The sequence below is a fragment of the Pseudomonas jilinensis genome (genome assembly GCF_003586265.1).
GTDB lineage: Bacteria > Pseudomonadota > Gammaproteobacteria > Pseudomonadales > Pseudomonadaceae > Halopseudomonas > Halopseudomonas phragmitis.
The window spans coordinates 56,362-114,032 of sequence record NZ_QJSA01000002.1; the positions used below are offsets into that span (position 1 = coordinate 56,362).

Annotated in this window: 43 protein-coding genes and 3 tRNA genes (2 of these 46 only partly in view); 28 read left to right on the forward strand and 18 right to left on the reverse strand. The window is 59.8% G+C overall.

The window, feature by feature from the left end; all coding sequences use genetic code 11:
* The 3 genes in view from pabB to rloB are tightly spaced (at most 11 nt apart) and all read right to left on the reverse strand, a layout consistent with a single transcriptional unit that may run on beyond the window.
* Window positions 1–1,264 carry the 5' portion of an aminodeoxychorismate synthase component I gene (gene pabB, locus C2846_RS02245; protein ID WP_119700579.1) on the reverse strand. Its footprint begins 59 nt before the window's first position, so the window shows 1,264 of its 1,323 coding nt (coding positions 1–1,264); the start codon lies at window positions 1,262–1,264; the stop codon falls past the left edge of the window.
* An 11-nt stretch (window positions 1,265–1,275) separates the two neighbouring features.
* The gene (locus C2846_RS02250; protein WP_119700580.1) at window positions 1,276–2,310 is read right to left on the reverse strand and encodes an alpha-L-glutamate ligase-like protein; all 1,035 of its coding nucleotides are present in this window, start codon (window positions 2,308–2,310) and stop codon (window positions 1,276–1,278) included.
* 9 nt (window positions 2,311–2,319) lie between these two features.
* Entirely contained in the window at window positions 2,320–3,849 is a 1,530-nt protein-coding gene (gene rloB / locus C2846_RS02255; RefSeq protein WP_080050293.1) for an osmotic stress tolerance membrane protein RloB, read from the reverse strand.
* Window positions 3,850–4,207: 358 nt separating this feature from the next.
* Here rloB and C2846_RS02260 point away from each other — a divergent pair, with 358 nt between their 5' ends.
* From C2846_RS02260 to C2846_RS02290, 7 genes are all read left to right on the forward strand, one after another.
* Window positions 4,208–4,921, forward strand: a complete 714-nt coding sequence (locus C2846_RS02260; RefSeq protein WP_080050294.1) for a GntR family transcriptional regulator — start codon at window positions 4,208–4,210, stop codon at window positions 4,919–4,921.
* Window positions 4,911–5,798, forward strand: a complete 888-nt coding sequence (gene prpB, locus C2846_RS02265; RefSeq protein WP_080050295.1) for a methylisocitrate lyase — start codon at window positions 4,911–4,913, stop codon at window positions 5,796–5,798. The genes C2846_RS02260 and prpB overlap by 11 nt, the downstream gene beginning before the upstream one ends.
* A 70-nt stretch (window positions 5,799–5,868) precedes the next feature.
* Entirely contained in the window at window positions 5,869–7,029 is a 1,161-nt protein-coding gene (prpC, locus tag C2846_RS02270; protein ID WP_080050296.1) for a bifunctional 2-methylcitrate synthase/citrate synthase, read from the forward strand.
* Window positions 7,030–9,636 carry a Fe/S-dependent 2-methylisocitrate dehydratase AcnD gene (gene acnD, locus C2846_RS02275; RefSeq protein WP_119700581.1) on the forward strand — a complete coding sequence of 869 codons (2,607 nt, stop codon included), beginning with the start codon at window positions 7,030–7,032 and terminating at the stop codon, window positions 9,634–9,636.
* Window positions 9,633–10,829: a 2-methylaconitate cis-trans isomerase PrpF gene (prpF, locus tag C2846_RS02280; protein ID WP_119700582.1), complete on the forward strand. Its 1,197-nt coding sequence runs from the start codon at window positions 9,633–9,635 to the stop codon at window positions 10,827–10,829. Before acnD ends, prpF begins: the two co-directional genes overlap by 4 nt.
* Window positions 10,830–10,910: 81 nt before the next feature.
* Window positions 10,911–12,395, forward strand: a complete 1,485-nt coding sequence (gene prpD / locus C2846_RS02285) for a 2-methylcitrate dehydratase (RefSeq protein WP_119700583.1) — start codon at window positions 10,911–10,913, stop codon at window positions 12,393–12,395.
* Window positions 12,396–12,459: 64 nt separating this feature from the next.
* Complete coding sequence (locus C2846_RS02290; protein WP_080050300.1) at window positions 12,460–13,248, forward strand: SDR family oxidoreductase; 789 nt, start codon at window positions 12,460–12,462, stop codon at window positions 13,246–13,248.
* 190 nt (window positions 13,249–13,438) lie between these two features.
* Here C2846_RS02290 and folD read toward each other — a convergent pair whose 3' ends face one another.
* Complete coding sequence (gene folD, locus C2846_RS02295; protein WP_080050301.1) at window positions 13,439–14,293, reverse strand: bifunctional methylenetetrahydrofolate dehydrogenase/methenyltetrahydrofolate cyclohydrolase FolD; 855 nt, start codon at window positions 14,291–14,293, stop codon at window positions 13,439–13,441.
* Between the two features lie 276 nt (window positions 14,294–14,569).
* Here folD and C2846_RS02300 point away from each other — a divergent pair.
* The 9 genes from C2846_RS02300 (at window position 14,570) to C2846_RS02340 (ending at window position 23,824) form a co-directional block, all read left to right on the forward strand.
* Window positions 14,570–14,646: transfer RNA gene (locus C2846_RS02300), tRNA-Arg, on the forward strand.
* A gap of 36 nt (window positions 14,647–14,682) precedes the next feature.
* Window positions 14,683–14,758, forward strand: a tRNA-His gene (locus tag C2846_RS02305).
* A gap of 52 nt (window positions 14,759–14,810) precedes the next feature.
* Window positions 14,811–14,895: transfer RNA gene (locus tag C2846_RS02310), tRNA-Leu, on the forward strand.
* A gap of 173 nt (window positions 14,896–15,068) precedes the next feature.
* The gene (tig, locus tag C2846_RS02315; protein ID WP_080050344.1) at window positions 15,069–16,409 is read left to right on the forward strand and encodes a trigger factor; all 1,341 of its coding nucleotides are present in this window, start codon (window positions 15,069–15,071) and stop codon (window positions 16,407–16,409) included.
* Between the two features lie 92 nt (window positions 16,410–16,501).
* A complete protein-coding gene (gene clpP, locus C2846_RS02320) occupies window positions 16,502–17,143 on the forward strand; it encodes an ATP-dependent Clp endopeptidase proteolytic subunit ClpP (RefSeq protein ID WP_080050345.1) in 642 nt (213 codons plus the stop codon).
* 165 nt (window positions 17,144–17,308) lie between these two features.
* Entirely contained in the window at window positions 17,309–18,592 is a 1,284-nt protein-coding gene (gene clpX / locus C2846_RS02325) for an ATP-dependent Clp protease ATP-binding subunit ClpX (RefSeq protein ID WP_119700584.1), read from the forward strand.
* Between the two features lie 235 nt (window positions 18,593–18,827).
* Window positions 18,828–21,227 (forward strand): endopeptidase La, encoded by a 2,400-nt coding sequence (gene lon, locus C2846_RS02330; RefSeq protein ID WP_119700585.1) that lies wholly within the window; start codon window positions 18,828–18,830, stop codon window positions 21,225–21,227.
* Window positions 21,228–21,437: 210 nt separating this feature from the next.
* A complete protein-coding gene (locus C2846_RS02335; protein WP_080050348.1) occupies window positions 21,438–21,710 on the forward strand; it encodes an HU family DNA-binding protein in 273 nt (90 codons plus the stop codon).
* Window positions 21,711–21,946: 236 nt separating this feature from the next.
* Window positions 21,947–23,824 (forward strand): SurA N-terminal domain-containing protein, encoded by a 1,878-nt coding sequence (locus C2846_RS02340; RefSeq protein WP_231705510.1) that lies wholly within the window; start codon window positions 21,947–21,949, stop codon window positions 23,822–23,824.
* Window positions 23,825–23,889: 65 nt separating this feature from the next.
* Here C2846_RS02340 and fabI read toward each other — a convergent pair whose 3' ends face one another.
* The 8 genes from fabI to gloB all read right to left on the reverse strand — a co-directional run bounded on the left by fabI (window position 23,890) and on the right by gloB (window position 34,708).
* The gene (fabI, locus tag C2846_RS02345; protein WP_080050350.1) at window positions 23,890–24,687 is read right to left on the reverse strand and encodes an enoyl-ACP reductase FabI; all 798 of its coding nucleotides are present in this window, start codon (window positions 24,685–24,687) and stop codon (window positions 23,890–23,892) included.
* A 17-nt stretch (window positions 24,688–24,704) separates the two neighbouring features.
* Window positions 24,705–26,336: an ABC transporter ATP-binding protein gene (locus tag C2846_RS02350; protein ID WP_080050351.1), complete on the reverse strand. Its 1,632-nt coding sequence runs from the start codon at window positions 26,334–26,336 to the stop codon at window positions 24,705–24,707.
* Window position 26,337: 1 nt separating this feature from the next.
* Window positions 26,338–27,369: an ABC transporter permease gene (locus C2846_RS02355; RefSeq protein ID WP_080050352.1), complete on the reverse strand. Its 1,032-nt coding sequence runs from the start codon at window positions 27,367–27,369 to the stop codon at window positions 26,338–26,340.
* A gap of 1 nt (window position 27,370) precedes the next feature.
* Window positions 27,371–28,444 carry a microcin C ABC transporter permease YejB gene (locus C2846_RS02360; protein WP_119700586.1) on the reverse strand — a complete coding sequence of 358 codons (1,074 nt, stop codon included), beginning with the start codon at window positions 28,442–28,444 and terminating at the stop codon, window positions 27,371–27,373.
* A gap of 2 nt (window positions 28,445–28,446) precedes the next feature.
* Entirely contained in the window at window positions 28,447–30,282 is a 1,836-nt protein-coding gene (locus C2846_RS02365; RefSeq protein WP_080050354.1) for an extracellular solute-binding protein, read from the reverse strand.
* A 17-nt stretch (window positions 30,283–30,299) separates the two neighbouring features.
* Complete coding sequence (locus tag C2846_RS02370) at window positions 30,300–32,135, reverse strand: extracellular solute-binding protein (protein WP_119700587.1); 1,836 nt, start codon at window positions 32,133–32,135, stop codon at window positions 30,300–30,302.
* Window positions 32,136–32,274: 139 nt separating this feature from the next.
* Window positions 32,275–33,810 carry a lytic transglycosylase gene (locus C2846_RS02375; RefSeq protein WP_119700588.1) on the reverse strand — a complete coding sequence of 512 codons (1,536 nt, stop codon included), beginning with the start codon at window positions 33,808–33,810 and terminating at the stop codon, window positions 32,275–32,277.
* A 118-nt stretch (window positions 33,811–33,928) separates the two neighbouring features.
* Window positions 33,929–34,708 carry a hydroxyacylglutathione hydrolase gene (gloB, locus tag C2846_RS02380; protein ID WP_080050357.1) on the reverse strand — a complete coding sequence of 260 codons (780 nt, stop codon included), beginning with the start codon at window positions 34,706–34,708 and terminating at the stop codon, window positions 33,929–33,931.
* A 78-nt stretch (window positions 34,709–34,786) separates the two neighbouring features.
* Here gloB and C2846_RS02385 point away from each other — a divergent pair, with 78 nt between their 5' ends.
* The 3 genes from C2846_RS02385 to dnaQ are packed head-to-tail and all read left to right on the forward strand — an operon-like array spanning window position 34,787 to window position 36,736.
* Window positions 34,787–35,560, forward strand: coding sequence for a class I SAM-dependent methyltransferase (locus C2846_RS02385; RefSeq protein ID WP_080050358.1), 774 nt, complete (start codon window positions 34,787–34,789; stop codon window positions 35,558–35,560).
* Entirely contained in the window at window positions 35,557–36,018 is a 462-nt protein-coding gene (gene rnhA, locus C2846_RS02390) for a ribonuclease HI (RefSeq protein WP_080050359.1), read from the forward strand. The genes C2846_RS02385 and rnhA overlap by 4 nt, the downstream gene beginning before the upstream one ends.
* Entirely contained in the window at window positions 36,011–36,736 is a 726-nt protein-coding gene (gene dnaQ / locus C2846_RS02395; RefSeq protein ID WP_080050360.1) for a DNA polymerase III subunit epsilon, read from the forward strand. The genes rnhA and dnaQ overlap by 8 nt, the downstream gene beginning before the upstream one ends.
* 3 nt (window positions 36,737–36,739) lie before the next feature.
* On the opposite strand, the gene nhaB is transcribed toward dnaQ, so the two are convergent.
* The gene (gene nhaB, locus C2846_RS02400) at window positions 36,740–38,233 is read right to left on the reverse strand and encodes a sodium/proton antiporter NhaB (protein ID WP_080050361.1); all 1,494 of its coding nucleotides are present in this window, start codon (window positions 38,231–38,233) and stop codon (window positions 36,740–36,742) included.
* A gap of 348 nt (window positions 38,234–38,581) precedes the next feature.
* On the opposite strand from nhaB, the gene C2846_RS02405 reads away from it, so the two are divergent.
* The 4 genes from C2846_RS02405 to C2846_RS02420 are packed head-to-tail and all read left to right on the forward strand — an operon-like array spanning window position 38,582 to window position 42,595.
* Window positions 38,582–39,394 (forward strand): crotonase/enoyl-CoA hydratase family protein, encoded by an 813-nt coding sequence (locus C2846_RS02405; RefSeq protein WP_080050362.1) that lies wholly within the window; start codon window positions 38,582–38,584, stop codon window positions 39,392–39,394.
* Window positions 39,395–39,434: 40 nt separating this feature from the next.
* Window positions 39,435–41,084, forward strand: a complete 1,650-nt coding sequence (locus C2846_RS02410) for a FimL-related protein (RefSeq protein ID WP_080050363.1) — start codon at window positions 39,435–39,437, stop codon at window positions 41,082–41,084.
* Window positions 41,085–41,089: 5 nt separating this feature from the next.
* Entirely contained in the window at window positions 41,090–41,929 is an 840-nt protein-coding gene (gene nudC / locus C2846_RS02415) for an NAD(+) diphosphatase (RefSeq protein WP_080050364.1), read from the forward strand.
* 15 nt (window positions 41,930–41,944) lie between these two features.
* Window positions 41,945–42,595, forward strand: coding sequence for a hypothetical protein (locus tag C2846_RS02420; protein ID WP_080050365.1), 651 nt, complete (start codon window positions 41,945–41,947; stop codon window positions 42,593–42,595).
* A 69-nt stretch (window positions 42,596–42,664) separates the two neighbouring features.
* Here C2846_RS02420 and C2846_RS02425 read toward each other — a convergent pair whose 3' ends face one another.
* The 3 genes from C2846_RS02425 to C2846_RS02435 form a co-directional block, all read right to left on the reverse strand.
* A complete protein-coding gene (locus C2846_RS02425; RefSeq protein WP_080050366.1) occupies window positions 42,665–43,432 on the reverse strand; it encodes an SDR family oxidoreductase in 768 nt (255 codons plus the stop codon).
* 16 nt (window positions 43,433–43,448) lie between these two features.
* The gene (locus C2846_RS02430) at window positions 43,449–44,516 is read right to left on the reverse strand and encodes a phosphotransferase family protein (RefSeq protein ID WP_119700589.1); all 1,068 of its coding nucleotides are present in this window, start codon (window positions 44,514–44,516) and stop codon (window positions 43,449–43,451) included.
* 185 nt (window positions 44,517–44,701) lie between these two features.
* Entirely contained in the window at window positions 44,702–45,016 is a 315-nt protein-coding gene (locus tag C2846_RS02435; protein ID WP_080050368.1) for an SCP2 sterol-binding domain-containing protein, read from the reverse strand.
* Between the two features lie 244 nt (window positions 45,017–45,260).
* Here C2846_RS02435 and sohB point away from each other — a divergent pair, with 244 nt between their 5' ends.
* Complete coding sequence (gene sohB / locus C2846_RS02440; RefSeq protein WP_119700590.1) at window positions 45,261–46,280, forward strand: protease SohB; 1,020 nt, start codon at window positions 45,261–45,263, stop codon at window positions 46,278–46,280.
* A gap of 9 nt (window positions 46,281–46,289) precedes the next feature.
* Entirely contained in the window at window positions 46,290–47,276 is a 987-nt protein-coding gene (locus C2846_RS02445) for a YhdH/YhfP family quinone oxidoreductase (protein ID WP_080050370.1), read from the forward strand.
* A gap of 8 nt (window positions 47,277–47,284) precedes the next feature.
* Here C2846_RS02445 and C2846_RS02450 read toward each other — a convergent pair whose 3' ends face one another.
* The gene (locus C2846_RS02450; RefSeq protein ID WP_119700591.1) at window positions 47,285–48,475 is read right to left on the reverse strand and encodes a type II secretion system F family protein; all 1,191 of its coding nucleotides are present in this window, start codon (window positions 48,473–48,475) and stop codon (window positions 47,285–47,287) included.
* Window positions 48,476–48,488: 13 nt separating this feature from the next.
* Window positions 48,489–48,914 carry a type II secretion system major pseudopilin GspG gene (gene gspG / locus C2846_RS02455; protein WP_080050372.1) on the reverse strand — a complete coding sequence of 142 codons (426 nt, stop codon included), beginning with the start codon at window positions 48,912–48,914 and terminating at the stop codon, window positions 48,489–48,491.
* 142 nt (window positions 48,915–49,056) lie between these two features.
* On the opposite strand from gspG, the gene C2846_RS02460 reads away from it, so the two are divergent.
* From C2846_RS02460 to C2846_RS02470, 3 genes are all read left to right on the forward strand, one after another.
* Complete coding sequence (locus C2846_RS02460; RefSeq protein ID WP_119700592.1) at window positions 49,057–49,653, forward strand: lytic transglycosylase domain-containing protein; 597 nt, start codon at window positions 49,057–49,059, stop codon at window positions 49,651–49,653.
* Between the two features lie 245 nt (window positions 49,654–49,898).
* Window positions 49,899–55,700 (forward strand): manganese-oxidizing multicopper oxidase MnxG, encoded by a 5,802-nt coding sequence (mnxG, locus tag C2846_RS02465; protein WP_240638134.1) that lies wholly within the window; start codon window positions 49,899–49,901, stop codon window positions 55,698–55,700.
* A 16-nt stretch (window positions 55,701–55,716) separates the two neighbouring features.
* On the forward strand, window positions 55,717–57,671 hold the 5' portion of the coding sequence (locus C2846_RS02470) for a YncE family protein (protein WP_119700593.1). 1 nt of this gene lie beyond the right edge of the window; 1,955 of the gene's 1,956 nt are visible here — the first part of the coding sequence; its start codon is at window positions 55,717–55,719; the stop codon is cut by the window's right edge — 2 of its three bases fall inside, at window positions 57,670–57,671.

Below are 57,671 nucleotides of genomic sequence, written 5' to 3' on the forward strand. Positions count from 1 at the left end.
CAGCCTCCGAGTCGGCGACGATGCCGCCACCTCCCCACAGATAGAGTCGGTCATCCTGATGAATCAGGGTGCGGATGGCGATATTCAGGTCCATCTGGCCTTCACAGCCGATATAGCCGATGCTGCCGCAATACAGGCTGCGCCGGACTGGTTCGAGTTCCTCGATGATCTGCATTGCGCGAATTTTCGGTGCTCCGGTGATCGATCCGCCCGGGAAGGCGGCGGCCAGCAGGTCGAGGGCGTCCTGACCTTCGGCCAGCTCGCCGGTTACGCTGCTGACCAGATGATGAACGTTGGGATAGGTTTCCAGGGCGAACAGCTCGGGAACCCGGACACTGCCGGGCCGGCAGCTGCGGCCCAGGTCATTGCGTAGCAGGTCAACGATCATCAGGTTTTCCGCCCGGTCCTTGAGGCATTCAAGTAGCTCTTCGGCTAGAGCCTGATCCTGTTCTGGCGTTGCGCCACGCCCTCGGGTGCCCTTGATCGGGCGGGTCTCTACATGGCCGTCATGGACCTGCAGAAAACGTTCCGGTGACAGGCAGAGCAGAGCGCCGTCATGGCTTTCCAGGTAGGCGGAAAACGGAGTCGGGCAGGCTTGGCGCAGGCGTTGCCAGGCGCTCCAGGGATCGCCACTGCAGTCGGCGCTGAAGCGTTGAGCCAGATTGATCTGGTAGCAGTCGCCGGCCTGAATGTAGTGCTGAATGCGCTCAAAGGCTTGCTGGTAATCGGTACGGCGTTGCTCGGCCTGGAACGCACTGGTCAGGTGGAAGGGGGCTGGTGCGACAGCGCTGGTGCGCAGGCGTTCGAGAATGGCCTCGTGCTCGCTGTTCGGCAGGCGTGGATGACTCACCAGCCAGCTTTGACGCTGCTGGTGATCGCTCAGCAGCGCCCACAGGTGAATGCCCATGCGCAGGTCGGGTAGCCGGATATCGGCTTTGGCTAGCTCGGGCAGGGCCTCCAGGTGTCGACCGAAATCATAGCTGACATAACCCAGAGCCCCGGCGCCAAAGGGCAGGGGCTGGCCGGGCCAGGATGCCGGGCCAAGATCGGCCAGCAGTTGACGCAGGCGAGCAAGCGTTTCTCGGCCGTGTTCTGCATGTAGCGGTTCGATTATCTGGCTTGGGCCGGCACTCAGCAGGCTGTAGCGGCCCAGCTGAGAGGGGGTGGCCGAGTCCAGCAGGACCGGATGGCCAAGGTCACGCACGCTGGGCAGCCAGGCATCAAGCCTGGGCTGATAGCCCAGCTCAGTGAGTTGGTAGTGCATTTACGATGTCGTCATGCAGGGTTTTCGGAGTTGCTGGACTCCGGGCTTGCCGGGGGTTCTTCGGGCTTGATTGAACGCGGCTGGCTAAAGTGCTTTTGGGCGTAGGCCACGCGCTGCTCAGGCGTTTCCGGCTCATGGCCGGTCTTTTTCAGTGCCGCCAGATGGCGTTCGACGGCATGGCAGCGGTGGGTCAGGCCGGCATCGTTGGCAATCTGGATATTCAGGCCTGGGCGGGCGTTGAGCTCCAGAATCAGCGGACCCTGATCCTGATCCAGTACCAGATCGACGCCGATGTACCCCAGACCGGACAATTCGTAACAGGATGCCGCCAGGGCCATGAAACCGTCCCAATCCGGCAGTTGTACACCATCGACCGGGTTGGCAGTGTCGGGGTGTTTGCTGATCTTCTTGTTCAGCCAGGTACCCTTGAGGGTTATGCCGGTAGCCAGATCGACACCGACCCCGATCGCGCCCTGGTGCAGGTTGGCCTTGCCACTGGATTGGCGGGTCGGCAGGCGCACCATGGCCATCACCGGATAGCCCATCAGCACGATGATGCGAATGTCCGGTACGCCTTCATAGCTGATGCTCTTGAAGATCGGATCGGGGGTGACTCGGTATTCAATGATTACCCGGTCACGGTGGCCGCCGAGCGAGTACAGTCCAGACAGGATGCTGGAGATGTGGTGGCCGATTTCGTCGCGGCTGATGATCTTTCCCGATACGGTCTTGAACATGCCTTCGTAGCGATCGGCGATGACGATGATGCCGTCGCCGCCGGCGCCCTGGGCCGGCTTGATAACGAAGTCCTTGTGTTTGTCGACAATCGAATCGAACTTGTCGAAATCCTTCTCGGTTTCAATGATCCCGTACAGCTCCGGCACATGAATGCCGGCAGCGATGGCGCGCTCCTTGGTCAGGATCTTGTCGTCGACCACCGGATACAGGTGCCGCTTATTGTACTTGAGTACATAGTCGGCATTGCGGCGGTTGATGCCCATGACGCCATGGGCTTTGAGCGCTTTCAAGGTTTTCAGGAAGAACATGCGGTTTCCTCAGCCCTGTTGGGTCAACGCCTTGAAGCGCATCAGTTCGGTCAGCCGGTAGCCACGATAACGCCCCATTGCCAGCATGAAGCCTACCAGTACCAGCAAGATTGCCGGGAAGGTGAAGACGAAGTAGGTCAGCTCCGGAATGGTCATCAACAGGTGCGCGAGGGTAGCAGCGACCAGTGTGCCGAGTGCGACCTTGAACGAATGGCTGCCGCCACGCTCTTCCCAGGTGATCGACAGGCGCTCGATGGTCATGGTCAGGATCACCATCGGGAATAGCGATACCGACAGCGCCCGCTCGATACCGAGTTTGTGACTGAACAGACTGATGGCGGCGATGACCAGCACCACGAAGGTCAGTACGATCGACAAGCGTGGCAGCATCTGCAGCTTCAGGTGTTCAAGGTAGGAGCGCAGTGACAGGCCCAGCGCGGTAATCAGGGTGAACAACACGATACCCCAGCCAACTTGAGTCTCGCGGAAGGCCAGGGCGATCAGTACCGGGGTAAAGGTCCCCAGGGTCTGGATGCCGATCAGGTTGCGCAGAATCAGGATTACCAGTACTCCGACCGGGATCATGATCATCACCTGATAGACATGCTGGGCATGCAGCGGCAGGCCATAAAGCGAGTATTCGAGCAGTGCCGAGGCGCGATTCTCGGTGGTCATCTTGGCCAGGCGCAGAGCGTTCATCTCACTGTTGTTGATGGTGAAGCTGACGCGGCCCTGGCGGCCGCCTTCAAGGTTGAACAGCGGCTGGCTGCCGGTCCACCAGATCAGGCGGTTGTCGGGGATGCCTTGCTGGCCGGTTTCAGGGTGGTAATACAGCCAGCGCTCGCCGTTATGGCTACGCAGCCACAGTTCCGGCTCCTGATTGGCCGTGCTTTCCAGACGAATGGTATGTACCAGCTCCAGCGGGATTCGCGCATTGGACAGCAGCACATCAATTACCCGGGCCTTGTCCAGCGCACTGGCGCTGCCGCCAAGCAGCAGCTTGACATTGTCGTCGGTGATGTCATTGACCCGGCGAATGGTTTCACTGATGAAGGTTTCGATGTCGGCCGAGTGCTGGCGGATCGGACTGATCAATGCATCGGCGGCGACCTGCTCGGGGCCATCCAGAACAATCGGCTGGCGTGCTGGAGGCGGCGGCGCGACCGTGGGGGCGGTGCTGTAGCGCTTGGTCAGCACCAGGCGGTAGTACAGGGTCTGGGTGCCACTGGCACGGCGGGCCGACCAGGTCACCCTGCGGTTGCTCTGCACCTGATTGATGCTGACTCCGTAATTGTTGGAGATGAAGCTTTCGTTAAGGCTGATGTAGTCCTGATTCAGTGGCGGAATGAACATCTGAGCCTTGATGGGGACGCCACTGCTGGCCTGAAACTCGAACTTGGCGTCGAGGCTCCAGATATCGTCGGTTTCGTCTTCCTTGACCGGAATGTCGAGCACGACGATCTGGTATCCGGTGATCAGCAGGCCAAGGCTTACAAGAATGAAGATAAGGATTTTCAGGTGCAAGTTGAGCGATTGCATAGTCTTCCCAGTGGCTGTGTAGGTCACCGCTTCCTGTCGTCATCCAGGTGCGCAGGCATCGGTTCGGTGAACAGGGCGGCATATTAGCACGCCCTCAGGTTGGTACGTAGTCCGGTCGAAAAGTGCCCTGGCAGTGTCTCGATGCCGGTGATTGACGCTTCTGGTCGATGGTTGGCGGCAGGTATTGAAGAGAGATTGTGAGGGCTGTCCATGCATGGTCCTTAAGGTTGGCAGATTCTGAGTACAGAATAGCGTAATAAGGGTTTTTTGATGGATTGTTGACAATCTCGTGCGGTGAGGCGCATTATTCGCTCAGTTGAATCGTGTTGACCAATAATTTAACAAAGGTTGTCAACAATTGGCTGAAGCAGACACCCAGTCGCCCGCGCTCACCCTGTCCGACGGTGCCTTTGCCCGTATCCAGTCGGCAATCGTCAAAGGCGAGATTGCGCCGGGTACCCGTATCAGCGAGCAGTATCTGAGCAGTACTTTCGGTATTGGTCGTGGCCCGCTGCGCGAAGCCATCCGTCGGCTCGAGGGGCGGCGTCTGGTGGTGCGCATTCCGCATGCTGGGGTGCGTGTTGTTTCACTCAGCTATGCAGAGCTGATCGAGCTGTACCATGTGCGTGAAGCGCTGGAAGGCATGGCCTGTCGGTTGGCGGCGCAGAACATGAGCGATGAGGAAATCGCCGGTCTGCGTGAGGTGCTGGCGACCCATGAGAAACACAGTGGTCTCAAGGCCAACGAGTCCTATTATCAGCAGGAAGGTGATCTGGATATTCATTACCGGATCATTCAGGGCAGCAAGAACCAGACCCTCAGCGACATGCTATGTGGTGATCTCTACCACCTTGTGCGCATGTACCGCTACCGCTACTCCACTACGCCCAAGCGTCCGCAGCAGGCGTTCGCCGAACATCATCGAATCATTGAAGCCATCGCCGACCGTGATGGCGAGCTCGCGGAAATGTTGATGCGCCGCCATATCAGCGCTTCACGCCGCAACATCGAGCGTCGCATGCAACAGCAAGACGCGCCCCAAGATCCTCAGGAGGGACTGAATGATGAGTAATAGCCCAGGTCAACGTTTCCGTCAGGCGCTTGCTGAAGAGCAACCCTTGCAGGTTATCGGCGCGATCAACGCCAATCACGCCCTGCTGGCCAAGCGTGCCGGCTTTAAGGCCATCTATCTGTCTGGTGGTGGCGTCGCTGCCGGTTCGCTGGGTTTGCCGGATCTGGGTATCAACACTCTGGAAGATGTGCTGATCGACGTGCGCCGGATTACCGATGTCTGCGACCTGCCGCTGCTGGTGGATATCGATACCGGTTTTGGTCCCAGCGCTTTCAACATTGAGCGCACGGTCAAGAGCCTGATCAAGGCCGGTGCCGCTGCCGCGCACATTGAGGATCAGGTAGGTGCCAAGCGCTGTGGCCACCGCCCGGGCAAGGAAATTGTCTCGACCGAGGAAATGGTTGACCGGGTCAGGGCTGCGGCCGATGCCAAGACCGATCCAGACTTCTTCCTGATCGCCCGCACTGATGCTATCCAGGCCGAAGGCGTGGACGCCGCGATTGCGCGGTGCAAGGCCTATGTCGAGGCCGGTGCCGATGGCATTTTCGCCGAGGCCGCTTACGATCTGCCTACCTACGAGCGCTTCGTCAAGGAGCTGAATGTGCCGGTTCTGGCCAACATTACCGAGTTTGGCGCCACCCCGTTGTTCAGTCGTGATGAGCTGGCCTCGGTGGGGGTGGCCATCCAGCTGTATCCGCTGTCGGCGTTTCGGGCCGCGAACAAAGCGGCGGAAAATGTCTACACCGCGATTCGTCAGGAAGGTCACCAGAAGAGTGTGGTCGACAGCATGCAGACCCGCGCCGAGCTCTATGACCGTATTGGCTATCACGCCTTTGAGCAGAAGCTGGATGCGCTGTTTGCTGCCGGCAAGAAGTAATAAGCCGGTCCGGCCCCGCCCTGGTGGGGCTGTTGAATAACGACAATGATTGCCTGGAAGGAGATGAACGATGAGCACCAACGACACCACCACGCCGACGTTCAAACCGAAGAAGTCCGTTGCCCTGAGCGGCACCACCGCCGGTAACACCGCGCTGTGCACCGTAGGTCGCAGCGGCAATGATCTGCATTACCGCGGCTATGACATTCTTGATGTCGCCACCACCTGCGAGTTCGAGGAAATCGCTCACCTGCTGGTCCATGGCAAGCTGCCGACCATCGCTGAGCTGGCCGGTTACAAGACCAAGCTCAAGGCCCTGCGCGGCCTGCCGGCCGGGGTCAAGGCCGCGTTGGAACAACTGCCGCCGTCGGCGCATCCGATGGATGTGATGCGGACTGGCGTCTCGGTGCTGGGCTGCCTGTCGCCAGAGAAGGACGACCACAACCATCCCGGCGCCCGCGACATTGCCGACAAGCTGATGGCCTGCCTGGGTTCGATGCTGCTGTACTGGTATCACTACAGCCACAACGGCAAGCGCATCGACGTCGAGACCGATGACGATTCTATCGGGGGGCATTTCCTGCACCTGCTGCACGGCGAAAAACCGCGCGATTCCTGGGTGCGCGCCATGCACACCAGCCTGATCCTGTATGCCGAGCATGAATTTAACGCGTCGACCTTTACCTCACGGGTGATTGCCGGTACCGGCTCGGATATGTACTCCTGCATCGCCGGTGGTATCGGCGCCCTGCGTGGTCCCAAGCATGGCGGTGCCAACGAGGTCGCTTTCGAGATCCAGAAGCGCTACGACAATCCGGACGAGGCTGAAACCGACATCCGCGAGCGGGTGGGACGCAAGGAAGTGGTAATCGGCTTCGGCCATCCGGTCTATACCGTCGCCGATCCGCGCAACAAGGTGATCAAGGAAGTGGCCCGCGAACTCTCAGTAGAGCAGGGCAATACCAAGATGTACGACATTGCCGAGCGTCTGGAAAGCGTGATGTGGGAAATCAAGAAGATGTTTCCCAACCTCGACTGGTTCAGCGCCGTGAGCTACCACATGATGGGCGTACCGACTGCCATGTTTACCCCATTGTTCGTCATCGCCCGTACCTCGGGCTGGTCCAGCCATGTCATCGAACAGCGTATCGACGGCAAGATCATCCGCCCCAGCGCCAACTACGTCGGCCCGGAAGATCTGAAATTCGTCCCGCTCAAGGATCGCAAGTAAATGAACACTCAATACCGCAAACCCTTGCCGGGCACTGACCTGGACTATTTCGATGCCCAGGCGGCGGTCGATGCGATCGCGCCGGGCGCCTACGCCAGGTTGCCGTACACATCGCGGGTGCTGGCTGAGAACCTGGTGCGCCGTTGTGAGCCGGCGACCCTGACTGATTCGCTCAAGCAGTTGATCGAACGCAAACGCGAGATGGACTTCCCCTGGTATCCGGCCCGGGTGGTCTGTCACGACATTCTGGGTCAGACCGCGCTGGTCGATCTGGCTGGTCTGCGCGATGCCATCGCCGACAAGGGTGGTGATCCGGCCAAGGTCAATCCGGTGGTGCCGGTACAGTTGATTGTTGACCACTCGTTGGCGGTCGAATGCGGCGGTTATGACCCGCAGGCGTTCGAGAAGAACCGTGCCATCGAGGACCGTCGTAACGAAGACCGCTTCCATTTCATCGACTGGACCAAGTATGCGTTCAAGAATGTTGATGTGATCCCGCCTGGCAATGGCATCATGCACCAGATCAATCTGGAGAAGATGAGCCCGGTGATTCAGGCCCGTGACGGCGTTGCCTTCCCGGATACCTGCGTCGGTACCGACAGCCATACGCCGCATGTCGATGCCCTGGGGGTGATCGCCATCGGCGTTGGTGGTTTGGAAGCCGAGAACGTGATGCTTGGCCGTGCCTCCTGGATGCGTCTGCCGGACATCGTCGGTGTCGAGCTGACCGGCAAGCTGCAGCCGGGGATTACCGCCACCGACATGGTCCTGGCGCTGACTGAATTCCTGCGCAAGGAACGGGTCGTGGGTGCCTATCTGGAGTTCCGTGGTGCGGGTGCCGCCAGTCTGACCCTGGGGGATCGGGCGACCATCTCCAACATGGCGCCGGAATACGGTGCCACGGCGGCGATGTTCTTCATCGATCAGCAGACCATCGATTATCTGAAACTGACCGGCCGCGATGACGAGCAGGTTAAACTGGTCGAGACCTATGCCAGGCAGGCGGGGCTTTGGGCTGACAGCCTGGCTGATGCCGACTATGAGCGCGTGCTGCGTTTCGATCTGTCCTCTGTAGTGCGCAATATGGCTGGCCCGTCCAACCCGCATGCCCGGGTCGCCACCAGCGATCTGGCGGCCAAAGGGATCGCCGTGGGCCTGGAGCAGGCGCGTGCCCAGGAAGCTGAAGGCTTGATGCCCGATGGCGCGGTAATTATCGCTGCCATTACCAGCTGTACCAACACCAGCAACCCGCGCAACGTGATTGCCGCCGGCTTGCTGGCACGCAACGCTAACAAACTCGGCCTGACCCGCAAGCCCTGGGTCAAGACCTCGCTGGCGCCGGGCTCGCGGGTAGTGGCTGACTATCTGCAGGAAGCTGGTCTGACCCATGAGCTGGAGCAGCTTGGCTTCGGTGTGGTGGCCTTTGCCTGTACTACCTGCAACGGCATGTCCGGCGCGCTGGATCCGAAGATTCAGCAGGAGATTATCGACCGCGACCTGTATGCCACCGCCGTGTTGTCGGGCAACCGCAACTTCGACGGGCGTATCCACCCCTATGCCAAACAGGCCTTCCTGGCTTCACCGCCGCTGGTAGTGGCTTATGCGATTGCCGGGACTATCCGTTTCGATATCGAAAAGGATGTGCTGGGTGTTGTCGATGGCAAGGAAGTTCGTTTGCAGGATATCTGGCCGAACGATGAGGAAATCGATGCGGTACTCAAGGCCTCGGTCAAGCCCGAGCAATTCCGCAAGGTCTATATCCCGATGTTCGACATCACCCGCGACAACAGCGCCAAGGTCAGTCCGCTGTACGACTGGCGACCGATGTCCACCTATATCCGCCGCCCGCCATACTGGGAGGGAGCGCTGGCTGGTGAGCGCACGCTCAAGGGTATGCGTCCGCTGGCGGTACTGCCGGACAACATCACGACTGATCACTTGTCACCGTCCAACGCGATCATGATGGACAGTGCGGCTGGGGAATACTTGCATAAAATGGGCCTGCCGGAGGAGGATTTCAATTCCTACGCTACCCATCGCGGCGATCACCTGACCGCCCAGCGTGCGACCTTCGCTAATCCCAAACTGATCAACGAAATGGCCGTGGTCGATGGTCAGGTCAAGCAGGGCTCGCTGGCCCGGGTCGAACCTGACGGCAAAGTCATGCGCATGTGGGAAGCTATCGAAACCTACATGAACCGCAAGCAGCCGCTGATCATCATCGCCGGGGCCGACTATGGTCAGGGTAGCTCACGCGACTGGGCGGCCAAGGGCGTGCGCCTGGCCGGAGTCGAGGCGATCGTGGCCGAAGGCTTCGAGCGCATTCACCGTACCAATCTGATCGGCATGGGCGTACTGCCGCTGGAGTTCAAGCCGGGTACCACGCGCAAGACCCTGGGTATCGACGGCACTGAAACCTTTGACGTGCTCGGTGAGCGCAAGCCGCGTACCGAGCTGACCCTGGTCATCCATCGGACCAATGGTGAGGTGATCAAGGTGCCGGTCATCTGTCGTCTGGACAGCGATGAGGAAGTGTCGATCTACGAGGCGGGCGGGGTGCTGCAGCGCTTTGCTCAGGACTTCCTTGAGGCCGAGGCGACGGCATGAGTCATCCTGCACAAATCAAAATCCCCGCTACCTACATGCGTGGCGGTACCAGCAAGGGAGTCTTCTTCCGTCTGGAGGATCTGCCGTCCAGCTGCCAGGTGCCGGGTGCGGCGCGTGACAAGCTGTTCATGCGGGTGATCGGCAGCCCCGACCCTTACGCCAAGCATACCGATGGCATGGGTGGGGCGACGTCCAGTACCAGCAAGTGTGTGATTCTGTCGCGCAGCACGCAGACGGATCATGACGTGGATTACCTCTATGGCCAGGTGGCGATCGACAGCGCTTTTGTCGACTGGAGCGGCAACTGCGGCAACCTGTCGACTGCGGCGGGGGCTTTTGCCATTCATGCCGGGCTGGTGGATCCGGCACGGATTCCTGAAGACGGTATCTGTAGCGTCAGAATTTGGCAGGCCAATATCGGCAAGACCATCATTGCCCATGTGCCGATCAGTGCCGGACAGGTGCAGGAGACCGGTGATTTCGAGTTGGATGGGGTGACCTTTCCGGCGGCGGAAATTCAGCTGGAGTTTCTTGATCCGGCCGATGAGGGTGAAGGCGAGGGTGGCGGGGCGATGTTCCCTACCGGCAATCTGGTCGATGACCTGGTGGTGCCGGGTGTCGGCACCTTGGAGGTGACGCTGATCAACGCCGGTATCCCGACTGTGTTCGTCAATGCCGCCGCCATTGGTTACAGCGGCACTGAGCTGCAGGAGGCGATCAATGGTGACGCCAGGGCTCTGGCCATGTTCGAAGCCATTCGTGCCCAGGGCGCAGTGAAAATGGGGCTGATCAGCGACGTCAGTCAGGCTGCCAGCCGTCAGCACACGCCCAAGGTCGCCTTTGTCGCGCCGCCGGTCGACCATGTGTCCTCCAGCGGCAAGGTCGTCAAGGCTGGTGATATCGATCTCTTGGTGCGGGCGTTGTCGATGGGCAAGCTGCATCACGCCATGATGGGTACCGCAGCCGTGGCTATCGGCACGGCTGCCGCCATTCCAGGGACGTTGGTGAACCTGGCCGCCGGTGGTGGTGAGCGCCAGTCAGTGGTGTTCGGACATCCGTCCGGCACTCTGCGGGTTGGTGCCGAGGCGGTCCGGCTCGACGGCCAGTGGCAGGTCAAAAAGGCGATCATGAGCCGCAGCGCGCGGATCCTGATGGAAGGCTGGGTACGGGTGCCGGGAGACTGCTTCGAGTAAGCGGCTATGCTAGCTGGTGGCTGGTCGGGTACTCCGGTACCCGGCCGCATCCTGTCCTCAGTTCTGAGAAGGAGCCGCCTTATGAGTACTCATGCCGACCCCAATCTGCGCCCGGACTATGATCGGGTGTTACAGGACATCGCCGACTATGTCCTGGATTTTGACTCTCCCTCGCCTGAAGCTCTGGATACCGCCCGTTACTGTCTGATGGACAGCCTGGGCTGTGCACTATTGGCGCTTCGTTTTCCTGAATGCAGCAAGCACCTGGGGCCATTGGTGGAAGGAACCCTGGTGCTGCATGGTGCCCGGGTGCCGGGTACGGCGTTTCGCCTGGACCCGTTCAAGGCCGCCTGGGATATTGGTTGTCTGGTGCGCTGGCTGGACTACAACGATACCTGGCTGGCGGTCGAGTGGGGCCACCCGTCCGACAATCTGGGGGCGATTCTGGCGCTTGGCGATTACCTGGCACAGAAAAGTGTGGCTGGCGGTCGTGAGCCATTGCTGATGCGTGACGTGCTTGAGGCGATGATCATTGCTCATGAGGTCCAGGGCGTGATGGCCTTGGACAACGCCTTTAATCGGGTGGGGCTGGACCATGTCATTCTGGTGAAGCTGGCTTCGGCCGCAGTCAGTGTTCGCCTGCTTGGCGGTGGGCGTGCTGAGCTGTTGTCAGCCCTGTCGCAGGTGTTTGTCGACGGCCAGGCTCTGCGCACCTATCGTCATGCGCCCAATGCCGGTAGCCGCAAGTCCTGGGCCGCAGGTGATGCCAGTAGCCGTGGACTGCGCCTGGCGGATATTGCCATGCGCGGTGAAATGGGGATCCCCGGAGTGCTGACTGCCCCGCAGTGGGGGTTTTATGACGTGTCTTTCAGTCACATCAGCAAGGACTTGAGCACCAAGCCCGAGGCGCAGCGCCGATTAAGCCTGGCGCAGGGGTTTGGCTGTTACGCGATGGAGAATGTGCTGTTCAAGATCAGTTTTCCCGCTGAATTTCATGCCCAGACCGCCTGTGAGGCGGCTCTTGGATTGCATCCGCAGGTCTGTGAGCGTTTAGCCGAAATCGAGCGGATCGTCATCAGTACCCAGGATTCGGCAATCAGGATAATTTCCAAAACGGGTCCACTGACCAATCCGGCCGATCGTGATCACTGCCTGCAGTATATGGTTGCGGTGCCGCTGGTCTTTGGTGCGTTGACAGCCGATCACTATGAGGACGCTTTCCATGCGGCGCACCCGGTTATCGATGAGCTGCGCAGCAAGATGCAGGTAGTTGAGGATCCGCGCTATAGCCGCGAGTATCTGGAGCCTGATAAACGCTCGATTGCTAATGCGCTGCAGGTGTTCTTCGCTGATGGCTCCTGTACCGAGAAGGTCGAGGTCGAGTACCCGCTCGGGCATCGCCGTCGCCGGGCTGAAGGCATCCCGCTGCTTATGGAGAAGTTTCAGGTCAATCTGGCGAGCCGCTTTCCGGTGCGCCGCTGTACCGCGATTACCGAGCTGTGTTGCCAGCAGCAGGCTTTGGAAGATACCCCGGTGCACGAATTCATGGACCTATTCATGCTCTGAATGCCTGCGTCGCACTCAACAAAAAACCTCTAGACTGTGGTTTTGATCGACTCGGAGGTGCGCAATGAATCTGGATTTGACGGGCCGCAGAGCCCTGGTATGTGGGGCCAGTCAGGGAATCGGTGCTGCTTGCGCCCGGCAGTTGGCTGAACAGGGTGCCGAAGTGGTGCTGCTGGCCCGTTCCGTGGAGCGGTTGCGAGCTGTGGCCGATAGCTTGCCGGCGGAGTCTGGGCGTCGCCATAGCGTGATAGCGGTGGATGCGAGTGACCGGGTGGCGCTGGTTGCTGCAGTTCAGGCTGAACTGGAAGAGGCCGGGCCGTTACACATCTGGGTCAATAATACCGGTGGCCCGGCACCGGGGCCGGCGCATGCGGCCGAGCCGGAAGCCTATGCGGCGGCTTTTGCTCAGCACCTGGTCAGCGCCCAAGCGCTGCTGCAGGTGTTGTTGCCTGGGATGCGTGAGGCTGGTTATGGGCGCATCCTCAACGTGTTATCGACCTCGGTCAAGCAGCCTATCGCCAATCTAGGGGTCTCCAACAGTATTCGCGCGGCCATGGCCAACTGGGCCAAGACGCTGGCCAGTGAGCTGGGGCCGGATGGCGTTACCGTAAATAATGTGCTGCCGGGGTTGACCCGTACTCCGCGTCTGGAAAGTCTGATCAGCCATCTGGCGCAGGCCGGTGGTAAAACCGAAGAACAGGTGGCTCAGGGGATGCTGGCCGGTATCCCGGTGCGGCGCTTTGCCGAGCCGGAAGAATTTGCCAGTGCGGTGGGATTTCTTGCTGCGCCGGCTGGTGCCTATATCAACGGTGTCAATTTGCCGGTAGATGGTGGAAGTACCGGCTGCCTGTGATCTAAGGAACCTCTGAAAAACTACCTGCGTCGGCAATACTGCGTTAAAAACAGCCTCAAAATGCTCATTTACACCGCGTAAACTGCGCTTTTTCGGCTGTTTTTGCGGGGCCGCCATCGGTATTGTCTTGCCTGCCTCGCCTACGTTTCTCAGAGGTTCCCTACCCAGCGGCAGCCGGTGCTTCCGGTTGCTAGCCGTGCAGATGCTCGCAGGCGTGCAGGGTGTTTTCCAACAGGCAGGCCCGGGTCATCGGACCGACGCCGCCGGGTACCGGGGTGATCCAGCTGGCGCGCTGGGCGGCGACTTCAAATTCGACGTCGCCACACAGACGGCCATCTTCCATGCGGTTGATCCCGACATCGATGACGATGGCGCCGGGCTTGATCCACTCGCCCTTGACCAGGCCCGGCTTGCCGGCGGCCACAACTACCAGGTCGGAGCGGCCGACGTGTTCGGCCAGGTTCTTGGTGAAACGGTGGGTGACGGTGGTGGTGCAGCCGGCCAGCAGCAGCTCCAGTGCCATGGGCCGGCCAACGATGTTGGAAGCGCCGACTACAGTAGCGTCGAGACCATAGGGATCAACGCCGGTGCTACGCAGCAGGCGAATGATGCCCAGTGGGGTGCAGGGGCGCAGCAGCGGCATGCGCTGGGCCAGACGGCCAATGTTATAGGGATGGAAGCCGTCGACGTCTTTATCCGGGCGGATCCGCTCGAGCAGCAGCGAGGCGTCCAGATGGGCCGGTAGCGGAAGCTGGACCAGAATGCCGTCGATCTCGGGATCTTCGTTAAGGGTGTCGATCAGCCCCAGCAGTTGCTCCTGGGTGGTGTCGGCAGGCAGATCGTGCGAGCGGGAAATGAACCCGACCTCTTCACAGTCCTTGCGTTTGTGGGCGACATAGACCTGTGAGGCGGGATCCTGGCCAACCAGGATTACGGCCAGGCCGGGCAGGCGCAGGCCCAGGCGTTGACGTTCAGCGACCTTGTCGGCGATCTCGCGGCGAAGATTGGCGGCAATCTGTTTGCCGTCGATGAGTTTGGCGTTCATGTGCTTCCTGACGCAGATAAAGAATGGCGGCCATTGTCGCATGGCGGGGGCTCGGGCAAAAGGGTATGGCGGCTTGCGGTTTAAGCTACTCAAATAATTCAAAAAAATTCATTGTTCGGCGTTGACGTGGGGTAGGGGGCTGAGTATGATTCGCCCCGCTTCACAAACACAGCGACAGCAGTGATTGGAAGGCGACCAGGCTCCCCGGTGCTGCTCGGTAACCCCTTGTAGCCTGAGCATTTTCAGATACCCTAGGGTATCGGTGATGTGCACAAGGCGCCCGTAGCTCAGCTGGATAGAGCATCCGCCTTCTAAGCGGATGGTCGCAGGTTCGAGTCCTGCCGGGCGTGCCACAGCACGATGGGCTGGAAGTTTGAAGCAGGTTAATGGTGGGCGTAGCTCAGTTGGTAGAGCACAGGATTGTGGCTCCTGGTGTCGTGGGTTCGATTCCCATCGTCCACCCCATTTTTCTTCAAAGGCGCCAGACCCCGGTCTGGCGTCTTTGTTTCAGCGTTTCGCGGACGTGGTGAAATTGGTAGACACGCTGGATTTAGGTTCCAGTGCCGCAAGGTGTGAGAGTTCGAGTCTCTCCGTCCGCACCATCTTTCTCTGGTTTTTCATTCCAGGCCTGCATATTGCCAGGCTTGCGCTGTCTGTCAGGTCTTCAGTTGTTTTTGTTATTCGGCCAATGATGACTTCTCGGTATCAAGCGTCTAGAATGTTGACCCTTTAGAATTTGTCCAAACCACAATCTGTCTGTTCACGAGGACTCTCCATGCAAGTTTCGGTTGAAACCATCTCCGGCCTTGAGCGCCGCATGACTGTAGGCATTCCGGCCGAGCGGATCGAAAACGAGGTCAACAAGCGTCTGCAGCAGACCGCTGGTCGTGCCCGTGTTGATGGTTTCCGTCCTGGCAAGGTGCCGATGAGCGTGATTCGCAAGCGTTTTGGCGCTTCGGCTCGTCAGGAGGTGATCGGCGATGTGATCCAGTCTTCTTTCTACGAAGCCATCATGCAAGAGAAGTTGAACCCGGCTGGCGCTCCGAGCGTTGAGCCCAAGCAGCTTGAAGAAGGCAAGGACTTCGAATACATCGCCACCTTTGAAGTTTATCCGGAAGTTGCTCTGGCCGACTTCGCCGGCATCAGTGTTGAGCGCATCGAGTCCGAAGTGACTGACGCCGATCTGGACAACATGCTGGATATCCTGCGCAAGCAGAACACCCGTTTCGAGGCTGCCGAGCGTGCCGCCGAGAATGGCGATCAGGTCACCATCGACTTCGTTGGTAAGGTCGACGGCGAAGTTTTCGCTGGCGGCAGCGCTACCGACACCAATCTGGTGCTGGGTTCGGGTCGCATGATCCCCGGTTTTGAAGAAGGGCTGGTTGGCGCCGCCGCCGGTGAAACCCGTACCCTGAACGTGACCTTCCCTGAGGACTACCAGAACCTGGATCTGGCCGGCAAGGCCGCTGAGTTCGAAGTCACTGTCAAGGCTGTGGCTGCTGCCGTGCTGCCGGAGCTGGATGATGAGTTCTTCGCCCGTTTCGGGGTCGAAGCTGGTGGTCTCGAGGCGTTCCGTGCCGAGGTTCGCAAGAACATGGAGCGTGAGCTGCGTCAGGCCATCAAGACCAAGGTCAAGAGCCAGGTGATGGATGGTCTGCTCAAGATCAACAGCGTCGAAGTGCCCAAGGCTCTGATCAGCAGCGAAATCGATCGTTTGCGCGTCCAGGCGGTTCAGCAGTTCGGTGGTGGTGCCAGCTTCAAGCCGGAGAACCTGCCGGCCGAGCTGTTTGAAGAGCAGGCCAAGCGTCGTGTCAGCCTGGGTCTGATCGTTGCCGAGATCGTCAAACAGAACGAAATCAAGCCGGACAACGACCGTGTACGTGCAATGATCGAGGACCTGGCTTCGGCATATCAAGAGCCTGAGCAGGTCGTCAACTGGTACTACCAGAATGAGCAACAACTTGGCGAAATTCAGTCGGTTGTGCTGGAAGAACAAGTGGTGGATACTGTGTTGCAGAAGGCTCAGGTGACCGACAAGCAGGTCTCCTACGAAGACGCCGTCAAGCCCGCTCAGCCAGCAGCGGTCGAGGAAGGCGAGGCGGACAGCGACGCTTAATAGGATGCGCCGCTAATCAACGCACCACGAGAGCCAGCCTTCGGGCTGGCTCTCGTGTTTTTGCGACAGGCAAACTGGAGTGACATCGATCCATGATCCATAACAGCAACTTCAATCAACTCCCACCTGAAGTTCAGGCCGCTGGCGGGCTGGTGCCCATCGTTGTTGAGCAGTCGGCGCGCGGCGAGCGCTCCTACGATATCTATTCGCGCCTGCTCAAGGAGCGGGTGATCTTCCTGGTAGGCCAGGTTGAAGACTACATGGCCAACCTGGTGGTGGCTCAGTTGCTGTTCCTTGAGTCGGAAAACCCCGACAAGGACATTCACCTGTACATCAACTCTCCGGGTGGCTCGGTGACCGCTGGTATGGCGATCTACGACACCATGCAGTTCATCAAGCCGAATGTCAGCACTCTGTGCATCGGCCAGGCCTGCAGCATGGGTGCCTTGCTGCTGGCCGGTGGTGCGCCGGGCAAGCGCTTCTGCCTGCCGCATGCACGGATGATGATCCATCAGCCGCTGGGTGGCTTCCAGGGTCAGGCTTCGGATATCGAAATCCATGCCCGTGAGATTCTGTTCATCAAGGAACGGCTGAACAAGGTGCTGGCGCATCACACCGGCCAGTCGCTTGATGTGATCGCCCGTGACACCGACCGTGATCGGTTCATGAGTGGTTCAGAAGCCGTCGAATACGGCCTGATTGATCAGATGCTGGAACGCCGCGACGGCGTGTAATTGGCGCTTTTGCGTCAATGAAATACCGGGGCTCGCCGCCAGGACGGGCCTCAAACACAGGTTTTGCTGGCCGCAGCATGGCTGGCATTGGCCGGATCGTACTTGCAAAGTGGCGTTGTTGCCTTCATCTTTGTGACATGAGCGATTCGTAAGTAGGGGTTTTAGATGACCGATATGAGTGGGAAGGGTGAAGACAACGGCAAGCTGTTGTACTGCTCCTTCTGTGGCAAGAGCCAGCATGAAGTGCGCAAGCTGATTGCCGGCCCTTCGGTATTCATCTGCGATGAATGCGTTGATCTGTGCAACGACATCATTCGTGAGGAAGTACAGGAAAGCCAGGCTGAGAGCAGTGCTCAGAAATTGCCTGCGCCCAAGGATATCTGTGCGATTCTGGACCAGTATGTGATTGGTCAGCAGCGCGCTAAAAAAGTATTGTCGGTAGCGGTCTACAACCACTACAAGCGGCTCAATCAGCGTGACGGCAAGGATGACGTCGAGTTGGGCAAGAGCAACATTCTGCTCATCGGTCCGACAGGCTCGGGCAAGACCTTGCTGGCCGAGACCCTGGCGCGTCTGCTCAATGTGCCGTTCACTATTGCTGACGCCACCACTCTGACCGAGGCCGGTTACGTGGGTGAGGATGTCGAGAACATCATTCAGAAGCTGCTGCAAAAGTGCGACTACGATGTCGAGAAGGCGCAGATGGGGATCGTCTATATCGACGAGATCGACAAGATTTCGCGTAAATCGGACAACCCCTCGATCACCCGCGATGTCTCTGGTGAGGGTGTGCAGCAGGCACTGCTCAAACTGATCGAGGGCACTGTGGCTTCAGTGCCGCCACAGGGTGGTCGCAAGCATCCGCAGCAGGAGTTTCTGCAGGTTGATACTCGCAATATCCTGTTCATTTGTGGTGGTGCCTTCGCCGGTCTGGAGAAGGTCATTCGTGATCGCTCCGAGAAAAGCGGTATTGGCTTCAACGCCACCGTGCGCAGTCAGGACAATGGCAAGAAAGTTGGCGAGACGCTCAAGGATGTCGAACCGGAAGATCTGGTACGTTTTGGCCTGATTCCCGAGTTCGTTGGCCGTCTGCCGGTTATCGCTACCCTCGACGAACTGGACGAGGATGCGCTGATCCAGATCCTGACCGAGCCGAAGAATGCGCTGACCAAGCAGTATGCGCGCCTGTTCGATATGGAAGGGGTTGAGCTGGAGTTCCGTAGTGATGCGCTCAAGGCCATTGCCAGTCGGGCGCTGGAGCGCAAGACCGGGGCCCGAGGTCTGCGCTCTATCCTCGAGAATGTACTGCTTGAGACCATGTATGAAATCCCCTCCGCCGAGCATGTCAGCAAGGTGGTTATCGATGAAAACGTGATCGGTGGCGACGCCAAGCCGTTGCTGATCTACGAGTCAGTCGAGCAGCCACCCAAGGCAATGCCGGAAGACTGAGTAGCAAAGCAAAAGCACTCGTCCGTTTGCGGACGAGTGCTTTTTTGTTTTTTGTGCGCCTTGCCCGCCAGTCGGCGGATTGTGGGGTGTTGCATCCCTCCCGTGGTTCAGATGTTGTGTTGCAGTATGTGATGCTGCTTGTTTTTTTCTGCGCGAGCCCCCATCTTGGATTCATGAACTATTCATACTCCGGGTCCGTCTCCGAGGCGGTCCCCCTTGCGAGCGAGCTTCAGCCATGACGACTTTCAGCGAATTCCCGCTTCTGCCGCTACGTGACGTGGTGGTCTATCCCCATATGGTCATTCCTCTGTTCGTGGGGCGCGACAAATCGATTCGGGCCCTGGAAGCTGCCATGTCCAGCGACAAGCAGATCCTGCTGGTAGCCCAGCGTGATCCTGGCGAGGACGATCCGGCCCAGCAGGGGCTGTATCGCATGGGTACCCTGGCCACCATCCTGCAACTGCTGAAACTGCCTGATGGCACCGTCAAGGTGCTGGTCGAAGGCGAGCAGCGGGTGCGCATCGATCAGATCGACGAGATCGATGGCTATCAACTGGCGTTGGGCGAGCCGCTGGATGAAGTGGCTCTGGATGAGCGCGAATCGGAAATTCTGGTTCGCAGTCTGATGAGCCAGTTCGAACAGTATGTCCAGCTTGGCAAGAAAGTGCCTTCGGAGGTGGTTTCGTCCTTGAGCGGGATTGATGATCCCAGTCGTCTGGTCGATACCATGGCGGCTCATCTGGCCCTGAAGCTGTCGCAGAAGCAGGACATTCTTGAAATCCTGCCCCTGCGCGAGCGGGTGGAGCATGTGCTCGGTGTGCTCGATGCCGAGATCGATCTGCTGCAGGTGGAAAAGCGCATTCGTGGCCGGGTCAAGAAGCAGATGGAGCGCAGCCAGCGCGAGTACTATCTGAACGAACAGATGAAGGCTATCCAGAAAGAAATGGGTGGTCTGGATGAAGGTCATAGTGAGCTGGAAGACCTGAAGAAGAAGATCGATGATGCTGGCATGAGCAAAGAGGCACATGCCAAGACAACTGCTGAGCTGAACAAGTTGAAGATGATGTCACCGATGTCGGCCGAAGCCACGGTGGTGCGTTCCTATATCGACTGGCTGACTGGTGTGCCGTGGCAAAAGGCGAGCAAGGTCCGGCATGACCTCAAACGTGCCGAAGAGGTGCTGGAGGCAGATCACTACGGCCTGGAAGAGGTCAAGGAGCGGATTCTCGAGTATCTGGCAGTACAGAAGCGGGTGCGTAAGCTCAAAGGCCCTGTGCTGTGTCTGGTGGGGCCTCCGGGGGTGGGTAAGACTTCGTTGGGTGAGTCGCTGGCGCGCGCCACCAATCGCCAGTTCGTGCGCATGGCTCTGGGTGGTGTGCGTGATGAAGCCGAGATCCGCGGCCATCGACGCACCTACATCGGTTCGATGCCGGGCAAGCTGATCCAGAAAATGACCAAGGCCGGGGTCAAGAACCCGCTGTTCCTGCTCGACGAGATCGACAAGATGGGTTCGGACATGCGTGGTGATCCGTCATCGGCTCTGCTCGAGGTGCTCGATCCGGAACAGAATCATGCGTTCAACGATCACTATCTGGAGGTCGATTACGATCTGTCCGATGTGATGTTCATCTGTACCTCCAACTCGATGAATATCCCGGCTCCGCTGCTTGATCGCATGGAAGTGATCCGCATCCCCGGTTATACCGAGGATGAGAAGGTCAACATTGCCCGTCGCTACCTGCTGCCCAAGCAGATCAAGAACAACGGGCTCAAGAAAGACGAGCTGCAGGTCCCGGACCAGACGCTGCGCGACATCATTCGCTACTACACTCGTGAAGCCGGTGTGCGGGGTCTGGAGCGGCAGATTGCCAAGCTCTGCCGCAAGGTGGTCAAGGAACAGGTCGGTGGCAAGGCCAAGCATTCGATCGTGGTCGAAGGTGAGCTGCTGGAAGAGTATCTGGGAGTGCGCCGGTTCAAGTACGGGCTGGCCGAAGAGAAGGATCAGGTCGGTCAGGTGACTGGGCTGGCCTGGACCCAGGTTGGCGGCGAACTGCTGAGTCTGGAGGCCGTGGTGGTGCCGGGCAAGGGCCGGCTGACCAATACCGGCTCACTTGGCGATGTGATGAAAGAGTCGATCAGTGCGGCCCTGACTGTGGTGCGTAGTCGCAGCCACAGCCTGGGACTGGCGCCGGACTTCCATGAAAAGCAGGACATCCATATCCACGTGCCGGAAGGGGCTACGCCCAAGGATGGCCCCAGTGCCGGGATTGGTATGTGTACCGCGCTGGTGTCGTCTCTGACCGGGATTCCGGTGCGTGCCGATGTGGCTATGACTGGTGAAATTACCCTGCGGGGCCAGGTGCTGGCGATTGGCGGCTTGAAGGAAAAGTTGCTGGCGGCACACCGTGGCGGGATCAAGACAGTGGTGATTCCGCACGATAATGTCCGGGATTTGAAGGAAATTCCCGATAACATCAAGCAAGATATCGAGATCAAACCAGTAAAATGGATTGACGAGGTGCTGCAGATTGCGCTGCAATACATGCCGGAACCCCTGAAGGAAGGGGTTGAAGAGATGGTTGCAAAGGATGACAATCGTGAGGCTGACGCCAAGGAGCGTATCAGTACTCATTGAGGTACGACGGATCGGATGTCATGTTTGATTCCCCTGGGGGCAGGCTGCAAGTCCGATTGCTGACACCACAAGCATTCCTTGACATGGTTTTTGGCCGCTTGCTATAAAGCGGCTTCGATCCAGCCAAGCTTGCTGACTGGCCAGCTTTGCTTAGACCACAAGTTTTACATAACGACTAACTACTCATTGAAATGGATAAGGGGACTTAGAGTGAACAAGTCTGAACTGATTGATGCTATCGCCGCATCCGCTGATATTCCGAAAGCTGCTGCCGGTCGTGCTCTGGACGCCGTCATCGAGTCCGTAACCGGTGCCCTGAAAGCGGGTGACTCGGTTGTTCTGGTTGGCTTCGGTACTTTTGCGGTCAAAGAGCGTGCTGCCCGTACTGGCCGTAACCCGCAGACTGGTGCCCCGATCGAAATCAGCGCTGCCAAGATCCCCGGCTTCAAAGCTGGCAAGGCTCTGAAAGACGCGGTCAACTGATCGCGTCCGAGACTGACAGGGCCGTTGCATACTGACGGCACGCAGAGCCCGGCAGAATCAGTTCTAGCTCGGTTCGCAGGCCTGACAGTCCGGGCTCCATCAGTCCCGAAAGGCGCATCCCACCCGGTGCGCCTTTTTTGTTGCACAGCAGGTTTGACGGAATGAGCGGGTCTCCGGCATTCCAGGCCAATGCACTGGCCGTACAATAACAGTTTGGGGGCACGATGCTTCAGAGAATGAGGGACAATGCGCAGAGCTGGGTCGCCAAGGTGATCGTCGGCGTCATTGTGCTGATTTTTGCTTTGACGGGCTGGGAATCGATCAGCCGTTTTACTAGCAACGAACAGAAAGCCGCTGAGGTCAACGGCACCGTCATCAGTCGGATGGAGCTGGAGCAGGCAGTCTCCCTGCAACGCCGCCAACTGATTCAGCAAATTCAGCAGATGGGCAACGACGCGTTCGACCCGAGCATGATCGATGAGCAGCGCCTGCGTACTTCGGTACTCGAAGGTCTGATCGAGCGTGCCTTGCTGATCAAGGGCGCAACCGATGCGCGCTTCAACGTATCTGAGGCCATGATCGATCAACTGATTCTGGCTACCCCCGATTTTCAGGTGGGCGGGCAGTTCGACGCGAACCGTTTCGATGTAGTGATCCGCAACATGGGCATGAGCTCGCGTCTGGCGTTTCGCGATATGGTTCGTCAGGAGCTGCTGATCGCCCAGTTGCGCAATGGCTTTGAGGCGACCGCCTTCGCCACTCCGGCTGAGCGTCTGCACCTGGCCCGGCTGGAAAAGCAGACCCGGGATTTTGCCGTTATCGAACTCGAGGCGAATCTGGATGCCGTCGAGATTCAGGACGAGGACATTCAGGCATATTACACCGCCAATCAGGCTCGCTTCATGACTCCCGAGCAGGTGGTTATTGAAAGTCTGACCCTGTCGCGCAGTGGCTTCTTCGACCGCGTCAGCATCGACGAGGCGGCGGTTGAAGGCCTCTACCAGCGTGAAGTTGGCAATCTGGCCGAGCAGCGCCGGGTAGCCCATATCCTGATCGAGTCCACGGGCGAGGAAGGTCGTGTGCGTATTGAGGCCGCGCGTGAGCGCCTTGAGGCTGGCGAAGACTTTGCCACAGTCGCCCGTGAAGTGTCTGAAGATCCGGGCAGTGCCAACGATGGCGGTGACCTTGGCTACGTCGTGCGTGGCAGCTTTGATCAGGCGTTTGACGATGCACTGTTCGCCCTGAACGAGGGCGAAGTCTCAGAGCCGGTCCAGACCAGCTTCGGTTACCACCTGATCAAGCTCACTGCGATCCAGGCGCCGGATGTGCCCAGCCTGGAATCAATGCGTGACAGTCTTGAGCAGGAACTCAAGGCTGAGCAGGCCGAGCGACTGTTTGTGGAGGCCTCTCAGGAGTTGGCCAACTTGGCCTATGAGTCGCCTGATCTGGTCGAACCGGCCCGCGCCCTGGGGCTGGATGTAGTCACTACTGGTCCGGTCAGTCGTAATGGCGGCGAGGGCATCACCTCCAGTCCGCGAGTCATGGCTGCGGCCTTCGATGAAGACGTATTGCTTGACAAGCGCAACAGTCCGCTGATCGAGCTGGATGCTGACACTGCGGTTGTGGTACGAGTCAAGGAACATCTGCGCCCAGAGCAACGGCCCCTCGACGAGGTGCGTGATGAGATTGCCGACCTGTTGCGCTACGAGCGTGCTGTGGCTGGGGCCGAGCAACAGGCTGCCGAGCTGGTCGGCGGGTTGCGTAGCCGTGACCTGGATGGCGAGGCCGTGGCTGCACAGGTTGGCTCACAGTGGCAGACCCATGAGGCGGTCAGCCGGGCCAGCACTGAAGTGGCTCAAGGCTTGCTGCGTGAGGTATTTGCACTGGCCAGGCCGTCAGAGGCCGAGCCGAGCTACGGACACTTCCGTCGCCCTGATGGTGGTCAGTGGATCGTTCGTCTGACCGGGGTCGCAACTCCAGAGGCATTGGAGAGCGAAGCTGAGTCGCCGCTGTATCAGCGCTTTATTGCTGGCCAAAGCGGTGAGCAGGATTTCGCCGCGGTGCAGGAGCGTCTGCGTGAGACGGCCGATATCGAGCGTTACATTGGCCGTTGAGCTTTAGTCTCAGCAACAAAAAAACCGCGCCATAAGCGCGGTTTTTTTGTGGGGCAGGCCTGAGCTTATTCGTCGTCCAGTCCAGCCATGGCGGTGATGTTGAAGCCGCCATCCACGTAGGTGATTTCACCGCTGACGCCCGAAGCCAGGTCGGAGCAGAGGAAGGCACCGACGTTGCCGACTTCTTCAATAGTAACGTTGCGACGCAGTGGAGTCTGGCGCTCGTTATGAGCCAGCATCTTACGGAAGCTCTTGATGCCCGAGGCCGCCAGAGTACGGATCGGACCCGCGGAAATGGCGTTGACCCGGGTGCCTTCCGGGCCCAGGCTGGTGGCCAGATAGCGCACGCCGGCTTCCAGGCTGGCCTTGGCCATGCCCATGACGTTGTAGTTAGGCATGGTCCGCTCGGCACCGAGGTAGGATAGGGTCAGCAGGCTGCCGTTGCGACCCTTCATCAGTTCACGGCCTGCTTTGGCCAGGGCTACAAAACTGTAGGCGCTGATATCGTGGGCGATGCGAAAGCCCTCACGGGTGGTGACTTCGGTGAAGTCGCCATCCAACTGATCGCCCGGGGCAAAACCTACCGAGTGGACGATGCAGTCCAGGCCGTCCCACTGTTTAGCCAGGTCCGCGAATACCTGCTCGATCTGGGCATCGTCGGCAACATCGCAGGGGAAGCACAACTCCGGACCGGAGCCCCAGCCCGCGGCGAACTCTTCGACCCGCCCCTTGAGCTTGTCATTCTGGTAGGTGAAGGCCAGTTGCGCGCCTTCACGGTGCATGGCCGCGGCGATGCCTGAGGCAATCGACAGCTTGCTGGCTACGCCAACGATGAGTACGCGCTTTCCGCTGAGAAATCCCATGGTGTGCTTTCCTGTATTTACGGGGTCTCTAGGACCCGGTTAACGGTTGCCGGTTGGGCGAAGGCCGCCTCCAGCAGTTGACGAGTGTAGTCATGCTGGGGTGTGGCGAAGACCTGTGCCGCCGGTCCCTGCTCGACGATCTCACCCTGGCGAATGACCATCAGTTGGTGGCTGAGGGCACGAACCACCGCCAGGTCGTGACTGATAAACAGATAACTCAGATTGTGCTTGCGCTGCAGTTCGCGCAGCAGCTCAACCACCTGCCCCTGTACGGTGCGATCCAGCGCTGAGGTTGGCTCATCGAGCAGAATCAGCGAAGGTTTCAACACCAGTGCACGGGCTATGGCAATCCGCTGGCGTTGCCCCCCGGAAAACTCATGGGGATAGCGGTGCCGGCTTTCCGGATCCAGGCCTACTTCTTCCAGTGCCTGGATAACCCATTGCTCGCGCTCCTCAGGGCTGCCCAGACGATGAATCTCCAGTCCCTCGCTGATGATCTGCTCAACCGACATTCGCGGGCTGAGGCTGCCATAAGGGTCCTGGAAGACCACCTGAAACTGCCTGCGCATGGGCCTGACCTGGCGCTGGGACAGGCCGTCCAAGCGCTGGCCGTCACATTCGATCAGGCCCTGGCTCTCGATCAGTCTCAGTAGCGCCAGACCCAGCGTGGTCTTGCCCGATCCGCTTTCACCAACAATCCCCAGCGTTTGCCCGCGTTGCAGGCTGAAGCTGGCGTCGGTGACCGCCTTGATATGGTCCACCGTGCGCTTGAGTACGCCTTTCTTGATTGGGAACCAGACGCGCAGGCGTTCGGTTCGCATGATCACCGGGGCGTGCGGATCGGCCTTGACCGGATCGCCGCTGGGATCAGCCGCCAACAGCTTGCGGGTGTAGTCATGGCGCGGATCGTTGAACAGCGTTACACAATCATTCTCTTCGACGACGCGACCCTGATACATGACACATACCCGATGAGCAATTTTACGCACCAGGTTAAGGTCGTGGCTGATCAGCAGCAGAGCCATACCCAGTTTTGCCTGCAGTGACTTGAGCAGCTCGAGAATCTTCAGCTGAACGGTGACATCCAGAGCAGTGGTCGGCTCGTCGGCGATCAACAGTTCAGGCTCGTTGGCCAGCGCCATTGCGATCATCACCCGTTGGCGCTGGCCGCCGGACAACTCATGTGGGTAGGCCGCCAGGCGTTTCTCCGGCTCGGGAATGCCGACCAGATGCAGCAGCTCCAATGTTCGTTCGCGGGCCTGGAGCTTGTTCAGGCCCTTGTGCAGGAACAGTACCTCGCTGATCTGGCGCTCGACCGAGTGCAGTGGGTTGAGCGAGGTCATCGGCTCCTGGAAGATCATCGAAATGCGATTTCCGCGCACCTGTTGCAGCCGCTTGTCGCCAACCTTGAGCAGGTCTTCACCTTTGTAAAGGACGCGTCCGGAGGGGTGGCGTGCGGCCGGGTAGGGCAGCAGGCGCAGAATCGAGTGAGCGGTTACCGATTTGCCTGAGCCGCTTTCGCCGACCAGTGCCAGGGTCTGGCCCGGCCGGATATCCAGGTTGACCTCGCGCACCGCCAGGGTTTCAGAGTCGCCGTTGGTGAAGGCCACGCTGAGGTTCTCGATACGGATCAGTGGCTGTTCACTCATGTTATTTCCTTGGGTCAAAGGCATCGCGTAGGGCCTCGCCGATGAAGACCAGAAGAGTCAGCATCAGTGACAGCACCACGAAGGCGGTGATGCCCAGCCAGGGGGCTTGCAGATTGGCCTTGCCTTGGGCGATCAACTCGCCCAACGAGGGCGCGCCGGGCGGCAGGCCGAAGCCGAGAAAGTCCAGCGAGGTCAGGGTAATAACACCACCGGTGAGAATGAAGGGGAAGAAGGTTAGGGTGGCCACCATCGCATTGGGTAGGATATGACGGAACATCACAATCCGGTTGCCGGCCCCCAGCGCTCGGGCGGCGCGCACGTATTCCAGGTTGCGGCCACGGAGAAATTCAGCGCGCACCACATCGACCAGCGCCATCCAGGAGAACAGCAGCATGATTCCCAGCAGCCACCAGAAATTCGGCTGCACGAAACTGGCCAGGATGATCAGCAGGTAAAGGACAGGGAGCCCCGACCAGACCTCGATGAAGCGTTGGCCGAACAGGTCGATGCGACCGCCATAGAAACCCTGCAGCGCGCCGGCAATGACACCAACGATTGAGCTGAGAATGGTCAAGGTCAGGGCGAACAGGACCGAGATGCGAAAACCATAGATCACCCGGGCCATGACGTCGCGAGCCTGGTCGTCAGTGCCCAGCCAGTTGTCGGCCGAGGGTGGCGCCGGCGCCGGGACTTCCAGGTCGTAGTTGATAGTGCCGTAGCTATAGGGGATCGGCGGCCAGAGCATCCAGCCGTTGCCTTCGTCTTCGATCAACTGGCGGATATAGGGGCTGCGGTAGTCGGCGCTGATCGGGAATTCGCCACCGAACTCGGTTTCGGCATAGCGCTTGAATACGGGAAAGTAATACTGACTCTCGTACTTGAGCAGCAGCGGCTTATCGTTGGCGATCATCTCGGCGCCAAGGCTGAGAGTGAACAGTACCAGGAAGATATGCAGTGACCACCAGCCGCGACGGTTGGCCTTGAAACGGGCGAAGCGCCGTTGGTTGAGCGGGGACAGTCGGAAGCGGCGCATCTCAACCCTCCCGGCTTTCAAAGTCGATGCGCGGATCGACCAGGGTATAGGTGATATCACCGATCAGCTTCACCACCAGCCCGAGCAGGGTGAAGATATACAGGGTGCCGAACATCACCGGATAGTCGCGGTTGATTGCTGCCTCAAAACCCAGCAGACCAAGCCCGTCGAGCGAGAATATTACCTCGATCAGCAGCGCGCCGGTGAAGAAGACGCTGATCAGCGCGGCGGGAAAGCCAGCGATGATCAACAGCATGGCGTTGCGAAACACATGGCCGTAGAGTACGCGCGAAGCCGACAGGCCCTTGGCCCTGGCGGTGATCACATATTGCTTGCCGATCTCGTCGAGGAAGCAGTTCTTGGTCAACATGGTCAGGGTGGCGAAGCTGCCGATGACCATGGCTGTGATCGGCAGCACCATGTGCCAGGCGTAGTCCTTGACCTTGCCCCAGGTGCTCAGCTCTTCCCAGTTGCTGGAGGTCAGGCCGCGAAGCGGGAACCAGTCGAAATAGCTGCCACCAGCAAACAGCACGATCAGCAGGATGGCCAACAGGAAGCCGGGAATGGCGTACCCAACAATTATCAGCGAACTGGTCCAGACATCGAAGGTAGAGCCATGCTTGACCGCCTTGCGCACGCCCAGCGGAATTGAAATCAGATAGGTGATCAGGGTGGTCCATAGCCCGAGGGAAATTGACACCGGCATTTTCTCGATAATCAGGTCGACCACGCTGTCGTCACGGAAAAAGCTGTCGCCGAAGTCGAAGGTCAGGTAGCCCTTGATCATCAGCCAGAAGCGCTCATGGGCCGGTTTGTCAAAGCCATACATACGCTCGATTTCGGCAATGATGTCTGGGTCCAGGCCCTGAGCGCCACGATAGCTGCTGCCACTGGCAACCTCGCCATGGATGCTGCCGGAAATCCGGCTGGTTGCCCCTTCAAAACCTTCGAGCTGGGCGATCATCTGTTCGACCGGCCCGCCGGGAGCGGCCTGGATGATCAGGAAGTTGATCAGCAGGATGCCGAACAGGGTCGGGATGATCAGTAATAGGCGGCGAATGATGTAGGCCAGCATGCTCAGTCGTCCTGGGTTTCGATGATAAGCGGGCGACTGCGCAGCGCGGCCGCCTTGGCCGGGTCTTCCCACCAGGTGAACAGCCCCAGGTCATACTTGGGCGGCAGCGCTGGGTGGGCAAAGCGGTTCCAGTAGGCAACCCGGTAGACGGTGGTGTGGAAGTTCGGCACCAGGATGTGCTTGGCCCGCAGTACCCGGTCCAGGGCCCGGGTATGGGTGATTAGCGACTCCCGTGAGTCGGCCTGGATCAGGCCGTCGACCAGAGCGTCCACCGCCGGGTGGCGCAAACCCATCAGGTTACGGCTGCCAGGGTTGTCGGCGCTCGCTGAGTGCCAGTATTCGCGTTGCTCATTGCCTGGTGAGTTGGACTGGCCGAAGCTGGTGACTACCATATCGAAGTCGCGTGAGCGCAGGCGGTTGATGTACTGCGAGGTGTCTACCCGACGCAGGGTCAGCTCGATGCCGAGTGACGCCAGATTGCGCTTGTAGGGTAGCAGCACCCGCTCGAAGTCGGCCTGAACGATCAGAAACTCGAAGCGCAGTGGCTCGCCGTCCTCATTGACCAGAAGGTCGTTCTCGATCCGCCAGCCGGCTTCCTGCAATAGGGCGTAAGCCTCACGCATCTGCTCGCGGATCACGCCGCTGCCATCAGTGCGGGGCGGGCTCCAGGCCGGACCGAATACGCTGTCCGGCAACTGCTCGCGCCAGGGTTCCAGCAGTGCCAGTTCAGCTTCATCAGGCAGGCCGTTGGCGCCCAGCTCGGAGTTGCCGAAATAGCTGTTGCTGCGCTCATAGGCATTATGGAACAGCCGGCCATTGGCCCACTCGAAGTCGAACAGCAGGGTGATGGCCTTGCGGACCCGGCGGTCCTGGAAGTAGGGCCGGCGCATGTTGAAGACGAAGCCTTGCATGCCCTGGGTGTTGAGATTGGGGATCTCCTCCTGGATGATCCGGCCGTCACGCAGGGCCGGGCTGGCGTAGCCGCCGGCCCAGTTGCGGGCACTGTATTCCTGGTTGAAGTCGAACTGGCCAGCCTTGAAGGCCTCCAGGGCTACCCCTAGATCGCGGTAATAGTCCACCACGACCCGGTCGAAGTTATAAAAGCCACGGTTGACCGGCAGGTCGGCGCCCCAGTAGTCCTCGACCCGGCTGAAGCTGATGCTGCGCCCGGCGTTGACCTGGGCAATCCGGTAGGGACCGCTGCCCAGCGGCGGTTCCAGGGTGGTGCGAGCGAAATCGCGCTCAGCCCAATAATGTGCCGGCAGTACCGGCAATTGGCCCAGTACCAGTGGCAATTCACGGTTGCGGCCATGGTGGAAGTGGAAGGTCACGGTACGCTCGTCATTGGCCACCACTTCCTTCACGTCGGCGTAATAGGCTCGATAGAAGGGCGCGCCTTTTTCCACCAGGGTGTTGAAGGTGAACACCACATCGTTGGCGGTGACCGGTTGGCCATCATGAAAACGCGCCTGGGGCCTCAGGTAAAAACGAACCCAGGTATTGTCTTCGGGGTGCTCGATGCGTTCGGCCAGCAACCCGTATTCGGTGAACGGCTCGTCCAGCGAGTGGAAGGTCAGGGTGTCGTAGATCAGGCCCAATCGGTCAGCGCTGTTGCCGCGGCTGATGAAACCGTTGAGTGAGTCGAAGCTGCCAAAGCCGGACAGGCGCAGGGTACCGCCCTTGGGTGCCTCCGGATTGACGTATTCGAAATGGCTGAAGTCCGCCGGATACTTTGGCGGCTCGCCGTACAGGGTCAGGGCGTGGCTACCGGCTGCACTGGCCAGTGGGGCCAGCGCGAGCATCAGGAAACCGGTGAACATTTTCAACGTGGCGCGCATCGAGTGACCTTGTTTTTCTAATCCGCTTCCATGTCTATCCACCAGCTCCGGATGGCCAGCGAATAGGGTGGTGTCTCCGGGCTCTTGAGCCAGCGACGGTGAGCAATGCGGTGGTAGTTTATATACCAGTTTGGAATTGTGTAGTGCTGCCATAGTAACACCCTGTCCAGAGCCCGGGCAGCGCCAATCTGTTCTTCTCGGGTCGTGGCGGCCAGCAGGTGTTCAAGCAGATCGTCAACCACCGGATGACTGACCCCGGCATAGTTGCGGCTGCCCTTGACGTCACGCTGACTGGAGTGGAAGTAGCCATGCTGTTCGAGCCCGGGCGACAGGCTCTGCGGCAAGGTGGCCAGGATCATATCGTAATCGAACTGGTCGAGCCGGGCCTTGTATTGGGCCCGGTCCACGGTGCGCACGCGCAACTCGATCCCCAGACGTGACAAGTTGGCCCGGTAGGGCTGGAGGATGCGCTCAAGACTGGGGTTGACCAGCAGGACCTCGAACACCAGCGGCTGGTTGTTTTTATTGACCAGGCGACCCTGGCGCAAGGTCCAGCCGGCCTCTGCAAACAACTCCACCACTTGGCGCAAATGCTCGCGGGGGATGCCGCGACCATCGGTGACCGGTAGCCTGAAGGGCTCCAGAAACAGTGCCGAAGGCAGTGCTTTGCGATGTGGGGACAGGTACAGAAACTCCTGTCCGACCGGAATGTCGCTAGCGCTGAAAGGGCTGTTGGGATAGTAGCTGAGTGAGCGCTGATACGCGTCGTAGAACAACACCCGATTGGACCACTCGAAATCGAACATCATGCCCAGTGCCTGGCGCACCTGGCGTTGATCGAAGGGCGCGCGGCGGGTATTGAAGAACAGGGCCTGGGTGGCGCTGGGAATCTGGTGCGGCACCGCCCGTTTGCGCACCTGACCGTTGCGCACCGCCGGGAAGTCGTAGGCGTTTTCCCAGTTGCTGGCCTTGTGGTCGAAATAGAAGTCGAACAGACCGGCCTTGAAGGCCTCGAAGGCGACGTTGTTGTCGCGGTAGAACTCAACCTCCAGGCGATCGACGTTGTACTTACCGCGGTTGATCGGCAAATCGCGCCCCCAGTAGTTCTTCACCCGCTCGAACACCAGCCGGCGACCGGGGCGAACGTCGGTGATCCGGTAGGGTCCGCTGTTGAGTCCGGGTTCGAAGGTGGTGTCAGCAAAGTTGCGGTCGCGCCAGTAGTGCTCCGGCAGCACCGGCAGTTCGCTCAGGCGCAGGATCAGCAGCGGGTTGTCGCTGCGGCCAAAAACGAAGCGGATGCGGTGCTGACCGAGGATGTCGACGCGCTCGACCTCCTGAAGCATCGAGCGGTAATTGGGGTGCCCCTGCTCGCTGAGCAAGCGCCAGGAAAACTCCACATCCCGTGCTGTGATCGGCTGGCCATCGTGGAAGCGGGCCTCGGGGCGCAGGTTGAATACCACCCAGCTACGGTCGTCACTAAATTCCAGGGTTTCGGCGATCAGCCCATAGGCCGAATAGGGTTCATCCCCGGAAGGGTCGTAAACGCCGGTGCCGACCATCAGTGGCTCGTTCAACTCGGTAATGCCGTAGTGCTGGAAGTTGCCGGTGTTGACTGGGCTGGTGCCTTTGAGCGTGTAGGGATTGAGGGTGTCGAAGGTGCCATTGCCCATCACTCGCAGGGTGCCACCCTTGGGTGCATCAGGGTTGACATAGTCCAGATGCTGAAAGTCACTGGTGTAGCGCGGCAGGCCGTACAGGGCATAGCCGTGTTGCTTGTAGACGGCAGCGCTGGCCTGCAGGCTCAGGGCCAGCAACAGCAGTGTTGTCAGTGTCGAGAATAGCCTTGCTGTCATGGACTGCCGCGTCTAAAGGTTCAAGCGCAACGCTACCATTCCTCCTGCATTGGTGAAAGCTCTCAAGCAATCAAGGAATGATGTCATGTGACAGACCATGATGCCCCGGGGACGTTCCCGGGGCTGGTGGCGGGAAGTTTCAGGGCACGAACAGGGTCAGTTGCTGGCCAGGCTGGATGTGCCGGCCAAGCTGGTTCCAGTCGCGGATATTCTGGATCTCGACCTTGAACTGGCGAGCGATGCTGTAGAGCGAGTCGCCACTTTTGACCGTATAAGTCATGCTGCGGTTCTGGCTGGCACTGGCCGCAGCCGGCAGGCGCAGCGTCTGGCCTGCCCTCAATGCCGGGCTTTCGAGTCCGTTGTGCTGCTTGATTTGGCTCACACTCAGGCCATGGTTGCGGGCAATGGCCCAGAGGTTGTCGCCGGGCCGGACCTGATAGCGCAGCTCCTGGGGTGTGGCAGCGGCAATTGCGGCGACGCTCTGGGGCGCGGGCTCGCTATCACCCAGGCGCGGCAGCATCAGGGTCTGACCAACACGGATCAGGTTGCCATTGATGCTGTTGACTTCGCGTAGAGCACCGACGCTGACTTGGTAGCGACGGGCAATCTGCGACAAGGTATCGCCACTGCGGACCTGATAACGCTGGTAGTTCACCCGTTGATCCTCGGGCAGGGCTGCCAGCGCGGCGCTGAACTGTTCGGCGCGATCAACCGGAACCAGCATTTGGTAGGTGCCCTGCGGTGCGGTGATACGTTGCTTGAAGGCCGGGTTCAGGCGCAGCAATTCGTCGGTGCTGATATCGGCCAGTTCGGCAGCCTTGCTCAGCTCCAGTTGGTGCTCGATGGTGATTTCGGCAAAGTAGGGTTCGTCCGGCAGTTCGGGTAGAGCTGCGCCATGTTGAGTCGGGCTGTCAATGATCTGTGCCAGGGCCAGCAGCTTGGGCACGTAGTTCATGGTCTCGCGCGGCAGTTGCAGATTCCAGTAATCGGTCGGCAGGTTCAGCGCCTGGTTGCGTTGAATAGCCCGGCCAACGCAGCCTTCTCCACAGTTGTAAGCAGCCAGAGCCAGTAGCCAGTCGCCATCGAAGCGCTCGTTGAGCTGGGTCAGGTAGTCCATGGCAGCCTGCGTCGAGGCAACCACGTCACGCCGGCCGTCGTACCACCAGTCCTGGCGCAGCGAGAACTGCTGACCGGTGGAGGGAATGAATTGCCAAAGACCAGCGGCATGAGCGCTGGAATAGGCCATCGGGTTGTAGGAGCTTTCAACGAACGGCAGCAGCGCCAGTTCCTGGGGCAGTTCACGGGCCTCCAGTTGCTCGACTACGTAATGCAGGTAACGTTGAGCTCGTTCGCCGCTGACTTCGAAATAACGGGTCTGGTTGAGAAAGGCCAGACGCTGCTGGTCAATGCGCGGGTTGTCGATCAGGGCCGGGTCAAGCAGGAAACCCTGGCGAATGCGTGACCACAGGGTATGGGGTTCTTCAGGGGCGGCCTGGCGGGCGCGGGGTTTGCTGCTGGCGCGAGGCGGGCTCGCGGGTTCGGCGGTTCTGCCGGGTTTGAGGCTAGGCTCATGTTGTTGAAGGCTGGGGCTACTTTGGCAACCTGCCAGCACCGCCAGAATCAGTGCAAGGCAGGTTTTGCCATGTGAGATGAGTAACTTCTGATAAAAACGCATGAGCTGGCCCGGTCAAAATTTGACCGATTTTAGGGGGATACCCCACTCGCTGCAAGCCGCAACGCTGCGTCAAATCGCTACAGGGTTGAGAGCTGCCTCACAAATGAGGCAGTTGGTCTCAGAAGTTGTCCTTCCAGGCCCGGACTGCAGCCAGGGTTTCGGCGCCGGGCGCAAGGGTTTTGCCGCAATGGCGGCTAGCGGCGGCAGTGACCTCGGCAACCGAGCTGCGCATGAACGGATTGGTCAGTTTCTCCAGACCGATACTGCTGGGCAGGGTGATGCGACCGTCGCTGCGTAGCTCGTCGACCACTTCCAAGCGCACCTTGATATCGTCGTTGTCCGGTTCTACCGCCCGGGCAAAACGCAGGTTCGACTGAGTATATTCGTGGGCGCAATAGACCCGCGTTTGGTCCGGCAGAGCGGCAAGCTTCTGCAGTGAAGTCTGCATCTGCTCGGCGCTGCCTTCAAAGAGTCGCCCGCAACCGCCAGCAAACAGGGTGTCGCCACTCAGCAGCCAGGGATCGCCGTCGTTGGCGCAATAAAAGGCGATGTGGTCCAGGGTGTGTCCGGGTACGGCTATAACTTCAACCTCTTGACCGAACAGCGCGAACCGAGCACCTTCGGCCAGTGGCCGGTCAATACCCCTGATCGCCGGATTGTCTGGGCCATAGACTCGGCACTCGGTTGCTGCCTTGAGGGTGGCCAGGCCGCCGGTATGATCCGGGTGGTGGTGGGTGATCAGAATTCGGGTCAGGCTGTAGTCGGGGCGTCGGCCCAACCAGTTGATGACCGGCTTGGCGTCGCCAGGGTCGACAGCCGCGACCTGACGGCTGGCTTCGTCGACGATCAGCCAGATATAGTTGTCATTGAACGCTGGCAGGGCAATGATGTCAGGCATATTAAGGGCTACGCTATGTGTTCTGTTAAGGTTAATTCTAGGGGTTGTGCCTGACCAAGGCCACCCCGTGGAGGTTTCATGTCGACTCCGGATGCGTCCGGCTCCATCAGTCAGGCCGATCTGATCCGGCTGCTTGAGGTGGCCAGGGCCTGGCTGGATTCGCCGCCCGGGCAGATGCTGCTGGCCGCTGAACGGCAGGTCATGCGTGACACACTGCCGACATGTTTTGGTCAGCATCTGGTGCAGTATGGTTTGGCTCCTGGGCTGCTGGATGAAGAGCGTGTCGTGCTGCGCAATCACTGGCAGGTTGATCTGATAAACGGCAGTCAGGCGATTCCGGTCGAGGAGGGGCATTGGCCGTTTGCGCCGCAGTCGCTGGATGTTGTGGTGCTGCACCATGGGCTGGATTTCTGTCTGGCGCCGCGCACCTTGCTGCGTGAGGCCTGTCAGGCGGTCCGGGCTGGCGGGCACATGCTGATTTTCGGCTTCAACCCCTGGAGTGCTTGGGGGCTCAGTCATTTCGCCGGGCGTGACTGGTTCAGCGAGGCAGGTTTTGTCAGCCCGTCGCGCTTGATCGACTGGCTGGAACTGTTGGGTTTTGTGGTGGAGAAACGGGTGGATGGGTGTTATCGTCCGCCGCTCAGATCGCAGCGCTGGCTCGATCGCCTGCAACGGCTTGAACGGCTGAGCGGGCGCCATCGAATACCGGGCGGCGGCTTCTACTTTCTCGTTGCGCGACGCCAGATGTTGGGGGCTACCCCAAGCCGCGAGCGCAGCATGGCATTCCCGGCACTGAATCTGCCACCGCTGGTAGCTGGCAGCCGACGTGCGCAGAAACGGAACAGTCGATGACTCAGGCGATAGAAATCTTCACCGACGGAGCCTGCAAGGGCAATCCCGGTCCCGGTGGCTGGGGGGTATTGCTGCGTTGGGGCGAACATGAAAAGGCCCTATGCGGTGGCGAGCCCGATACCACCAACAACCGCATGGAGCTTATGGCGGCGATTCAGGGCCTGCAGGCGCTGAAAAAATCCTCGCAGGTCATTCTGACTACAGATTCCGAGTATGTAATGAAGGGCATCCGCGAGTGGATGCCCAACTGGAAAAAGCGCGGCTGGAAAACCTCCAGTCGCCAGCCGGTCAAGAATGCCGATCTGTGGCAGCAGCTTGACGAACTGGTGGCTCAGCATCAGGTTGAGTGGCGCTGGGTGCGCGGCCACAGCGGTCACCGGGAAAATGAAATAGCCGATGCCCTGGCCAATCAGGGTGTAGAACAGGTATTGAAAGCGCGAGGGCGTTCACATGCGTGAAGTGGTACTGGATACCGAAACCACGGGTATCGAGCCCAAGGAAGGTCACCGGATCATCGAAATCGGCTGTGTCGAACTGATCGGCCGGCGTTTAACCGGGCGTCATTACCATGTCTATATCAACCCTCAGCGCGAGGTTGATGAAGGCGCTATCGCGGTTCACGGTATTACCAACGAATTTCTGGTCGATAAGCCGCTGTTCGCCGACGTGGTCGAGGACTTCATGCGCTTTATCAGCGGTGCTCGGCTGGTTATTCATAACGCGGCGTTCGACGTCGGCTTTATCGACAGCGAGCTTGACCGTCTCAATGCTGGTCATGGTCGGGTAATCGATCATTGCAGCGTGCTCGATACCCTGGCCATGGCTCGGGAAAAGCATCCAGGCCAGCGCAACAGCTTGGATGCCTTGTGCAAACGCTACGGGGTCGACAACTCCCAGCGTGACCTGCACGGCGCCTTGCTGGATGCGGAAATTCTCGCCGATGTCTATCTGATCATGACTGGCGGCCAGACCGCCCTGAGCCTGGCCGGCAATGGCCAGGACTCGGGTGAAGGCGGTCAGCATGGCAGTGTGATCCGGCGTCTGAGTGAGCAGGATCGTGCCGGTTTGCGGGTGCTGCGTGCCAGCGAAGCCGAACTGGCAGCCCATGCCAAATGCCTGGCTGCCGTGGAAAAGTCAGCCGGCTTTACCCTGTGGCAGGGCAAGCCGAGCGAATAGGTTTTAAAGCCAGTTGCTGACGGCAAATAGCCCCACCCCACCCAACACCAGCGTATATGGCAGCGCCATCACCACCATACGGCCATAGGACAGGCGCACCAGCGGCGCAATGGCCGAGGTCAGCAGGAACAAGAACGCCGCCTGGCCGTTGGGGGTGGCAACGCTGGGCAGATTGGTACCGGTGTTGATGGCGATGGCCAGCAACTCGAACTGATCGCGAGTAATATTGCCTTCATCCAAGGCTTTCTTGATCTCGCTGATGTAGACCGTGGCAACGAACACGTTGTCACTGATCATCGACAACAAGCCGTTGGCCAGGAAAAACATGCTTGGCTGAGACTCCGGTGGCAGGGCCAGTACGGCTTCAATGATCGGGCTGAACAGGTGCTGCTCATGGATCACCGCAACGATGGCGAAGAACACCACCAGCAGTGACGTGAAGGGCAGGGCCTCCTGAAACGCCTTGCCGATCTGGTGCTCGTCGATCACCCCGTTGAATGAGGTGATCAGGATGATAACCATCAGACCAATGAATCCGACCTCTGCTACATGCAGCGCCAAGCCCAGAACCAGCAGCACGGCGACGATGGCCTGCACCGTCAGCGCTGCCTTCTGGCCTCCCTTGCGCTTTGCCTGCTCTGCCTGGGAAAACTCTTCCAGCACCCGGCGTACCGAACGTGGCAGCTTGGCCCCGTAGCCGAACCAGCCGGTTTTCTCCAGCAGCAGGCAGGTTGTCAGACCCGCAGCCAATACCGGCATGCTTACCGGTGCCATCAGTGTGAAGAATTCGATGAAATCCCAGTCGGCGACTCGGGCGATCAGCAGGTTCTGTGGCTCGCCGACCAGGGTGCAGACCCCGCCCAGTGCGGTCCCGACTGCGCCGTGCATGAGAAGGCTGCGTAGAAACGCACGGAATTCTTCCAGGTGCTCACGGTGCAAACCTTCTTCACCTTCCGGGTCACTGGCCGGGTCGGTACTGCCGGCGGAGGCAACCTTGTGATAGACCCCGTAAAAGCCTACCGCCACACTGATGATCACCGCAGTTACGGTCAGGGCGTCGAGAAATGCAGAAAGTACTGCAGCTACAAAACAAAAAAGTAGCCCCATCAGTGACTTGGAGCGTATTCCCAGAATCAGCTTGGTAAAGGTTACCAGTAGCAGATCCTTCATAAAGTAAATCCCGGCAACCATGAACATCAGCAGCAGGATCACCGGCAGGTTGCCCATCACCTCCTGATACAGGGCGTCGGCACTGGTCATGCCAATGGCCAGCGCCTCGATTGCCAGCAAACCACCGGGTAGCAGGGGGTAGCACTTGAGCGCCATGGCCAGGGTGAAGATGAACTCGAGCACCAGTATCCAGCCGGTCAGGTAAGGCCCGATCAGCCAGAACAGCAGAGGGTTGAGAATAAGGAAGGCGACTATGGTGCGCTTATACCAGCCTGGGGCTTGGCCCAGAAAATTGCCAGCTAGCGCGGGCAGCAGAGCTTGTGACATGGGAAGGTCCTTCAAAGGTTTGGAAGAAAACTCTGAATGACGCCTCGTACCGGGCTGCGGCCGGTAAGGCATCATTCAGGGATCGCCTCTGAGAACCTTTGAACGGGATGTGCGACGGTAGAACCTGCGCACGGCGTGCCATCATACTCCTGCCAGTTATCGGGCGCTGTAGCGAATGCGACAGCAATAGTTGTCAATGAGCCGGAAGTCGCTCACAGAATTGCTGTTGGCTGCATTCAGGAGGTATGCCGATACAGAGCAGGCTTGTTATAGTCACGCCTTTGTCACGGCCGTTATTGCAGCAGCTGGCACCAGCGCCGGCAATGCCACCTAAGGAGTAGTTGAGCCATGCCCGAGTATCAGACCCTACTGGTAGAGCAGCACGACAAGGTTGCCCATGTGCTGATCAACCGGCCGGAAAAGGTCAATGCCATGAATGCGGCGTTCTGGGACGAGATCGTGCAAGTGTTTGGCTGGGTCGACCAGACCGACAGCGTGCGCGTGGTAGTGATTTCCGGGGCTGGCAAACACTTTTCCGCAGGTATCGACCTGGCGATGCTGGCCCAGGCCGCCGCTGGCATGACTACTGACATCGGCCGCAATGCCGAGCGAATTCGCCGTAACATCCTGCGTCTGCAAGCGTCCTTCAACGCCATTGATCAGTGCCGTAAACCGGTCATTGCCGCGGTGCATGGCTATTGCCTGGGTGGCGCAATCGATCTGATTTCCGCCTGCGATATGCGTTACAGCACCCCCGATGCCCAGTTCTCGATCAAGGAAATCGACATGGGCATGGCCGCCGATGTTGGCACCCTCCAGCGATTGCCGCACCTGATCGGCGATGGCATGATGCGTGAGTTGGCCTACACCGGGCGCATGGTCGATGGCCATGAAGCAGCCCGGATCGGGCTGGTCAACCGGACCTGGGATAGCCACGCCGAACTGCTTGAGGGGGTGTTGGCGCTGGCCGCGGAGATCGCCTCGAAATCACCCCTGGCGATCCGTGGGACCAAGGAAATGATTCGCTACAGCCGCGATCACAGTGTCGAGGATGGACTGAACTATATCGCTAGCTGGAATGCAGCCATGCTGCAATCCGAAGATCTCAAGTTGGCCATGACGGCGCACATGAGCAAAAAGTCGGCCGACTTTGCTGATTGATTCAGGCCTTTGACTGCAGGGATGGTGGGGAGATAACACGATGCTAACCGGTGCCACATCACTTGATCTTGTCAGGGATGAACTGTTCGCCACGATTGGCGATGTCGAAGATGTACTGCAGCAATTCCTTGAAGATCGGCGCAATGGCAGCTTGCTGCAGCGAGCGATCGAAGGCATGCAGCAGGTTCGGGGTACGCTATCGCTGATCGAATTGCGAGGCGGCTCGTTACTGGTGGCGGAAATGGTCGCGCTGGCCACCGATATACCCGTACACGATGGTGAGGGTCGCAACGAACCGCTGACCGCACTGTGTGACAGCTTGTTCCTGCTGGGCCGCTATCTGCATCTGAGTCGTCAACAGGGTACTGAGCGGCCTGAGCTGCTGCTGCCGGCCATCAACCGGCTGCGCGCTTTGCAGGCTGGCCAAGCCCCGTTGCCTGACAGCTACTTCTACCAATTGCCCGTCGACCTGCCGCTGACCGCTGCCGGCAGTTCGACCGCGTTGGGTGCCAAGACCTTTGCCCGGTTACGGCAAATGTATCAGGTCGGTCTGCTTGGCCTGCTGCGCGATGACAGCCTGGCCACCGCCGCACCGCTGATGCAGCGTGCCTTGCAGCGCTGGGAAACCAGCCTGAATCAGGCTGGAGCATCACTGTGCCAGGCTGCTTCGGCCGCGCTCGAAGGGATTGAGCAGACGCCGTTGACACTGACCACCGAGCGTAAGCGGCTATTCGCCCGTCTCGACCGGGAAGTCCGGCGTCTGGGCAACGCTATTGACGCGCCGGCTACGGCCTCGCCGTTATTACCCGAGTTTCTTTATCTGGTAGCTCTCTCTGCTGACACCAGCAGCCGCTGCCAGAGCCTGCGTCAGGCTCTGAACCTGCCGGCTCCGGGCTTTACCGATGCCGAACTGGAGCAAGGTCGGCAGCGTCTGAATGGCCCCGGCGCAGACGTCATGCGCTCGGTTGCCGAAGCGCTGCACGAGGAAGTCACCGGCATCAAGGACCTGCTCGACCTGCTGGCGCGTAATGCCGGTGACGCCGAGCAGTCCCTGGAAAGCCTCAAGGCCGGGCTCGAGCGGCTGTGGAAAACGCTCAGCATGCTTGATCTGGCCGAGGTCTCTGACGGCATTCGTCAGGCGGTAAGCCAGCTTGAAGGCTGGCAGCCAGGCAAAACCCAGGTGCTGGAGCAGGTGGCTGATGCCGTGTTGCAGGCCGAAACCGCCGTCAACCGACTCGATAATCCGAGCGAGGCTGGTTTGTTGGGCGGGCAGGGCGGCTTGCCTGAGCCGGTCGAACTGAAAGAAGCACGGATTGTACTGATCGAAGAGTCACAGGCCGGGCTAGCATTGGCCAAGCGGGCGATCACGGCCTATACCGAATCCAGCAATGACGCGATGCACCTGCTCAATGTACCCAGCACCCTGGATACCGTCCGTGGTGGGTTGGTATTTCTGGGCATGAGCAGAGCGGCCAAGGTCATTCACCTGGCTTCACGATTCATCAAGGAAAGCATGCTGGAGCGTCAACAGGTGCCTCAGGCATCGCAGCTGGAAATACTGGCTGACGCCCTGACCAGCATTGAGTTCTATCTGGAATCGGCCGAACGCTCGAGTGTAACCACCAGCGATGTGCTGGCGCTGGCCGAGGACAGCCTGGCTGAACTGGGCTACAAGATTTCCGAGGTCTGATCCTGATGCATTCGCCCTTCGGTCGTTTTGTTCCTGCCAATGACCCAAGTCAGAGTCCTGATGATGGATGGGTAGTGGTCTATTATCAGGAACGCTTTGCCTTGTACGAAGGGCGCTTTCTGGTTGATATTGACACGGCCCGATTCCTTGGCCGGACAGAACAGCGCCTGCTGCTCGGATACCTGGACGGCAAACCGTGCCAGTTGTTTCGGTTGGCCGAGCCCTGTGATTTGCCCGGTATCAGCTGGCACGGGCTGCGAGCACTGATTGGCCAGGTTGATGATCAGACCTTCCGTTTGCTTGGGCTGGCCCAGCAACTGGATGCCTGGGCCGAAACCCACCGATTCTGTGGCCGCTGTGGCACCGCCATGTTGCCGCGCCCGGCTGAACGGGCCATGGAGTGCCCAGGCTGCGGCTTGCGCCAATACCCCAAACTCTCGCCTTGCATTATCGTGTTGGTAACCCGCGGCGATGAAATTCTCCTGGCCCGTGCCCCGCATTTTCGTCCCGGATTTTTCAGTACGCTGGCCGGTTTTATCGAGCCGGGTGAGTCAGCTGAAGAGTGCCTGCATCGAGAAGTGATGGAGGAGGTCGGCCTGGAGGTTGAGCAATTGGAATATTTGGGTAGTCAGAACTGGCCGTTCCCCAATTCCCTGATGTTGGGCTTTCACGCCCGTTATGTCGGTGGCGAGATCCGCCCACAACCCGAAGAGATTGAAGAGGCCCAGTGGTGGCCGCTGGACCAGCTCCCGGGCATCCCGCCCCAGGGTACTATCTCGCGCTGGTTGATCGACTGTTACCTGGCCCGCCGCAGCGGTCGTCAGGACCCACCCATGCCAGCCTGATTCCAAGGAGAACAGATGCAATACCTGGGTTTAGCCGTGCTGGTGGGTGTAGTTGCACTTCTGATGCTATTGATTGTGTTGCGTTTGGGCTGGCGTCCGGGCTGGTGGCTGGCCTGGCTAAAGGGCAATCTGCTGGTATTGGGGTTGGCTGCTAGCCTGGCAATCGGTCTGGCAGCCTGGGATCTGCATTATTACCGTCCGCTGGAAGGCGATGGTACGGTCGCGACTCTGGAACTGCGCCAGCTTGGACCGCAACGTTACGAGGTGCTGGTCAATGAAGCAGGTAAAACCCGCCGCCTGACTTTGGATGGCGACCAGTGGGAACTGGATGCTCAGGTATTGCGCTGGGCTGGGCTGCCCCATGTACTGGGGTTGCAGGACGGCTATCGGCTGCACCGCCTGCGCGGCCGTTACCTGGCGCTGGAACAACAGCGTCAGCAGGACGCCCAACTCAACAGCCAATTGCATGCCACCCCCACCTGGCGTGACCTGTGGCAATGGCTGGATCAGCTCAATGCCGACCTATGGCTGCGCGCCGACGCCTTCACCGTGCGCTTCATGCCCCTGGCCGATGGCGCCCGCTTTGCCATCGAGTCTGGAGTGACCGGGCTGACTCCGGTACCGCTTAATCCAGCTGCGGTTGAGGCTTTACAGCGGTTTGAGTGAAATGGGAGTGCAGTTGTAGGGGCATAAAAAACCGGCGCTGGGCGCCGGTTTTTTGTTGCTAGGCTTGCCTCAGGCGAGCATGCCGCCGTCGACGTTGATAGCAGTGCCGGTGGTGTAGCTGGAAGCGTCGCTGACCAGATACAGGACGGTGCCGGCCATTTCACTGGGATCGGCGGCGCGGCGCAGGGGGATGCGCTGCAGGGCATTCTTGAGGATACTGTCGTTGCTGGTCAGGGCGGAGGCGAACTTGGTGTCGGTCAGGCCGGGCAGCAGGGCGTTGCAGCGGATGCCGAACTGGGCGCATTCCTTGGCGAACACCTTGGTCATGTTGATCACGGCGGCCTTGGTGATCGAGTAGATGCCTTGCAGGTCGCCCGGTACTACGCCGTTGACCGAGGCGACGTTGAGGATGGCACCGCCGCCGTTTTCGCGCATCAGTTTGCCGGCTTCGACCGACATGAAGAAATAGCCGCGGATGTTGACGTCTACGGTCTTTTGGAAGGCGCCCAGGTCAGTATCCAGCACGTTGCCGAAGTAGGGGTTGGCAGCGGCGTTATTGACCAGGATGTCGAGTTTGCCGAACTGTTCGCGGATGGCGCCGATGGTCTGGCTGATCTGGTCCATGTCGCCGATGTGGCAGGCCATGGCTACGGCTTTGCCACCAGCAGCGTTGATGGCGTCGGCCACTTGCTGGCAATCGTCGATCTTGCGGCTGGAGATGATGACCTGGGCACCCTGTTGGGCCAGCAGTTTGGCGATCGCCTCACCAATACCACGACTGGCGCCAGTGACCAGCGCGACCTTGCCGTCGAGGTCAAACAGTTGAGTCTTTTGCATGATTGTTGTCCTTTGGTTACAGGGCTGATTGCTGAATGACGGCCAGACTGCGCTGCTCCAGCTGTTTGTTCATGACAATGAAGCCAGCGAAACGCGGGTTGCTGGTCTGGCCATGGTAGTAGCGGTAGTAGATCTGCTGGGTAATGCCGGCCAGACGGAACATGCCGAACACATAGTAGTAGTCCAGGTTGTCGATCTGGATACCGGCGCGCTCGGCGTAGTAGTCGGCAAACTCCTGACGGGTCAGCATGCCAGGGGCGTTGCTCGGCTGCAGTCGGGTGGCCTGGTGGTCGGCCGGGTCGTTGGCTTCGATCCAGTAGGCCAGGGTGTTGCCCAGCTCCATCAGCGGGTCGCCAAGGGTGGTCAGCTCCCAGTCCAGTACGCCGATGATGCGCATCGGGTCGTTCGGGTCGAGGATCACATTGTCCAGCCGGTAGTCGTTGTGCACGATGCCGGGTTTGGGATGGTCAGCCGGCATATGCTCACGCAGCCAGGCAATCACCGGCTCCCAGCCGGGAGCATCGGGAGTGGCGGCTTTCTGGTAGCGGTCAATCCAGCCTTCAACCTGGCGTTTCACATAACCTTCGGGTTTGCCCAGATCACCCAGACCGCAGGCTACGTAGTCGACGTTGTGCAGTTCAACCAGTTTGTCGATGAAGCTTTTGCACAGTTCCCGGGTCTTGCTCTCGTCCAGCCCCAGTTCGGTAGGGATGTCGGCGCGCAGAATGGTGCCTTCGACCTTTTCCATCACGTAGAACTCACAGCCTGTGACCGACTCGTCGGTGCAGTGCACGTAGGCTTTGGGGCAGTAGGGGAAACCGGCGTTTAGCTTGTTGAGAATACGGAATTCGCGGCCCATGTCATGTGCCGACTTGGCTTTCTTGCCGAACGGCGGGCGGCGCAGTACCAGATCCTTGCCAGGATAGCTGAGCAGGTAGGTCAGGTTGGACGCACCACCCTGGAACTGACGAACTTGCGGTGTGCCTTCAAGTTCCTCGATATGCTGCTTGAGGTATTGATCGACAGCTTGTACATCCAGTTCTTCGCCCTGGCGAACGCTGGTAGTCTGATCGGTAGCGGACATGGTTTTCCTTACTTGATAGGTACTAGGCATGAACGGATTAGCATGAATAGTCAGCTAATCTAATGCAGTGACCTGAGGGCAGCAAGGTTAAACGGCCGTTTGAATCGGCTTATCAGGTAGGGTGTTGTTGAAGGATTGGTGAGGGTTATGACCCGTCACCACAAAGTGGTGACGGGTGAAGCTACTTAAGCCGGGAACAGCTCGCCCAGCTTCAGCGCCAGCATCATGTCGCCTTCGGCGCGCAGTTTTCCGGCCATGAAGGCCTGCATGCCGTCGGTTTCACCAGTCATCACGCCGACCAGAGTGGCGCTGTCCATGATCAGGGTCACGTTCGGATCGGCAGCGTCGCCCTGATTGACGGCACAGGTGCCATCCTTGACGGCTACGTTGAAGTTTTCGCCATCTTCGATGTTGAACTGGAACACCAGATCCAGGCCGGCAGCGGCAGAGGCGTTGAACTTGGTTTCCATCTTGCTGATGATGTCTGCGACGGTAGTCATTTGCCTGTCCTATTCATGCTGTTGTTGTGGTGACGGCTGTGGCCGCTCACCCAATATGGTGGGTCACCCATCAAGCTTCAGGGTGCGGATCGCACTGGAAGCTTGAGCATGAGGTTAGGCGGGGGGCGGGGGGCTGTCAATAAAAAATCATACGTTTGTTTGAATTTGCTTTTTAACTGGAAATGTCAGTTTGGCACAGGTTTGTTGTTATGCTTGAAACCCTCTCATTAGCTGGAGTGCTTACGTGGAATGGTTAGCTGATTATGGGTTATTCATGGCCAAGGCGGTTACCGTCCTGGTGGTGTTGCTGGTGCTGGTAGCGGCGATAGCCGGGGCCAAGACTCGGCAGCGGCGCGGGGAAGGCAGTCTGACGGTGACCAAGGTCAACGAACAACTGGCCAGAATGACGGACAAGCTGGCTCAAACCGTGCTGGAGAAAGCCGATTACAAGGCCATGCTCAAGGCCCGCAAGGCAGAGGATAAAGCACGAAGCAAGTCCGAGGAAAAGCGTGCGCGGGTATTCGTGTTGAATTTTCATGGCGACATCAAGGCCAGTGCCTTGGAAAATCTGCGCCATGAGGTCACGGCAGTATTGGAGCTGGCGGGTGCTGATGATGAGGTGGTGGTCAAGCTCGAAAGCGGTGGCGGCATGGTGCATGCCTATGGCCTGGCCGCATCCCAGCTTTGCCGGGTCCGTGAAGCCGGAGTGCCGCTTACGGTTTGTGTCGACAAGATCGCCGCCAGCGGTGGCTACATGATGGCTTGTATCGCTGACCGCATTCTGGCCGCGCCCTTTGCCATGCTTGGTTCGATTGGCGTGGTAGCACAGTTGCCCAACTTCAACCGGCTACTGAAAAAGCATGACATTGATTACGAGATGCTGACCGCCGGTGAATACAAGCGGACCCTGACCCTGTTCGGCGAGAACACTGACAAAGGTCGGGAAAAATTTCAGGAAGACCTGGAAAACATTCATCGCCTGTTCAAGGGCTTTGTCGGCCGTTACCGCCCGCAACTGGATATCGATGCGGTAGCCACGGGTGAGGTATGGTTCGGCAGCGAGGCGCTGGAGCGGACCCTGGCTGATGAACTGACCACCAGCGATCAGTATCTGAGTCAGCGGGTCCGTCAGGCCGATGTGTTCGAGGTGCACTATTCGATGCGCAAGCGCATCCAGGAAAAACTCTCTGGAACCCTGTCGGCAACGCTGGATCGGCTACTGCTGACCTGGGCTTCACGGTTCAACAATCAACGATTCTGGTAGGAGCTGAGCATGTCGGAATTCAAGGCTCTGGTGGTGACAGAGGAACAGGGCAACTATGTTTCCCAGGTGAGTCTGCGCCATATTGACGAACTGCCGCCGGGTGAAGTGCTGATCCGGGTGGCCTATTCTTCGCTGAACTTTAAGGATGCCCTGTCGGCTAGCGGCAACAAGGGCGTGACCCGCAATTTCCCCCATACTCCGGGCATCGACGCCGCCGGGGTAGTGGAGGCCAGCTCGGTGGCCGAGCTCGAGGTGGGTGATGAGGTGATTGTCACCGGTTACGACCTTGGCATGAACACTGCTGGCGGTTTCGGTCAGTATATCCGGGTACCGGCTGCCTGGGTTCTGAAACGGCCTGAAGGGCTGAGCCTGCGCGACAGCATGGTGCTGGGTACAGCGGGTCTGACTGCGGCACTGTGTATCGACAAGCTGGAACAGGCCGGTCTGGCGCCGGGGCAGGGTCCGGTTCTGGTGACCGGGGCGACTGGCGGTGTCGGCAGTATCGCCGTGGCGATTCTGGCCGGGCTAGGTTATGAGGTGGCAGCGGCCACCGGCAAGGCGCTGCAGGCTGATTTTCTCAAGCGCCTGGGCGCCAGTCTGATTGTTGACCGCTCGGCGCTGGAAGCTGGCAAGGACAAGATGCTGCTCAAGGAGCAGTGGGCCGGGGCGGTCGATACCGTCGGCGGCGACATTCTGTTCAACGTGGTCAAGTCACTGCGCTATGGCGCCAGTGTCGCCTGCTGTGGACTGACCGCAGGCGGTCAGTTCCAGGCCAGCGTATTCCCCTTCATTCTGCGCAACGTCAACCTGCTGGGGATCGACTCGGTCGAGCAGCCACTGGTCGTCAAGGCCTCGATGTGGGATCGCCTGTCGCTGCAGTGGAAGACCGACCTGCACAGCCTCTGCCACGAAGTGAGCCTTGAGGAGCTGCCGGAGCAGATCGAGAAAATCCTGGCCGGCAAGATGATCGGGCGGGTGCTGGTCAACCTCGGTTGACCAGTACGCTACTGGATGCTGGAAGCAAGCTCGAAGATCGGGATATACATCAGCACTACGATGGTCCCGATCAGCAGGCCGATAAAAGCCATTAGCAGTGGTTCGAACAGTCGTACAAACCATTCGATCCAGCGGCTGGTCTGGGCCTCATGGAAGTCGGCGGTCCGCTCCAGCATTACCCCCAGGTTGCCTGAGCGCTCTCCGGCCCGGAGCATGCGCAGGGCAACCGGTGTCGACAGGCCATAGGTCTCCAGGGCCATGGATAGGGAAGAGCCTTCACGCACCCGGTTCTGGGCCTGTAGCAGGTGCTGGCGTGACTGCTCGCCGAGCAGGCCGCTGGCCATCGATAGTGCGTCTATCACCGGAATCCCGCCTTGCAATAGGATGCCGAGAGAGCGGTAGAAACGGGCCAGTTCAAAGGTCAACAGCGCTTTATGCAGGCGTGGAATACGCTGAATTTGCCGACCAAGAAGCCGACGCAAGGTATGGCTGCGCGCCGCCAACAGGCCCAGGGCAATGATTCCCAACAATCCGGGCAACAGTAGTATTTGATGTTGCTGCAAAAAATTTCCCAGATCGATCAGCACCTGCGACAGCCAGGGCAACTGATGCTCCATACCCTCGAATACCAGGCTGAAGCGCGGCACTACATAGCCGATCAGAAACAGCAGGACCAGGCCACCGACGCCGAGCAGCAGTACCGGATAGACTGAGGCGCTGATGACCTTCTGGCGCATGGCGTCAAGGCTGGCGCGATAGCCAACATAACGGTTAAGTGCCGGGCCCAGTTCGCCGGTGCGTTCACTGGCCTTGATCAGGGCAATGAACAGGGGCGGGAAGATCCACGGGTAGCCGGCTAGCGCCCCGGACAGGGATTTGCCTTCATACAGGGCCTGAATCAGGCCAGCGAGTATCTTGCGGACCTGCGGGTCGCTTTCCTTGTTTTCCAGGCTCTCCAGGGCATCGGTCAGGACCAGGCCAGCGTTCAGCAGAATAGCCAGTTCCTGGCTGAACAGCGCCAGCGGGAAACGTTCGCGGCTGAACCAGCGGCTGACGTTCCAGTCGAGCTGGCGCTGAATCCCAAGCACCCTCAAACCTTGTTCCTCGGCCCGGCGCCCGGCCTCTTCGGCGCTGGCCGCTTCATATTCGAGCTGGACGACATGATCGGGCAGGCGCAGGGCCTTGATCAGGAAGCGCATGGACGACCCTCCACTACCAACTGGTGATTTCAGCGTTGTCGCCTTCGCCGCCGGGGCGGCCATCGCGGCCCAGGCTGAGCAGGTCGAACTCGCCGTGCTCGCCGGGCGAGCGATAGATGTAGTCACGCCCCCAGGGATCCTGGGGAACCCCTTTGCGCAGATACGGGCCACCCCAGTTGGTCACGCCACCCGGCGGACTGACCAGGGCTTGCAGGCCCTGCTCGGTGGTGGGGTAGTCGCCGTTTTCCAATCGATAGATATCTAGGGCCTTTACCAGAGTTTCGATCTGGGCATGGGCGATCCGGGCTTCCGAACGCCCGAGCTGGTTGAAGTAGCGCGGCCCGACAATACCGGCCAGCATGCCCAGCACGACCAGAACCACCAGCAGTTCGAGCAGGGTGAAGCCACGATGGCGTCTGTGTGAACGAGTGCGGAACATGGGGAAATCTCCTGGGGGACAAAGGTACGTTAGTCACCATGCAAGAGCTGTGCACGATTGTTGTGTTTTCTGGGGGGGCAGTCGCGAACGATCAACGGCACGCCCCTTGCTTGGCTACCCGAGTCGATCGGGAGGACGGCCTATGCGTCGCATCTGCTGCACTGCGCTGTTATCACTGGGTTGCTTGGCTCTGGAAAGCGGGGCCGGTGAAACGTTCTACCGTGGTGAGTCCTCCACCGGCACTTTGATCCTGACCAATGTTCACCGCCCGGGACAGGGGCTTGAACCTGTTGTGCTGCATGCCCGGACCGGGCCGTCAGCCTCCGTTCGGGTAGCCCCCATCCCCTCACATGAGCTGGCCGAACTGGTCCGCCAGACCGCCGCCGAGCATGACCTGCCGGAAGGCCTGCTGCATGCGGTAATCCAGACCGAATCGGGCTACAACCCCCTGGCTCTCTCGCCCAAGGGCGCGGCTGGGCTGATGCAGCTGATGCCGGCAACCGCGCGTGAACTGGAGGTTGAGGATGTCTGGGACCCAGGCCAGAACCTGGCCGGTGGAGCGCGTTATCTCAAACAGATGATGGAGTTGTTCGAGGGTGATCTGGAACTTGGTCTGGCGGCGTACAACGCCGGGCCAGGGCGGGTCAGCCGCGCCGGAGGAATTCCTGACATCGGTGAAACCCAGCGTTATGTACCGTTGGTCATGCAGCGTTATCTGGCCTGGCGCGGCACCGACTGAGGGGCTGAGTCGAGCCCCAAATGGGTGGGGAATCCCCGGTGCTGGGTAGGGTTTTACCCGAGCTGAAGCGTTTCCGTGGTCGGCAGAATCGGGCTGGCTATGAGCATCCGCAATTCGCGCCTGCAAGGCGCTGCCGGCAACCCGCACAGCGGCCCGCAGCCGCGAAGCAGACCCGCCAGGCACTGGCATAAGTATTGCTGCCAGTATTGTTACGGGCACAGTCATGCATAACAGGAGGCCTCACAATGAACCGGGCCAAGGTGTTATCCGACAGGAGCGTTCTCGCTCCGACATTTTTCTTCTCTTCGGGCCCCCTGGCCTTGCTGTTGTGGGCTCTGCTGGCCCTGGCACTGTCGCCAGGGGCCCAGGCTGCGGCCAGTTGCCAGCGACACCTCGAAGCCCATGTAGTGGCGCTCGACCAGCCGCTGATGTTCAACCGGCTGGGTGCGCAGAATATCAACGGCATGATGTTCGCGTTGCGCTCGGATGTGGTCGATGAAAACCACCAGCTTCTGAGCCAGGGCGGCGCGGCGATTCCCGGTCGGGTTCTGCTGCGACCGGATAAGCGTCCACGGCCCTTGATTCTCCGGGTCGCCGCTGGCGACTGTCTGACCATCCATTTGCAGAATCTGCTGGATCCGCAGGACAACCCGCGGCGCGGTCAGGTTGAGCCTGAGCTGCAGATCGATGATCAGGTTGCCGACCGTCATGTCGGCTTTCTGGTCAACGGCCTGCAGGCGGTTAACAGCATAGAAGATCTGTCAGCCAATACCGGGGCCAATGACAATATGCTGCTGGCCCCGGGCATGAGCCGCAGCTATACCCTTTACGCCGAGCGTGAAGGCACCTTTCTGGCCACCAGTTATGGGGCCACCTTCGGTGGTCAGGGCAATGGCGGCAACATCGGCAATGGCCTGTTTGGCCAGGTTATCGTGCTGCCACCGGGTGCGCGGATGTATCGCAACACCCTGACCGAAGAGGAAATGCGGCTGGCTACCACTGGCCGGACGCCTGCAGGTCATCCGGTCGTTGATTACGAGGCTCGTTATCCGCAGGCAGAGCCCTGGATCAGTGAAGGCAAGGCCGGGCGGCCAATCCTAAGCATGCTCGATGGCAACCAGATTCAGATCAGTGAGCCTGATGCTGTGGTGATGGGGCCCAACTCTGATGGCAGCTTCCCGCCTTCGACCTACCCACTGGAAAGCATCGGTAAGCGCAATCCATCGATCCCCAACCGGCTTGAGCCGTTCCGTGATTTTGCTTCGGCCTGGCACGATGAAGTGGCTGCTGCCCAAGCGTTTCCGGGCTACTGGGAAGACGAGGTGTTTGGTCACGTTCTCGAGCCGACCCGCGACGCCTTCATGATCAACTATGGATCGGGTGGGATTGGCGCGGAAATCATCGCCAACCGGCTGGGTGTGGGTCCTATGCATGACTGCCTCAGTTGCTCCTATGAGGAATTCTTCCTCAGCTCGCATACCGTTGGCGATGTTGCCATGTTGGTCGATGTGCCAGCCAACGTCGGGCTGGAAAACCTCAAGCCAGGCCAGACGCCACATCCGGACAATGTCGGGATCAAGGCTAGCATGGCGCTGTATCCGGCCGATCCGTCCAGCGTCAACCACAGCTACATCGGCGACTTCGTCAAGTTCCGCAATACCCATGCCGGGCATGAACATCACATTTTTCACTTGCATGCCCACCAATGGATCTTCAATCCCAATGATGACAATTCCGATTATGTCGATGCCCAGGGGATTGGCCCAGGTTCCGGGCAGACCTATGAAATTGCCTTTGGCGGTTCGGGCAATCGCAACCGGGTAGCCGGCGATGCCATCTACCATTGCCATTTCTATCCGCATTTTGCCCAGGGCATGTGGAACCTGTGGCGGATTCATGATGTGTTTGAAGAGGGCACCCGGCTGGCGGTTTCCGAGCAGGGTGACGATGGCTTCCACCAGGAGCCCTTTGCCCTGCGCGAAGGCTTACCGGCACCAGGAGCCCGGGCTCTGCCCGATGGCGAGATTGTTGCCGGCACGCCGATCCCAGCTGTGGTACCGCTGCCGGGCAAGGCGCTGCCGCCGATGCCGGGCCGGGTCAGCGTAGTACCGAAGCTGGCCGACAGTGAAGCTCTGGCTGATCACGGCTACAACAGCAGCAGCTATCCGCCGGGCAATGATGGCGGCTCGCAACGCATAGTTGGTTCGGTTGCTTTGGTTGATCGTAGTGATGACAACCGACTGCCCGATGGCACGCTGCGCAACCCCGGCTTCCCGTTCTGGATCGGAGGGATTGAGCACAGTGTCGGTCAGCGTCCGCCGACCCCGCCGCTGGATATGCTTGGGCCGCAGCAGGCCGAGGCGCTGCGTGATTCCGGCAACGCACTATGGGCTGCACTGGATCCGAAGCAGGTCGACGGCTGGGACGGCGGGCTGCCGCGCCATGCGCTGGATGGCTGGGCCAACGGCGGAGTGGCCGAGGTAGCCACCAGCGCTCTGGACTTCTCCAAGGTGATCAGCCGGGCCAAACCGGTTTACTTCCCGGAAGAGGGCACTGACGTCGAGCAGGCAGCCATGCTGTTCCACGCCCAGGACAAGCACTCCAGCTATGCCGTGTTGCCTGATGGCAATGTCAAGAGCGCGGTATTTCGTACCAATGGCGGCTTGCCGATGGCTGGAGCGCCATTCTTTGAGCCGTGCATGGATGACCGCCAGCGAACCATGACCAAGGACTACGGCGAGGGCCGGTTCTACAGCGGCGAGAAACTCGATGGCTTGTCGTTCAAGGGCTCATCGCCATTCACCGCCGACCGCCCACGGATCTACAAAGCGGCCAATATCCAGTTCAACGCAGTATTCAACAAGGCCGGTTATCACTATCCGCAACAACGGATCGTGACTCTGTGGGAGGATGCCTGGCCGGTCATAACCAAGCAGCAGCCACCGGAACCGCTGGTTATGCGCTTGAACAGCCTGGATTGCGCGATGTATCAGCAGACCAATCTGATCCCGGAATACTTTGAGCTGGACGACTATCAGGTACGTACCCCGACTGATGTGATAGGTCAGCATATCCATTTGCCCAAGTGGGACCTGGTGGCTGCCGATGGTTCGGCCAATGGCTGGAACTACGAGGATGGTGCCCTGTCGCCGAGCGCAGTGGTCGAACGGATCAAGGCCATCCGTGCCTATCATGGTTGCCAGGCCGGTGACCCGCGTGACGGTCAATTGGAATGCCCGCTGGCGGCTGAGCATCCGTTCTTCGGGCGTTATAACCGCAGCGACTGGATTGGTGCCAGAACCTTGCAGCAACGCTGGTTCGCCGACCCGATCGTCAATGTCTACAACATCGACCGGGGGCTGGGCAACATCTTCACCCACGACCACCTCGGGCCCTCGACCCACCAGCAAATGGGGCTGTACGCCACTGTACTGATCGAGCCGGCCGGCTCCAGCTGGTTCCACTCTGAAACCGGCGAGCCGCTATACACCAGGCATGACGGCGGACCGACATCCTGGCAGGCAGTGATTGCTGCCGGTGACCTGAATGGCGATGGCAAAAACGACAGCTATAGGGAGTTCTTCCTGGCCTTCAGCGACTTCCAGCATGCCTACGAGGCTGGGGTCTATGTCGGTGCCGGGCCCGATGGTATCCCAAATCCGGTTGCCTATCCGGTAACCAGCGAAACCTTCCGTTATGCGATCAACCCGCCGGTACGCAAGAGCGCGGCCTCACTGCTGGAGTCGGTGGTCGAGGCTGCCGGTGGCGAGCTGGAAGGTTGCCCGAACCGTCCGTGTCCGCAGGCAATTTCCGCTGAGGACCCGGGTATTTATGTGGTCAACTACCGGCATGAGCCGCTGGCCATGCGGATCTATGATCCCGAGCGAATTGCCCCTGATGGCAAGCCCGGCATGCAGGCCGCTGGCTTGGCTGGCGACCTGGCCTTCGCTATGCAGAGTCGCACTGACCGGGCCATTGCGGCGCTGAATCTGGCACCCAGCCAGGTGCTCAACGCCTTGGGCCCGACCGGGGCCAATACCAGCTTGCCGCCGCATATCAACCGGGCTGGCGACCAGCCGGGTGATCCCTTCACCCCGATGCTGCGCACCTACACCGGTGACAATGTGCGGCTGCGGGTGATCGCTGGCGGGCATGAGGAAGAGCACATCGTCGGTCTGCATGGCATCAAGTGGCTGCACCGTGGTACCGGTTACCAGAACAGTTCGACGTCCGGCTGGCGCGCGGCGCAGATGGTCGGGATCTCCGAACAGTTCGGCTTCGTCAGTCCGGTAGCCTTGATGTCCGGTGCCGCCAGCGATACCGGCGATCACCTCTACACCATGGATGCGGCGATGGAGGGTTACTGGAGCGGTATCTGGGGCATCCTGCGCAACTATGGCAGTAGCCGCAACGATCTGATGCCGCTGCCTAACAACCCGTTGCCAGTGGCAGCGCGCAATACCGTGTCGTTTAACGGGGTGTGCCCGCGCTTCAGCCCGAACCCGAGCGGGATCGGCACAAGGACTACGCCGCAGCGCAACTACGAGGTGGTTGCGGTACTGGCCAATGATGTGCTCGACAACCCGCTGAACCTGAGCCTGGTCGACCCCGAGGGCGAGGGCCTGCATGTCGGCGCCACGCCACGGGCCGATGGCGGCACCCTGGTACTCAATCCGCGCTTGGTGAATATTCCAGAAATGTCCGGTTATGACCCGGAGCATGGGACTTCCTTCACCGTTGGCGGGCAAAGCGGGCCGCTGCATGACCCGACGGCAATCCTGTATGTCCGCAAGTCAGATCTGGACCCGGTTACTGGCAAGCTCAAGCCCGGCGTTCCGGTCGAGCCGCTGGTACTGCGTGCCGCCGCTGGCGACTGCCTGCAGATCACGCTGGAAAACCGCCTGCCAACGGACATGCTCGACCTGCCCAACTACACCATTATGCAGGGTACTGTGAAGCGTGACCGGTTTGGTGACCAGGGCTCGACCACCTTCAACAACAATCTGATGAAGCCATCGGCGCATGTCGGTATTCATGCCCAGTTGCTGGCCTACGATGTCACCACCTCGGACGGCTTCAACGTTGGCCTCAACCCGGTCCAGACCGTGCCGCCGCGGGTGGGCAACAGCGGTAACTGGCCAACCCGGCAGTACCAGTTCTACGTCGGCCATCATGAACGTGAGGGGCGGCCACTGGCGCGGCTGGGCCGCAATATCGACAACATCAACGCCACGCCGATCGAATTCGGAGCCCTTAACCTGCTGCCAGCCGATGTGATCAAGCAGCCGCAGAAAGGGCTGGTCGGGGCCATGTCGATCCTGGGCATGGACGCAACCTGGACCGAAGACGCCAACAGCCGTGCTGCTGCGACCATAAAGCCGCATTCCGGGCCGAGCTTCCGCGACTTCTCGCTGATCTGGCAAAAGGGCATGAATCCGCGCTGGGCCGATGGCCGACCGGTGGAAAACATCGCAGTGGAAGGGATTGGCGTACCGAACGATCCCAAGGACAACTCGGGCATGGCGGTCAACTACCGTACCGAGCCGCTCTGGTATCGCTTCAACGTGCCACCGGATGCGCCCTTCGGTCGGGCCGGTGGGGCAGGCTGGGGTGACATTCCCAACGCCCACATGGCCTACAGCAATGCGCTGGTTGGCGGTGACCCGGTAACCCCGATCCTGCGGGTACGCAAGGGCCAGCCGTTCCGTATCAACCTGACCATGCCTGCTGGTGGCAGCCGTGGCTCGATCTTCCAGTTGGCCGGTCACCTGTGGCCGAAGGATCCCTTCGTGCCGGAGTTCACCGACAGCCTGGGCTTCCCGCAGAAATATCCGGGGATCGGCTCGGTGCGCTATGGCCACAACCCGATGGCGCAGTACACCGGTGCTCAGGAAAGCGTGTTACCGGCGGCTCACTTCAGCTTCCCGTTCCCCTCGGCCGGTGGCGTCAACGCGATTCCCGGCGACTACCTGTATCGCGACTATGGCGCCTTCGGCAACTCCTCGGGGCTCTGGGGATTGCTGCGCGTGACCGAGGAAGAACCCTGAGCAATGAGGTGCCGTGATGAGCAGGCTAGGGTATGCAGTAGCGGTGGTGGTTGTGGCGGGGCTGGCCGGGACACTGGGCTGGCTGACGCAAAGTGACGAGGAGCCGGCGCTGCTGCCGGCTCCAGCCCCAGAACTACGAGGTCAGGTGCTGGGGCAGGCCCAGCGCGATGGTGTGGATATAACCCTGGAAGTAGTTTCATCCGGCACTGCTGCGGCCCTGACTGAAGGCGTGTTTGCCGACTTCCGGATCCATCTGCGCGATGTCGGCAGTGGCCAGCCGCTGGTCGGTCTGGCACCGGGTGCCTGGATTGATCAGCAGGTGTTGCATGGCGCCGGGTCGGACGACCCGGCCATGGCCTGCCGTCAGCGGATTGCCCATTACCTCAAGGGCACCCTGGGCGTACGGCCGGTGGTGGATCTGAACAGCTACTACATGTTGGTACTCAATCAGGATCCGAGTATCAGTGTGATTGACCCCTCGGTCTCGCTGGGCGGGCTGACCAGTACCCTGGCCCGGATAGTGCTCAAGCGCTCACCCATGGACTGGGTCGAGAGCCGCCGGCAAAAACGCCTGTATGTGTCAATGCCCAGCGCCGATGAAGTTGCGGTGATCGATACCGAAAGTTTCAACGTACTGGCCAGTGTACCGGCCGGGGCGCAACCCGTGCGGGTAGCGTTGCAACCCGACGAGCGCTACCTGTGGGTCGGCAACAATGCCAGTGATCCCGCGCTGAGCGGCGTCACCGTGCTTGATACCGTAACGCTGGAGCCGGTACTTCAGGTGGCGACAGGGGCCGGACATCACGAGATTGCCTTCACCAGCGATTCAACCCGAGCCTTCGTCAGCAACCGCGACTCCGGCACGGTCAGCGTATTTGACACCGCTACACTCAAGCAACTGGCCGAACTCAAGCCTGGTGGCCAGTTGTTGGCGCTGGCGTATGCTGAACTGTCTGGTGCGCTCTATGTGGTCGATGGTGCCAGCGGGCGGGTCAGCGTGTTCGACGCCCGCAGTCTCAAGCCCCGCGCCGAGATTCTCAGCCAGCCAGGATTGGGGCCGTTGCAGCTCAGCCCGGATGGTCGCCATGCCTTGGTACTCAACCCCCGTGAAGACCGGGTATTGGTACTGGATACTGCCAGCGACAGGCTTATTCACGAGTTGCAAATCAGCGGTGAACCCTATCAACTGACGTTCAGCAAGACCTACGCCTATGTCCGCACGCTCGGATCGAACCGGGTCAGCATGATCGCCCTGGGCTCGCTCGGGACGGGCCGTACTCCGGTATTTCAGGACTTCGAAGCCGGTGTCCCGGCTCCGGGTCTGGCCGGCAACCTGCCGCTGGCATCCGGGATGGGGTTGGCGGTGGATGACAATGCGGTGTTCGTGGTCAACCCGGTGGACAACAGCATCTATTTCTACATGGAAGGTATGAACGCGCCTTCGTCGGCCTATATCAATCGAGGCCACACCTCACGGGCGGTGCGAGTCGTCGACCGGACCCTTCAGGAGGTTGAACCGGGGGTTTATCAGGGCCGTGTGCGTGTGCCATCGGCTGGTGAACTGGATCTGGCCATGGTGCTGGCGCAGCCGGACATGACCCAGTGCTTCAGCTTTCAGGTTGCCGCCGACCCGGAACTGGCCTCGCGACGCATGAGCCCTCGGGTCGAATACCTGCTGGAGACCGGCGTGGTGCGCGGCGAACCCAACCAGCCGGTACGTTTCCGGCTATGGCGCGGTGACAGCCAGGAGCCCTGGAGTGGGGTGGACGATCTGCGTCTGCGCTACTTCCTGGCCCCGGCCTCACGTAGCAGGGAGCAGCCGGTTCGGGAACTGGGAGACGGCCTCTACGAGGCGACCCTTAGCCTGGAACAGCCCGGTGCCTATTACCTGCATCTGGCATCGGAATCCCTGGGCCTGACTTGGGGGGATCTGCCTTACGCCAGTGTGCGCAAATTGCTGAATGGTGATTG

What these genes read in the sequence shown, in the direction of transcription:
- C2846_RS02350 (WP_080050351.1), bottom strand. Translation starts at nt 26,336, where the DNA reads ATGAGTGAACAGCCACTGATCCGTATCGAGAACCTCAGCGTGGCCTTC.
- C2846_RS02405 (WP_080050362.1), top strand. Translation starts at nt 38,582, where the DNA reads ATGCCCGAGTATCAGACCCTACTGGTAGAGCAGCACGACAAGGTTGCC.
- C2846_RS02435 (WP_080050368.1), bottom strand. Translation starts at nt 45,016, where the DNA reads ATGACTACCGTCGCAGACATCATCAGCAAGATGGAAACCAAGTTCAAC.
- nudC (WP_080050364.1), top strand. Translation starts at nt 41,090, where the DNA reads ATGCATTCGCCCTTCGGTCGTTTTGTTCCTGCCAATGACCCAAGTCAG.
- C2846_RS02375 (WP_119700588.1), bottom strand. Translation starts at nt 33,810, where the DNA reads ATGCGTTTTTATCAGAAGTTACTCATCTCACATGGCAAAACCTGCCTT.
- prpD (WP_119700583.1), top strand. Translation starts at nt 10,911, where the DNA reads ATGAGTACTCATGCCGACCCCAATCTGCGCCCGGACTATGATCGGGTG.
- C2846_RS02250 (WP_119700580.1), bottom strand. Translation starts at nt 2,310, where the DNA reads ATGTTCTTCCTGAAAACCTTGAAAGCGCTCAAAGCCCATGGCGTCATG.
- prpF (WP_119700582.1), top strand. Translation starts at nt 9,633, where the DNA reads ATGAGTCATCCTGCACAAATCAAAATCCCCGCTACCTACATGCGTGGC.
- C2846_RS02420 (WP_080050365.1), top strand. Translation starts at nt 41,945, where the DNA reads ATGCAATACCTGGGTTTAGCCGTGCTGGTGGGTGTAGTTGCACTTCTG.
- C2846_RS02290 (WP_080050300.1), top strand. Translation starts at nt 12,460, where the DNA reads ATGAATCTGGATTTGACGGGCCGCAGAGCCCTGGTATGTGGGGCCAGT.
- C2846_RS02360 (WP_119700586.1), bottom strand. Translation starts at nt 28,444, where the DNA reads ATGCTGGCCTACATCATTCGCCGCCTATTACTGATCATCCCGACCCTG.
- lon (WP_119700585.1), top strand. Translation starts at nt 18,828, where the DNA reads ATGACGACTTTCAGCGAATTCCCGCTTCTGCCGCTACGTGACGTGGTG.
- mnxG (WP_240638134.1), top strand. Translation starts at nt 49,899, where the DNA reads ATGAACCGGGCCAAGGTGTTATCCGACAGGAGCGTTCTCGCTCCGACA.
- acnD (WP_119700581.1), top strand. Translation starts at nt 7,030, where the DNA reads ATGAACACTCAATACCGCAAACCCTTGCCGGGCACTGACCTGGACTAT.
- gspG (WP_080050372.1), bottom strand. Translation starts at nt 48,914, where the DNA reads ATGTTCCGCACTCGTTCACACAGACGCCATCGTGGCTTCACCCTGCTC.
- C2846_RS02450 (WP_119700591.1), bottom strand. Translation starts at nt 48,475, where the DNA reads ATGCGCTTCCTGATCAAGGCCCTGCGCCTGCCCGATCATGTCGTCCAG.
- dnaQ (WP_080050360.1), top strand. Translation starts at nt 36,011, where the DNA reads ATGCGTGAAGTGGTACTGGATACCGAAACCACGGGTATCGAGCCCAAG.
- C2846_RS02355 (WP_080050352.1), bottom strand. Translation starts at nt 27,369, where the DNA reads ATGCGCCGCTTCCGACTGTCCCCGCTCAACCAACGGCGCTTCGCCCGT.
- gloB (WP_080050357.1), bottom strand. Translation starts at nt 34,708, where the DNA reads ATGCCTGACATCATTGCCCTGCCAGCGTTCAATGACAACTATATCTGG.
- C2846_RS02340 (WP_231705510.1), top strand. Translation starts at nt 21,947, where the DNA reads ATGAGGGACAATGCGCAGAGCTGGGTCGCCAAGGTGATCGTCGGCGTC.
- C2846_RS02430 (WP_119700589.1), bottom strand. Translation starts at nt 44,516, where the DNA reads ATGTCCGCTACCGATCAGACTACCAGCGTTCGCCAGGGCGAAGAACTG.
- C2846_RS02385 (WP_080050358.1), top strand. Translation starts at nt 34,787, where the DNA reads ATGTCGACTCCGGATGCGTCCGGCTCCATCAGTCAGGCCGATCTGATC.
- C2846_RS02410 (WP_080050363.1), top strand. Translation starts at nt 39,435, where the DNA reads ATGCTAACCGGTGCCACATCACTTGATCTTGTCAGGGATGAACTGTTC.
- tig (WP_080050344.1), top strand. Translation starts at nt 15,069, where the DNA reads ATGCAAGTTTCGGTTGAAACCATCTCCGGCCTTGAGCGCCGCATGACT.
- rnhA (WP_080050359.1), top strand. Translation starts at nt 35,557, where the DNA reads ATGACTCAGGCGATAGAAATCTTCACCGACGGAGCCTGCAAGGGCAAT.
- C2846_RS02460 (WP_119700592.1), top strand. Translation starts at nt 49,057, where the DNA reads ATGCGTCGCATCTGCTGCACTGCGCTGTTATCACTGGGTTGCTTGGCT.
- C2846_RS02370 (WP_119700587.1), bottom strand. Translation starts at nt 32,135, where the DNA reads ATGACAGCAAGGCTATTCTCGACACTGACAACACTGCTGTTGCTGGCC.
- prpB (WP_080050295.1), top strand. Translation starts at nt 4,911, where the DNA reads ATGATGAGTAATAGCCCAGGTCAACGTTTCCGTCAGGCGCTTGCTGAA.
- C2846_RS02425 (WP_080050366.1), bottom strand. Translation starts at nt 43,432, where the DNA reads ATGCAAAAGACTCAACTGTTTGACCTCGACGGCAAGGTCGCGCTGGTC.
- C2846_RS02365 (WP_080050354.1), bottom strand. Translation starts at nt 30,282, where the DNA reads ATGCGCGCCACGTTGAAAATGTTCACCGGTTTCCTGATGCTCGCGCTG.
- clpP (WP_080050345.1), top strand. Translation starts at nt 16,502, where the DNA reads ATGATCCATAACAGCAACTTCAATCAACTCCCACCTGAAGTTCAGGCC.
- prpC (WP_080050296.1), top strand. Translation starts at nt 5,869, where the DNA reads ATGAGCACCAACGACACCACCACGCCGACGTTCAAACCGAAGAAGTCC.
- nhaB (WP_080050361.1), bottom strand. Translation starts at nt 38,233, where the DNA reads ATGTCACAAGCTCTGCTGCCCGCGCTAGCTGGCAATTTTCTGGGCCAA.
- rloB (WP_080050293.1), bottom strand. Translation starts at nt 3,849, where the DNA reads ATGCAATCGCTCAACTTGCACCTGAAAATCCTTATCTTCATTCTTGTA.
- C2846_RS02445 (WP_080050370.1), top strand. Translation starts at nt 46,290, where the DNA reads ATGTCGGAATTCAAGGCTCTGGTGGTGACAGAGGAACAGGGCAACTAT.
- fabI (WP_080050350.1), bottom strand. Translation starts at nt 24,687, where the DNA reads ATGGGATTTCTCAGCGGAAAGCGCGTACTCATCGTTGGCGTAGCCAGC.
- folD (WP_080050301.1), bottom strand. Translation starts at nt 14,293, where the DNA reads ATGAACGCCAAACTCATCGACGGCAAACAGATTGCCGCCAATCTTCGC.
- clpX (WP_119700584.1), top strand. Translation starts at nt 17,309, where the DNA reads ATGACCGATATGAGTGGGAAGGGTGAAGACAACGGCAAGCTGTTGTAC.